Source organism: Micrococcus terreus (assembly GCF_900116905.1).
GTDB classification, from domain to species: Bacteria; Actinomycetota; Actinomycetes; order Actinomycetales; family Micrococcaceae; genus Citricoccus; species Citricoccus terreus.
In genome coordinates this window covers 1-56866 of sequence record NZ_FPCG01000009.1, presented here as the reverse complement: position 1 = coordinate 56866, position 56866 = coordinate 1, and the positions used below count along the sequence as shown (strand labels likewise).

Annotated in this window: 51 protein-coding genes and 1 pseudogene (1 of these 52 cut by a window edge); 23 read left to right on the top strand and 29 right to left on the bottom strand. The window is 69.0% G+C overall.

Annotation, left to right across the window (positions count from 1 at the left end; translation table 11 throughout):
• Both adh and adhP read left to right on the top strand, forming a co-directional pair.
• Nucleotides 1–647, top strand: partial view of an aldehyde dehydrogenase gene (adh, locus tag BM355_RS10750; RefSeq protein ID WP_091698341.1) — the final stretch only. The gene continues 877 nt to the left of window position 1, outside the view; the window shows 647 of its 1524 coding nt (coding positions 878–1524); its start codon lies off the left edge, out of view; it ends in the stop codon at nt 645–647.
• Between the two features lie 183 nt (nt 648–830).
• The gene (gene adhP, locus BM355_RS10745; protein ID WP_091698339.1) at nt 831–1868 is read left to right on the top strand and encodes an alcohol dehydrogenase AdhP; all 1038 of its coding nucleotides are present in this window, start codon (nt 831–833) and stop codon (nt 1866–1868) included.
• A gap of 230 nt (nt 1869–2098) precedes the next feature.
• On the opposite strand, the gene BM355_RS10740 is transcribed toward adhP, so the two are convergent.
• Nucleotides 2099–2662: an SRPBCC family protein gene (locus tag BM355_RS10740; protein WP_091698336.1), complete on the bottom strand. Its 564-nt coding sequence runs from the start codon at nt 2660–2662 to the stop codon at nt 2099–2101.
• Between the two features lie 329 nt (nt 2663–2991).
• On the opposite strand from BM355_RS10740, the gene BM355_RS10735 reads away from it, so the two are divergent.
• Nucleotides 2992–4578: a SulP family inorganic anion transporter gene (locus BM355_RS10735; RefSeq protein ID WP_091698333.1), complete on the top strand. Its 1587-nt coding sequence runs from the start codon at nt 2992–2994 to the stop codon at nt 4576–4578.
• Between the two features lie 219 nt (nt 4579–4797).
• Here BM355_RS10735 and BM355_RS10730 read toward each other — a convergent pair whose 3' ends face one another.
• From BM355_RS10730 to BM355_RS10705, 6 genes are all read right to left on the bottom strand, one after another.
• Nucleotides 4798–7329, bottom strand: a complete 2532-nt coding sequence (locus BM355_RS10730) for a heavy metal translocating P-type ATPase (RefSeq protein ID WP_091698331.1) — start codon at nt 7327–7329, stop codon at nt 4798–4800.
• 80 nt (nt 7330–7409) lie between these two features.
• Nucleotides 7410–7637: a heavy-metal-associated domain-containing protein gene (locus BM355_RS10725; RefSeq protein ID WP_091698329.1), complete on the bottom strand. Its 228-nt coding sequence runs from the start codon at nt 7635–7637 to the stop codon at nt 7410–7412.
• Nucleotides 7638–7728: 91 nt separating this feature from the next.
• On the bottom strand, nt 7729–8088 hold the full coding sequence (locus BM355_RS10720) for a metal-sensitive transcriptional regulator (protein WP_091698327.1): 360 nt from the start codon (nt 8086–8088) through the stop codon (nt 7729–7731).
• A 44-nt stretch (nt 8089–8132) separates the two neighbouring features.
• Nucleotides 8133–9227, bottom strand: a complete 1095-nt coding sequence (locus BM355_RS10715; RefSeq protein ID WP_342715293.1) for an ArsO family NAD(P)H-dependent flavin-containing monooxygenase — start codon at nt 9225–9227, stop codon at nt 8133–8135.
• A 47-nt stretch (nt 9228–9274) separates the two neighbouring features.
• Nucleotides 9275–9961: an arsenate-mycothiol transferase ArsC gene (locus BM355_RS10710; protein WP_091698325.1), complete on the bottom strand. Its 687-nt coding sequence runs from the start codon at nt 9959–9961 to the stop codon at nt 9275–9277.
• Nucleotides 9962–10079: 118 nt separating this feature from the next.
• Nucleotides 10080–10832 (bottom strand): arsenate-mycothiol transferase ArsC, encoded by a 753-nt coding sequence (locus tag BM355_RS10705; RefSeq protein WP_091698322.1) that lies wholly within the window; start codon nt 10830–10832, stop codon nt 10080–10082.
• Nucleotides 10833–10996: 164 nt separating this feature from the next.
• Between BM355_RS10705 and BM355_RS10700 the strand changes: the two genes are divergently transcribed.
• The 3 genes from BM355_RS10700 to BM355_RS10690 all read left to right on the top strand — a co-directional run bounded on the left by BM355_RS10700 (nt 10997) and on the right by BM355_RS10690 (nt 14446).
• Complete coding sequence (locus tag BM355_RS10700) at nt 10997–12205, top strand: hypothetical protein (protein WP_091698319.1); 1209 nt, start codon at nt 10997–10999, stop codon at nt 12203–12205.
• The gene (locus tag BM355_RS10695) at nt 12202–12999 is read left to right on the top strand and encodes an oxygenase MpaB family protein (protein WP_245760751.1); all 798 of its coding nucleotides are present in this window, start codon (nt 12202–12204) and stop codon (nt 12997–12999) included. The genes BM355_RS10700 and BM355_RS10695 overlap by 4 nt, the downstream gene beginning before the upstream one ends.
• A 130-nt stretch (nt 13000–13129) precedes the next feature.
• Nucleotides 13130–14446 carry an MFS transporter gene (locus BM355_RS10690; protein WP_091698316.1) on the top strand — a complete coding sequence of 439 codons (1317 nt, stop codon included), beginning with the start codon at nt 13130–13132 and terminating at the stop codon, nt 14444–14446.
• 122 nt (nt 14447–14568) lie between these two features.
• Here the strand turns inward: BM355_RS10690 and BM355_RS10685 are convergent, their stop codons facing one another.
• Nucleotides 14569–16011 (bottom strand): APC family permease, encoded by a 1443-nt coding sequence (locus tag BM355_RS10685; RefSeq protein WP_091698313.1) that lies wholly within the window; start codon nt 16009–16011, stop codon nt 14569–14571.
• A gap of 46 nt (nt 16012–16057) precedes the next feature.
• Nucleotides 16058–17725, bottom strand: a complete 1668-nt coding sequence (locus BM355_RS10680) for an amidohydrolase (protein ID WP_091698311.1) — start codon at nt 17723–17725, stop codon at nt 16058–16060.
• A gap of 248 nt (nt 17726–17973) precedes the next feature.
• Here BM355_RS10680 and BM355_RS10675 point away from each other — a divergent pair, with 248 nt between their 5' ends.
• From BM355_RS10675 to BM355_RS10665, 3 genes are all read left to right on the top strand, one after another.
• Nucleotides 17974–18582, top strand: a complete 609-nt coding sequence (locus tag BM355_RS10675) for a TetR/AcrR family transcriptional regulator C-terminal domain-containing protein (protein WP_091698309.1) — start codon at nt 17974–17976, stop codon at nt 18580–18582.
• Nucleotides 18583–18667: 85 nt separating this feature from the next.
• Nucleotides 18668–20236: a 23S rRNA (adenine(2503)-C(2))-methyltransferase RlmN gene (rlmN, locus tag BM355_RS10670; RefSeq protein ID WP_483869251.1), complete on the top strand. Its 1569-nt coding sequence runs from the start codon at nt 18668–18670 to the stop codon at nt 20234–20236.
• A gap of 107 nt (nt 20237–20343) precedes the next feature.
• Nucleotides 20344–20946, top strand: a complete 603-nt coding sequence (locus BM355_RS10665; protein WP_245760750.1) for a GNAT family N-acetyltransferase — start codon at nt 20344–20346, stop codon at nt 20944–20946.
• Nucleotides 20947–20983: 37 nt separating this feature from the next.
• Here the strand turns inward: BM355_RS10665 and BM355_RS10660 are convergent, their stop codons facing one another.
• Both BM355_RS10660 and BM355_RS10655 read right to left on the bottom strand, forming a co-directional pair.
• The gene (locus tag BM355_RS10660) at nt 20984–21535 is read right to left on the bottom strand and encodes a septum formation family protein (RefSeq protein WP_091698306.1); all 552 of its coding nucleotides are present in this window, start codon (nt 21533–21535) and stop codon (nt 20984–20986) included.
• Between the two features lie 236 nt (nt 21536–21771).
• Nucleotides 21772–22968, bottom strand: coding sequence for an MFS transporter (locus tag BM355_RS10655; protein ID WP_245760749.1), 1197 nt, complete (start codon nt 22966–22968; stop codon nt 21772–21774).
• Nucleotides 22969–23002: 34 nt separating this feature from the next.
• On the opposite strand from BM355_RS10655, the gene BM355_RS10650 reads away from it, so the two are divergent.
• Entirely contained in the window at nt 23003–24244 is a 1242-nt protein-coding gene (locus tag BM355_RS10650) for an aminotransferase class I/II-fold pyridoxal phosphate-dependent enzyme (RefSeq protein WP_091698302.1), read from the top strand.
• A gap of 19 nt (nt 24245–24263) precedes the next feature.
• Here the strand turns inward: BM355_RS10650 and BM355_RS10645 are convergent, their stop codons facing one another.
• The 3 genes from BM355_RS10645 to BM355_RS10635 form a co-directional block, all read right to left on the bottom strand.
• Nucleotides 24264–25013, bottom strand: a complete 750-nt coding sequence (locus BM355_RS10645) for a hypothetical protein (RefSeq protein ID WP_091698300.1) — start codon at nt 25011–25013, stop codon at nt 24264–24266.
• A gap of 224 nt (nt 25014–25237) precedes the next feature.
• Nucleotides 25238–25723, bottom strand: coding sequence for a pyridoxamine 5'-phosphate oxidase family protein (locus BM355_RS10640; protein ID WP_091698297.1), 486 nt, complete (start codon nt 25721–25723; stop codon nt 25238–25240).
• Nucleotides 25724–25845: 122 nt separating this feature from the next.
• Nucleotides 25846–26232: a hypothetical protein gene (locus tag BM355_RS10635; protein WP_091698294.1), complete on the bottom strand. Its 387-nt coding sequence runs from the start codon at nt 26230–26232 to the stop codon at nt 25846–25848.
• Nucleotides 26233–26346: 114 nt separating this feature from the next.
• Between BM355_RS10635 and BM355_RS10630 the strand changes: the two genes are divergently transcribed.
• Nucleotides 26347–27966: an SDR family oxidoreductase gene (locus BM355_RS10630; RefSeq protein ID WP_091698290.1), complete on the top strand. Its 1620-nt coding sequence runs from the start codon at nt 26347–26349 to the stop codon at nt 27964–27966.
• On the opposite strand, the gene BM355_RS10625 is transcribed toward BM355_RS10630, so the two are convergent.
• A complete protein-coding gene (locus tag BM355_RS10625) occupies nt 27925–28743 on the bottom strand; it encodes a nitrilase-related carbon-nitrogen hydrolase (protein ID WP_177227929.1) in 819 nt (272 codons plus the stop codon). The two genes, BM355_RS10630 and BM355_RS10625, sit on opposite strands and share 42 nt — an antisense overlap.
• A gap of 135 nt (nt 28744–28878) precedes the next feature.
• Between BM355_RS10625 and BM355_RS14350 the strand changes: the two genes are divergently transcribed.
• The 4 genes from BM355_RS14350 to BM355_RS10610 are packed head-to-tail and all read left to right on the top strand — an operon-like array spanning nt 28879 to nt 32407.
• Nucleotides 28879–29139 carry a hypothetical protein gene (locus BM355_RS14350; RefSeq protein ID WP_177227928.1) on the top strand — a complete coding sequence of 87 codons (261 nt, stop codon included), beginning with the start codon at nt 28879–28881 and terminating at the stop codon, nt 29137–29139.
• Entirely contained in the window at nt 29136–30629 is a 1494-nt protein-coding gene (locus BM355_RS10620; RefSeq protein ID WP_177227927.1) for a purine-cytosine permease family protein, read from the top strand. The genes BM355_RS14350 and BM355_RS10620 overlap by 4 nt, the downstream gene beginning before the upstream one ends.
• A complete protein-coding gene (locus BM355_RS14675) occupies nt 30626–31747 on the top strand; it encodes a zinc-binding dehydrogenase (RefSeq protein WP_177227926.1) in 1122 nt (373 codons plus the stop codon). Before BM355_RS10620 ends, BM355_RS14675 begins: the two co-directional genes overlap by 4 nt.
• Nucleotides 31748–31792: 45 nt before the next feature.
• A complete protein-coding gene (locus tag BM355_RS10610) occupies nt 31793–32407 on the top strand; it encodes a TetR/AcrR family transcriptional regulator (RefSeq protein ID WP_091698284.1) in 615 nt (204 codons plus the stop codon).
• Nucleotides 32408–32414: 7 nt separating this feature from the next.
• Here BM355_RS10610 and BM355_RS10605 read toward each other — a convergent pair whose 3' ends face one another.
• The 8 genes from BM355_RS10605 to BM355_RS10570 form a co-directional block, all read right to left on the bottom strand.
• The gene (locus BM355_RS10605; RefSeq protein WP_091698282.1) at nt 32415–33197 is read right to left on the bottom strand and encodes a glycosyltransferase family 2 protein; all 783 of its coding nucleotides are present in this window, start codon (nt 33195–33197) and stop codon (nt 32415–32417) included.
• The gene (locus tag BM355_RS10600) at nt 33194–33745 is read right to left on the bottom strand and encodes a DUF2238 domain-containing protein (protein WP_091698280.1); all 552 of its coding nucleotides are present in this window, start codon (nt 33743–33745) and stop codon (nt 33194–33196) included. Before BM355_RS10600 ends, BM355_RS10605 begins: the two co-directional genes overlap by 4 nt.
• A gap of 87 nt (nt 33746–33832) precedes the next feature.
• Nucleotides 33833–34153 (bottom strand): lycopene cyclase domain-containing protein, encoded by a 321-nt coding sequence (locus BM355_RS10595; RefSeq protein WP_091698278.1) that lies wholly within the window; start codon nt 34151–34153, stop codon nt 33833–33835.
• The gene (locus BM355_RS10590) at nt 34150–34503 is read right to left on the bottom strand and encodes a lycopene cyclase domain-containing protein (RefSeq protein WP_091698275.1); all 354 of its coding nucleotides are present in this window, start codon (nt 34501–34503) and stop codon (nt 34150–34152) included. The genes BM355_RS10595 and BM355_RS10590 overlap by 4 nt, the downstream gene beginning before the upstream one ends.
• A gap of 33 nt (nt 34504–34536) precedes the next feature.
• Nucleotides 34537–35418 carry a prenyltransferase gene (locus BM355_RS10585; RefSeq protein WP_091698272.1) on the bottom strand — a complete coding sequence of 294 codons (882 nt, stop codon included), beginning with the start codon at nt 35416–35418 and terminating at the stop codon, nt 34537–34539.
• Complete coding sequence (gene crtI / locus BM355_RS10580) at nt 35412–37127, bottom strand: phytoene desaturase family protein (protein ID WP_091698269.1); 1716 nt, start codon at nt 37125–37127, stop codon at nt 35412–35414. Before crtI ends, BM355_RS10585 begins: the two co-directional genes overlap by 7 nt.
• Entirely contained in the window at nt 37124–38059 is a 936-nt protein-coding gene (locus BM355_RS10575; RefSeq protein ID WP_091698267.1) for a phytoene/squalene synthase family protein, read from the bottom strand. Before BM355_RS10575 ends, crtI begins: the two co-directional genes overlap by 4 nt.
• Nucleotides 38059–39180 carry a polyprenyl synthetase family protein gene (locus BM355_RS10570; protein WP_091698264.1) on the bottom strand — a complete coding sequence of 374 codons (1122 nt, stop codon included), beginning with the start codon at nt 39178–39180 and terminating at the stop codon, nt 38059–38061. The genes BM355_RS10575 and BM355_RS10570 overlap by 1 nt, the downstream gene beginning before the upstream one ends.
• Before the next feature lie 192 nt (nt 39181–39372).
• Between BM355_RS10570 and idi the strand changes: the two genes are divergently transcribed.
• Entirely contained in the window at nt 39373–39981 is a 609-nt protein-coding gene (gene idi, locus BM355_RS10565; protein ID WP_091698511.1) for an isopentenyl-diphosphate Delta-isomerase, read from the top strand.
• 265 nt (nt 39982–40246) lie between these two features.
• Here the strand turns inward: idi and BM355_RS10560 are convergent, their stop codons facing one another.
• The 6 genes from BM355_RS10560 to purB all read right to left on the bottom strand — a co-directional run bounded on the left by BM355_RS10560 (nt 40247) and on the right by purB (nt 45752).
• Nucleotides 40247–41665: an S-layer homology domain-containing protein gene (locus BM355_RS10560; protein WP_091698262.1), complete on the bottom strand. Its 1419-nt coding sequence runs from the start codon at nt 41663–41665 to the stop codon at nt 40247–40249.
• Between the two features lie 18 nt (nt 41666–41683).
• On the bottom strand, nt 41684–42319 hold the full coding sequence (locus BM355_RS10555) for a DUF4352 domain-containing protein (RefSeq protein ID WP_143109484.1): 636 nt from the start codon (nt 42317–42319) through the stop codon (nt 41684–41686).
• A 170-nt stretch (nt 42320–42489) separates the two neighbouring features.
• On the bottom strand, nt 42490–42996 hold the full coding sequence (locus BM355_RS10550; protein WP_091698257.1) for a septum formation family protein: 507 nt from the start codon (nt 42994–42996) through the stop codon (nt 42490–42492).
• On the bottom strand, nt 42993–43478 hold the full coding sequence (locus BM355_RS10545; protein ID WP_091698254.1) for a GNAT family N-acetyltransferase: 486 nt from the start codon (nt 43476–43478) through the stop codon (nt 42993–42995). Before BM355_RS10545 ends, BM355_RS10550 begins: the two co-directional genes overlap by 4 nt.
• 121 nt (nt 43479–43599) lie before the next feature.
• Nucleotides 43600–44292, bottom strand: coding sequence for a trimeric intracellular cation channel family protein (locus BM355_RS10540; protein WP_091698251.1), 693 nt, complete (start codon nt 44290–44292; stop codon nt 43600–43602).
• Nucleotides 44289–45752: an adenylosuccinate lyase gene (purB, locus tag BM355_RS10535; protein WP_091698249.1), complete on the bottom strand. Its 1464-nt coding sequence runs from the start codon at nt 45750–45752 to the stop codon at nt 44289–44291. Before purB ends, BM355_RS10540 begins: the two co-directional genes overlap by 4 nt.
• 73 nt (nt 45753–45825) lie before the next feature.
• On the opposite strand from purB, the gene BM355_RS10530 reads away from it, so the two are divergent.
• The 7 genes and pseudogenes from BM355_RS10530 to BM355_RS10500 form a co-directional block, all read left to right on the top strand.
• Nucleotides 45826–48984, top strand: a complete 3159-nt coding sequence (locus BM355_RS10530) for a DEAD/DEAH box helicase (RefSeq protein ID WP_245760748.1) — start codon at nt 45826–45828, stop codon at nt 48982–48984.
• Between the two features lie 149 nt (nt 48985–49133).
• Nucleotides 49134–49886 (top strand): SDR family NAD(P)-dependent oxidoreductase, encoded by a 753-nt coding sequence (locus tag BM355_RS10525; RefSeq protein WP_091698246.1) that lies wholly within the window; start codon nt 49134–49136, stop codon nt 49884–49886.
• A gap of 122 nt (nt 49887–50008) precedes the next feature.
• Nucleotides 50009–50572, top strand: a complete 564-nt coding sequence (locus tag BM355_RS10520; RefSeq protein ID WP_091698244.1) for a hypothetical protein — start codon at nt 50009–50011, stop codon at nt 50570–50572.
• Between the two features lie 14 nt (nt 50573–50586).
• Entirely contained in the window at nt 50587–51621 is a 1035-nt protein-coding gene (locus tag BM355_RS10515; protein WP_143109483.1) for a hypothetical protein, read from the top strand.
• A gap of 613 nt (nt 51622–52234) precedes the next feature.
• Complete coding sequence (locus BM355_RS10510; RefSeq protein WP_091698240.1) at nt 52235–53914, top strand: hypothetical protein; 1680 nt, start codon at nt 52235–52237, stop codon at nt 53912–53914.
• The gene (locus tag BM355_RS10505) at nt 53911–56508 is read left to right on the top strand and encodes a hypothetical protein (RefSeq protein WP_091698237.1); all 2598 of its coding nucleotides are present in this window, start codon (nt 53911–53913) and stop codon (nt 56506–56508) included. The genes BM355_RS10510 and BM355_RS10505 overlap by 4 nt, the downstream gene beginning before the upstream one ends.
• A 105-nt stretch (nt 56509–56613) precedes the next feature.
• Nucleotides 56614–56866 (top strand): annotated as a pseudogene (locus BM355_RS10500) (hypothetical protein); the annotation flags it as partial.

The window sequence follows — 56866 nt, the reverse complement described above, 5'->3', positions numbered from 1 at the left end:
TGTTCGCCCTGAACCAGGGAGAGGTCTGCACCTGCCCGTCCCGTGCCCTGGTCCAGGAGTCCATCGCGGACCGGTTCCTGGACGCCGTGGTGGAACGCACGCGGGCCATCAAGCAGGGCAACCCGCTGGACACCGAGACCATGATGGGAGCCCAGGCCTCCAACGACCAGCTGGAGAAGATCAAGTCCTACCTGGACATCGGCCGCCAGGAGGGGGCCGAGGTGCTGCTCGGCGGAGAACAGGCCCACCTCGAGGGCGACCTGGCCGGGGGCTACTACGTGCAGCCGACGATCTTCCGCGGCCACAACTCCATGCGGGTCTTCCAGGAAGAGATCTTCGGTCCGGTGGTCTCCGTGGCCACGTTCTCCGACTTCGATGACGCCATGACGATCGCCAATGACACGCTCTACGGTCTGGGAGCAGGGGTCTGGTCCCGCAACGGCAATACCGCCTACCGTGCCGGCCGCACCATCCAGGCGGGCCGGGTGTGGGTCAACCAGTACCACGCCTACCCGGCGCACTCGGCGTTCGGCGGCTACAAGTCCTCCGGCATCGGCAGGGAGAACCACAAGATGATGCTGGACCACTACCAGCAGACCAAGAACCTACTGGTCTCCTACTCAGAGGACAAGCAGGGCTTCTTCTAGGCCGTCTTCCGATGCCGGCCCGGACGTGCTGCTCGCGTCCCGGGCCGGTCACAATCACCGCAACTCCGGATCCGCGCGCCCAGAAGCATGACGGGTCACCGGAGCGGGCAAACGCGCCCTCAAGCCCTTAAGCACGTCCATTCTGATCAACACACCCATGACCAACATGACCAAGGAGTACCCATGTCAACCATGAAGGCAGCAGTCGTTGAGAGCTTCAACCAGGACCTGGCGGTGAAGCAGGTTCCCATCCCCGAGCCGGGACCGGGCCAGGCCCTGGTCAAGCTGATCTCCTCGGGGGTCTGCCACACGGACCTGCACGCCGCCACCGGGGACTGGCCCGTCAAGCCGTCCCCTCCGTTCGTCCCCGGCCACGAGGGCGTGGGCATCGTCGAGAAGATCGGGGAGGGTGTCACCGAGCTCTCCGAAGGACAGATGGTGGGCAACGCCTGGCTGTGGAGCGCCTGCGGGAGCTGCGAGTACTGCCGTACCGGCTGGGAGACCCTGTGTGAATCACAGCAGAATGGCGGCTACGCGGTGGACGGCTCCTTCGGCGAGTACATGATCGTGGATGCCAAGTACGCCCCGGTACTGCCCGAAGGTTCGGACCCGTACGAGGTCGGCCCGGTGCTGTGTGCCGGCGTGACCGTCTACAAGGGCCTGAAGCAGACGGAGGTCCGGCCCGGGCAATGGGTCGTCATCTCCGGCATCGGCGGCCTGGGGCATATCGCCGTCCAGTACGCGGTGGCCATGGGCATGCGAGTGGTGGCTGTGGATGTGGCCGATGACAAGCTGGCCCTGGCCCAGAGGCACGGGGCCGAGATCGTGGTGAACGCCAATGTGGCGGAGCCGTCCGTGGAGATCCAGGAGAAGATCGGCGGTGCCCATGGCGTGCTGGTCACAGCAGTTCACCCGAAAGCCTTCGGTCAGGCGATCTCGATGACCCGCCGTGGAGGGACCATCGTGTTCAACGGCCTGCCCCCGGGAGACTTCCCCGCCCCCATCTTCGACATCGTGCTGAAGGGCCTGACGATCCGCGGTTCGATCGTCGGTACGCGGCAGGACATGGTGGAGGCCTTGGAGTTCTATGCCGCCGGCAAGATCCACCCGACCTACACCAAGCGTCCGATCGAGGACATCAATGCGATCTTCGACGAGATGCAGCACGGCAAGATCGACGGCCGCGTGGTCCTGGACTACTCGGCCAGCCCGGAAGCCTGATCTGCCCCGTGCCCACCGCTGGTGGGAACGGGAAGGGACTGCCACAGCGGGCATGACGAGACCCCGGGTGATCCGGCTGCGTGAGGGGGACGCAAACTGCCGGGCCCGGGGCCTCTTCCTGTCATCACTCGCACCTTGATGAGGTGCTTCCCACTGTAGGGAGCCGACCTGTTCATGGACTTGGCCGCCGCTGTGAAGGCGCTGGCAATCCGGCCCCAGGGGTATCGGCCCTAGAGGTACCGGCCGGCCAGCCGGGTCAGGGAGGACCGGATGCCATTGCCGTTCTCCCGGTCCAGGCGCAGCAGCTCGTAGGCCTTGCCGACCACGGGCTGGGCCCAGGAGTAGTCGAAGGTCTCGGTGACGTCCGTGGTGCCGTCGCCGTTGTCCTGGAACTCCCACCGCCAGCGGTGCCCGCCGGGGTGCGCCCACTCGATCAGCTCTCCGGGCTGGGAGGCGGTGGTGGTGAGCTTCATGGTGTACGGAATGCGGTACTTGCGCATGTGCACCGAGAACTGGTCCCCGACCGCCAGCTGGCGTGGGCCCTCCACCTGGGACTTCACGGTGCCGGAGCCGTCCACCTCGTGATGCCGGTGGGGGTCGGCCAGCAGCTCCCACAGCTGCTGGGCGGGGGCGTTGACCCGGATCCGGTAGCTGACCTGGTCCGGGCCGGTCTGAACGGGCTGCGGCCAGGAGGCCTGCGGGGCGGCTGCCTCGGCGTGGTCCGGGGTCTGGGCCTGCGCGGGCAGGGGAGTGTCGTCGGCGCTGAACGGGGGGTGGTCTGCAGCGTGCTTCATGGACTTCAGCCTACTGACGGTCGCTGAACGGTTCCTGGCCGGACAACGGCTGGTCGACATGCGCTCGGGCTGCAGGGTGGACGCCGGCGGCGCCGAGCCCTGCGTGATCCCTGTTGCACATCCTGTCCAGATCACTGGATGGGTTGCACGGTTCGTCGCTCAGCGGCCCCAGAACCATCAAGACGTGCACCTCAGAACGCGGCGGCGACGAGCACTGCAACTCAGATCACCGGATCGGCGAAGGCCGCATCAGGGATCGCCGGACACCGCCTCACCCCCGCACGGGCTAGAGTGACCGCGTCATCCGCCGCAGCTCTCAGGGGACAGCCATGCCCGCCTCACCGCACTCCGCCTCCACTCCGGCCACCGTTCCGCCGAACCACCCCGAGGTCCGGCAGAACCTGGCCGACGCCGCCGAACACGTCACACCGGAGCAGCGCCAGTCCGTGCTGCGCACCCTGAAGACCCCGCGCTGGCTCAAGACCGAGGTGCTCGCCGGGCTGGTGGTCGCGCTCGCGCTGATCCCCGAGGCCATCGCCTTCGCCCTGATCGCCGGTGTGGATCCGGCCATCGGTCTCTACGCTGCTTCTGTCATGGCCATCTCGATCGCGTTCCTGGGCGGCCGCCCGGCCATGATCTCGGCGGCCACCGCGGCCACGGCCCTGGTGATCGCACCGGTGGTGGCCTCCCACGGCGTGCAGTACCTCTTCGCCACGGTCATCCTGGCCGGGCTCCTGCAGGTGGTGCTCGGACTGGCCGGCGTGGCCAAGCTGATGCGGTTCATCCCCCGCTCGGTGATGACCGGGTTCGTGAACTCGCTGGCCATCCTGATCTTCATCGCCCAGCTGCCGGACCTGATCGGGGTCCCCTGGCTCGTCTACCCCCTGACCGCACTGGGACTGGCGGTCATCTTCCTCTTCCCGCGTCTGACCACTGCCGTCCCGGCCCCGCTGGTGGGGATCATCGTGGTGACCCTGGTGGCCGTCGTCGTGCATGCCCAGGTCCCTACCGTGGGGGACAAGGGGGAGCTGCCCAGCTCGCTGCCCGCGTTCCTCATCCCGGAGGTGCCGTACACCTGGGAGACGCTGCAGGTGATCTTCCCGTACGCCCTGGCGATGGCACTGGTGGGGCTGCTGGAGTCGCTGCTGACCGCCAAGCTGGTGGACGACGTCACGGACACGCGCTCGGACAAGACCCGGGAGTCGCTGGGGCAGGGCGGGGCGAACGTGCTGGCCGGGCTGTTCGGCGGGATGGGCGGCTGCGCGATGATCGGGCAGACCATGATCAACGTGAAGGCCTCCGGGGCGCGCACCCGGATCTCCACGTTCATGGCCGGCGCGCTGCTGATGGTGCTCGCCGTGGCGCTCAGCGACGTGGTGTCCACCATCCCGATGGCCGCGCTGGTGGCCGTCATGGTGTTCGTCTCCTGGGCCACCTTCGACTGGCACTCCATCCGCCCGTCCACCCTGCGGGCCATGCCGATCTCCGAGACCGTGGTGATGCTGGTGACCGTGGCCGGCACGGTGGTCACGCACAACCTGGCGGTGGGTGTGGGGCTGGGCGTGCTGACCGCCATGGTGCTGTTCGCCCGGCGGGTGGCGCACTTCGTGACGGTGCGGCGTGAGGTGGGCGGTGGTGCTGACGGGGGCGAGGGCACCGTCACCTACACGGTGGACGGGGAACTGTTCTTCGCCTCCTCGAACGACCTCTACACGCAGTTCGAGTACACCGAGGACCCTGCCCGGGTGGTGATCGACCTGTCCGGCTCGCACGTGTGGGACGCCTCCACCGTGGCCGCCCTGGATGCGATCACCGAGAAGTACGCCCGCTACGGCAAGACCGTGGAGGTGGTGGGCCTGAACCAGGCCAGCACCGACATGCGCGAGCGGCTGCGCGGACGGCTGGGCGAGGGGTAGGGCGGAGCCAGCGGAGATCCCTGTGACAGACCTCGTCGGTTCCGCGTGCTGAGTTGCACTGTTCGTCGAGATTCGGGGTGATTCTCGACGAACAGTGCAACTCAGTCGGTCAGACCGACGAACGGTGGAACACAGATCGCGGCTGCGGCACTCAGAGGGGCCGGGCGGGGCCGAGCACTCCGCACCGGCCACCCCGCACCACCATCACCTCACCTCACCTCACCGGGCGAAGCGGGTCAGGCGCAGCGAGTTGAGCACCACGAGCACCGAACTGGCGGCCATGGCGGCGCCGGCGATCATCGGGTTCAGGAAGCCCAGCGCGGCCACCGGGATGCCCAGCGTGTTGTACGCGAACGCCCAGAACAGGTTCGTCTTGATGATGCTCAGCGTCTTGCGGCTCAGCTCCACCGACTGCACCACCTGGCCCAGCGAGGACCCCATGACGGTGATGTCCGCGGCCTCACGAGCCACATCAGTGCCCGATCCCATGGCGATCCCCAGGTCGGCCTGCGCCAGCGCGGGGGCGTCGTTCACGCCGTCGCCCACCATGGCCACCACGCGCCCGGCGGCCTGCAGCTCCTTGACCTTGTCCACCTTCTGCTCGGGGCGCACCCCGGCGAAGACATCCTCCCGGGCTATCCCGACGACGTCCGCCACCTGGGCGGCCACGGCGGCATTGTCTCCGGTCAGCAGGATCGGGCGCAGCCCCAGCTCACGGAACCGGGCGATGGCGCGCGCGGAGGTGTCCTTCACGGTGTCCTGCAGGGAGATGATCCCGGCCAGCACACCGTCCACGGACACCCAGATGGCGGTGGCGCCGGCGGCCTCCGCCTCGGCCAGAGCCCGCTCCTGCTCGGCGTCCAGTGCCCCGGAGCTCAGCTGCTCGGCGATGAAGCTGGAACGCCCGGCGGCCACGGAGTGTCCGTCCACCTGACCGGTCACCCCGCCGCCTGCCGAGGAGGAGAACCCGGTGACCGGGGGCAGGGAGGTGGGGGAGCCGACGTCGGGAAGGCCCTGTGGGGAGGAGTCAGCGGAGGCGGACGTGGCTGAGGTGTTCACCAGGGATTCGCGTCCGGCCTCCACGATCGCCCGGGCGATGGGGTGCTCGGATCCGGCCTCCACCGCCGCGGCCAGGCGCAGCAGCTCGGACTCGGTGAGGGAGCTGTCCAGCACGGTGACGGCGCTGACGGACATGACGCCCTCGGTGACGGTGCCGGTCTTGTCCAGCACGATCGTGTCCACGGTGCGGGTGTCCTCCAGAACCTCGGGACCGCGGATCAGGATGCCCAGCTGGGAGGCGCGGCCGGTGCCGGCGAGCAGGCCGACCGGAGTGGCCAGGCCGAGGGCGCACGGGCAGGCGATGACCAGCACGGCCACGGCGGCGCGGATGGCGGAGTCGAAGTCGCCGCCGGAGAAGACCATCCACAGGGCGAACGTCAGCACGGCGATGACCAGGACGATGGGGACGAACACCGCGGAGATGCGGTCGGCCAGGCGGGCGATGGGGGCCTTGCCGGTCTGCGCGTCCGAGACCAGCCGGCCCATCTGCGCCAGGGTGGTGTCCTCGCCGGTGCGCGTGGCCCGGACCAGCAGGCGGCCGGAGGTGTTGACCGTGGCACCGGTGACGGTGTCCTCCGGGCCGACCTCCTCCGGGACGGACTCGCCCGTGATCAGGGAGGTGTCCACGGCGGAATGCCCGTCCAGGATCACCCCGTCCGTGGCGACCTTCTCCCCGGGGCGCACGATGAACTCATCGCCCGGGACCAGCTGGCTGGCGGGCACGGTGACCTCCTGGCCGTCCCGCAGGACGGTGGCAGTCTTGGCGCCCAGCTCCAGCAAGGACTTCAGGGCCTGCCCGGCCTGCTTCTTGGCGCGGGCCTCCAGCCAGCGTCCGAGCAGCAGGAAGGTGGTGATCACGCCGGCGGTCTCGAAGTAGAGCTGGTGGTCGTCCATGGAGGACATGTCCATCCCGGCGCCGGCGTGGGCGGTCATGCCCGGATCCAGGAACAGCTCGACTGCGGAGTAGAAGAACGCCGCCAGCACGCCGATCGAGACCAGGGTGTCCATGGTGGAGGCGCCGTGCCGCGCCGCCTTGAACGCCGCCCGGTGGAACGGCCACGCCGCCCAGAACACCAGCGGGATGGACAGCCCGAACGCCACCCAGCCCCAGTGCGGGAACTGCAGGGCCGGGACCATGGAGATCAGGAACAGCGGGACCACCAGGACGGCCGCGCCGATCAGCCGGGGCTTGAGCACGTCCTCGGACGGGCCGTGGTCCATGTGGTTGTCGTGGTCGGCATGATCCTCGTGACCCTCGTGGTCACCGTGGCCGCCGTCCTCGCTGCCGTGCCCTGTGTGGGGCGAGGCGTGTGCGTGCGGTACGTGGCCGTCGTCGTGGTGGTGGCTCTGTTGGGCAGAGCCGGAGCTGCGGCGCACGCGAGCGGTGTAGCCGGCCTTGTCCACGGCGGCGAGCAGGTCCTCGTCGGAGATGCCCTCCGGGACGGTGACGGCGGCGGAGTTCAGCGGCAGGTTGACGGAGGCCGTGACGCCCTCGAGCTTGCCCAGCTTGCGCTCCACCCGTCCCACGCAGGAGGCGCAGGTCATGCCCTCGATGTCGAGGTCCACGCGCCGGGTGGCGGTGTCCGGTGGTGCGGTGGGGGTGCTGTCGCGGGGGTCCACGGTGAGTCCTTCGTCAGTGGTGGGGAAGTGAGGGGGGGCTCCCGGCGCCGAGCCAGAAGCAGTGGTGGGCATCGCGGCGGATGGTCGCCACTGCTTCTGGATCGGCGGGCGGGGCTGGGTGGGATTGGGGTGGGGGCCGGCGGGCGAGCCTGTCAGGCCAGGGTGAGGCCGGCGATCGAGTAGCCGGCTTCCTTCACCGCGGCCTCCAGGTCCTCCGGTGCGGGCTGGCCCTCGGAGGTGATGGTGGCGGTGGAGGTGCCACCGGCCACGAGGTCCACTTGGACGTCGCTCACGCCGGGTAGCTCGGAGAGCTCCTCGGTCACGGAGGCGACGCAGTGGCCGCAGGTCATGCCGTCGATCTGGATCTGGGTGGTGGTCATGGTGTTCTCCTGGGGTGTTCGGTATGGATAGGTATACGGGGTAGGGGTATCTGCCGGGCCCACGTCCGCGCCGGAGCGACGGGTCAGTGGGTCAGCGTAGCAGCCGCGCGATGGCCGCGGAGGCCTCGGCGACCTTGGCCTGGATCAGCTCGGGGTCCCCGGAGTCCTGCGCCTGCTGGGCGGCGTCCGCCACACAGTGGTTCAGGTGGTCCTCCAGCAGACCCATGCTCACCGCGTGCAGGGCCTTGGTGGCGGCGGCAACCTGCGTCAGCACGTCGATGCAGTAGGTATCCTCATCCACCATCCGGGCAATCCCGCGGACCTGACCCTCCACGCGGCGCAGTCGCTTCAGGTACTCGTCCTTGCGCGGCGAGTACCCGTGGTGGGTGTGCTCAACAGGCTCATTCCCGACGGCGGCCGGGGCCTCGGGCGTGATGGCTTCAGTGGTCATGCACTCAGTTATATACCCCCTAGGGGGTAGCTGGTCAAGTACCCCTAGGGGGTATGGGTCTGCAGGTGCTGGTTCGCGGCCGCCACCGTGGATCGGGCCGGGGCACCCACGCCGATCAGGGTGGCGGAGGCGGGTCCGCACCAGTCACCGTAGCCCAGGAAGAACAGTCCGGGGTGGTCCACCGACCGGGAGGGCAGGCGCGGATCCGTGCGGGGCACTCGGCCCTCCTGCGTGAGCTGCAGGCCGCGCAGGTGCCGCAGGTCCGGGCGGAACCCGGTGCACCATAGGACGGTGTCCGCCCGGGCGGTTCCACCGTCCGGCCACTGCACGCCGTCGGCAGTGAAGCGGGAGAACATCGGCTCGGCTGTCAGCAGGCCGGCATCCCGGGCACGGCGCACGGGCGGGACGGCAACGATGTCACCCAGGGAGCCCACACCGGCATGAGTGTCCTCGTTCGAGGACAACGCCCGGACGCGGCGGGTGGCCAGTTCGAACAGGGCTCGGCCGTCCACCTCGTCCGGGAGGAACCGGGGCGGTCGTGAGGTGACCCATCGGACGGAGGCCGCCGAGGGGATCAGGTCAGCGGCGATCTGCGCCCCGGAGTTCCCGCCGCCCACCACGACCACCTCCTGACCGGTGAACTCCGATGCGGTGCGGTAGTCCACGGTGTGCAGTTGGCGCCCGGCGAAGTCTGCGGCACCGGGCAGCCAGGGCATGAACGGCCGTCCCCAGGAGCCGGTGGCGCTGATGACCACCCGGGAGGTCCAGGTGCCTCGGTCCGTGTCCGTGGCGAACCCGCTGCCGTCCGGTGTGGCCTGGACATCCCGGGCCGTGACGCTGCGGTGCACCGGGAGGTCGTACCGCTGTTCGTACTCGGTCAGGTACTCCACCACATGGGTAGCCGAGGGGTTGCCCTCCTCCCGCCAGGTGGGCATGGGGAACCCGGGCAGGGAGCTGAAGGAGGCGGGGGAGAATAGCTCCAGGGTGTCCCAGTACTCCGGCCAGGAACCACCGGGGCGGTCCGCGGCGTCGATGATCGCGAAGCTCGGAGCGTGGTCGGACCGTCCCCGGTCGCGATCCCGGGCCAGTCGGTGCAGGTGGTACCCGGCGGCGAGTCCTGCCTGGCCACCGCCGATGATGAGGACATCGACATCGTCGGCGGCGTCGGGATCCCGGTCAGTGGTAGTCAGACCGGGCTCCCCTCGAATTCGCGCAACAGGTCCTGCACGCGGGTGTCGATCTGATCCCGGATCCGCCGGACCTCCTCGAGCGGCAGGTCCACGATGGTGGGGATGTCCCAGTCGCGGTAGTCCTTGCCCTCCAGCTGTTCGACCTGGTCGGCGCAGCCGAAGGTGATGATGTGCTCGGCGGCCTGGTGGATGTCCTCGGCGATCGGCTTGGGGTAGGCGTTCTCCAGGGGCACACCCACCTCGGACATCGCCTCCACGGCGGTCGCGATCAGACCGCCGGCCGGGTGCACGCCAGCGGAGCGGGTGGCGATCCTGCCCTCCGAGCGCTTGGCCAGCAGGGACACGGCCATCTGGGACCGTCCGGCGTTGCCGTTGCAGATGAACAGCACGCGCGGGTCGGTGGACTCGATGGCCCCGGCGGTGATCGCCATGGCCCGCAGGCGGTTGTCCGCGAAGTTGCCGGCGGAGGCCACCACGTGGGCCTGGATCCTGGAGGTGCGCTTGAGCTCGTCGTAGCACTCCTGGACCACCCGGTCCACGGTCGCCCGGTCCACCACGTGGCCGTAGCGCTCGTGCAGGTGTTCGGCGGTGCGGTCCAGGACGTTGCGGTCGAGCGCGTCGCTGGCGGAGGTCTGGTGGGGATCGGTCGGCTGGCCGGCTGCGGGGTTCTGATCGGTGCCCATGGGACCATGCTGATCAGCGGCGACCGGCCGGTCAAGAGGTCAGGAGCAGGACGACCCCTGGAGCAGGGGGCTCCAGGGGTCGTCAGGTCCGGTGCGAATGGACGCGGTGTGGTTCGGGTCAGGCAACCAGGGCCTGGCCGTCCCGGGACTGGGCTGCCGCCGCCTGGGAGTGGGACTTCAGTCCGACCAGGTCCTCGGAGAGCGCGCGGACCTTATCCTCGATCAGGTCCACGATCTGGCGGACCTCCTCGATCGGCTTGTCCGTCAGCTTGGGCACATCGGTCCAGGAGATGACGGTGGCACCGTGCACGTCCGGCAGGTCACCGGCGGTGTCGATGGCCACCACATACTCGGCGGCGCGCAGCACGTCCTCGGTGAGGGACTTCGGGTACATCTCCGAGAGGTCGATGCCACGCTCATTCAGGGCCTCCACGGCACGGTGGTGCAGGTGCCCGCCGGGGGTGATGCCGCCGGAGCGGACGGCCACGGAGTTCTGCCGACCCATCAGGGCTGCCGCGATCTGGGAGCGTCCGGTGTTGGACGGGCAGACGAAGAGGACCTTGGGCAGCGGGGCCTCGATCAGTCCCTCGGCCACGGCGTAGGCGTGCAGGCGGTCATCGCCCAGCCGTGCGGCGTGGGTGGGCAGGAAGGTCTTGATCCGCGCGGTGCGGTCCATCTCCTGGTAGGCCTCGAGTGCGGTGGCGCGGATCCGTCCGTGGTCCAGCAGCTCGCCCCACTTCTCGGTGAGCTCGGCGACCACGCGCTCCATGACGTGGTTCTGCACGATCGGGTTGCCGCCGGTGTTCAGGCCACGGGGCTCCTCGGCGCCGACCTGCGGCTGGCCGGTGTTCTGGTCAGTGGTCTCGGTCATGCGAGACACCTCCTGAGGGGTGTGAGGGTCGGCGTCACGCCGAGCGATGGGTGCTGTCCAGCGCTTCGCCCCGCCTCCAAGGTGAACGGAAGGTGAACAGCCTCTTAACTACTATAGTCCGGCCATGGGTGGACTCCAAGGAGGACATCCTGTAGGCGTGGAGGGTGCACACCGCTCAGCGTCAGGACCCCGCCTCCGACCCGGTCCGCAGCACCCCGGCAGACACCCCCACCTCAGCCACCCGCATTCCTCCCGCACACCCCGCGCCCCAGCCGCCCACCGGGCCTGTGGCCCTGGAGTCTCGCGCCATCTGGTCCGCCATCGTGTGCGGCCTGGTGGGCGCCGTCGTCGGGTATCTGGTCTTCTCCGGCTACCGGCCGCCGCTGTCCGGGCCGCACTCCGTGGGGAACGTGGCCGCCGTGAGCACCGCGGTGGCGGCGGGGCTGTCCTGCCTGGTGGGGTTCCTGCTGACCGCACGGACCACGCACCGGTGGCTGATCCAACGGCACTGGGCGTGGATGGTGGTGGACGCGACCGGTCTGGTGGTGGTGCACGCGGCGATCGCGATCATGGCCGGGCTGACCCTGTTCCGGCTGTTCCAGGAGTCGTTCGTGGGGCTGACGGTGGACCGGATCGCCGGGACGGTGATGGTCACGCTGATCACCGCCGTGGCCGGGTACCTGGGCTTCACCTCGGCCTCGCGCATCACCACCCGATCGCTCTCCAGCCTGCTCGCCGTGTTCATGGCCGCCGGAATGCTGGTGTCCATGCTGCTGGCCGAGAACCCGTTCTGGTGGCACGCGTTCTTCTCCGAACTGGGCACCGGGCAGGCCGGATCCTGGTCTTTCTGGACGTTCAACACCACCCTGGCCGTGTCCGGTCTGGTGCTCACCACCCTGGCCCGATTCATCACCCAGGACCTGTACCCCTGGGCACGTGCGCGCGAGGCGGCGGGTGGCCGGACGGTGCGGATGGGGGTGCTGCGCTGGGGCCTGTTCGTGATCGGGCTGTGCATGGCGGTGGTGGGCCTGGTCCCGGTGAACGTCTCCGATCCGATCCACTCCAACGCGGTGCGGCTGCTCGGCGCCGTGTTCATCCTGATGCTGCTGACCCTGCCGATCTGGCTGCCCGGCTTCCCCGGCGCGTTCTACGCTGCCACGGGCCTGATGGTCCTGGTCGGTGTGGGCGCGGCGCTGCTCTGGTTCCCGCTGGGCTACTACAACCTCACGGGGTTCGAGCTGGCCATGGCCGGGATCGTGTACGCGTGGCTGGTGGTCTTCATCCGCTCGCTGGATGCCGTGGTCAGTCAGGCCGCGGCGGACGCGGGGGAGCCTGAGGGCTCCGCCCAGTTCCCGACGACGGCCGGCCCGTGAGTGCCCCCGTCACCTTGAGTGCCCTGGCGCGCGAGGGGGCCGTGCTGGCCGGTGCCGGGGCGGCGATCCTGCTGCAGGTGGCGCACCGGCCGGTGGCGGCGGGAGTGGATCGGCACTCGGACTTCACCCGGGACCCGATGGCGAGGCTCGTGCACACCCTGCAGTATGTGTACGCCGTGAGCCTGCCGGAGGCTGAGTCGGTGCGGGAACGGGTGGCCGGTTGGGTGGAGCGTGCGCATGCGCCGGTGCGCGGGGTTGACGCTGGTGGGGCGCGGTACTCTGCAGCGGACCCGGAGGCACAGCTGTGGGTGGCGGCCACGCTCTACTGGGCTGCCGAACGCGTGCGCGGCCGGATGTGGGGCGTGCTGGATCCGGGTGCTGCGGAGGAGATGTACCAGGATTCTGCGGTGCTGGGGACGGCGCTGGGCATGCCGCGGGAGCTCTGGCCGGTGGACCGGGCAGCGTTCGAGCGGTGGTGGCAGCAGCGGCTCGGGGAGCTGGAGGTGACGGACGCGGCGCGTGCGATCGCCCGGGAGCTGTTCGCCGCTGAGCACGCTCCGGTGTGGATGCGGACCCTGATGCCCCTGGCCCGGATGCTGACCGCGGGGATGCTGCCGACGGGCGTGCGCTCGGAGCTGGGGCTGGAGCTGGATGTGGCCGGGTCCGTGTGGGATGAACGGCTGTGGTCGGTGCTGCGTGCGGTGTACCCCCGGCTGCCGCACGTGATGCGCCAGGCCCCGTCCCGGTGGATCCTGCGCAGCCTCGGCGTCCGTGGGCGCTCCACCTGCCGTTGATCCCCTCACCCCGTCGATCCCCATCACCCCCCCTCGACCCAGAACCAGTGGTGACCATCAGCTCCCATGCCCGCCACTACTTCTGGCTCAACGTGGGCCTGGGGTGCGCCGAGCCTGGGAGGATGGCCCCATGAGCACCGCCGACGCCTCCACCCCGCACCCCGGGTCGTCGTCGGCACCGTCTGGCCCAGAGCATGACGCAACCGCCACGGCCCACACCGCCCACACTCCCCACGCCTCCGGCCCCACGCCCTCGCCGGCGCAGGTCTCCCCGGTCTCGTGGATCTACCTCGCAGTCTGCGCCATCCTCGTCTCGCTGAACCTGCGCACCCTCTACTCCTCGCTCTCGGCGATCCTGCCCGAAGTCATGGCGGCCACGGGCCTGTCCGGCGCCGGCGTGACGGTCCTGACCACCGTTCCCGTGACCCTGCTCGGTGTCTTCGCCCCTCTCGCGCCCGTGCTGGCCCGGAGGATCGGCGCGTGGCAGGTGCTGTTCGTCGCCATGCTCCTGCTCACGGTCGGCATGCTGATCCGCGCGCTTCCACCCTTCGGCTCCGCCCCGCTGGCCACCCTGCTGACGGGCACGGTCATCTCCGGGCTAGCGATCGCCCTGTCCAACGTGGTCCTGCCGAGCATCGTCAAGCAGGACTTCCGCAACCACATCGGTCTGATGAGCGGGCTGTACACCACGTGCGTGGCCGGTTCGGCGGCGTTCGGGGCGGCCCTGACCTTCCCGGCGCTGGAGTTGTCCGGCTCCTGGAACATCGCGCTCGGGCTCTGGGCCCTGCCGGCGCTCGCGGTCGCGGGGCTGCTGATCCCGGTGATCCTGCGCCATCGCTCCCGGGCGCACCTGGCCACCTCCACGTCCGGGCGCAGCCCCATGACCTCGGCCATCGCCTGGCAGATCACCGTGATGATGGTGTTCCAGTCGATGATGTCCTTCCCGATCTTCGCCTGGCTGGCCCCCATCCTGCGCGAACGCGGCATGGACGGCACCGCCGCCGGACTGGTGATCGCCCTGAACGTGCTGCTGCAGATGTCCGGGTCTCTGGTGGCCCCCATCCTCGCGGTCCGCATCCGCAGCCAGTCCCTGCTCAACGCGTCCATGGCGCTGCTCACCGGGATCGGCTGGGTGCTGTGCATCATCGGCCCACTCGAGGGCGTGTGGGTCTGGGCGGCACTGCTCGGCCTGGGCCAGGGCAGCCTGACGGCACTGGCGCTGACCATGATCTCCCTGCGCAGCCACTCCACCCACATGGCCCTGCGCGTCTCCGGGATGATGCAGGGTCTGGGCTACGGCCTCGGCTCGGCGGGCACGCTGCTGGTCGGGCAGATCCTCACCGCCACCGGCGACGTCACCCCGGTCGCCACCCTGTTCGCTGCCACCTCCCTGACCTGCGCGGTCTTCGGCTGGCTCGCCGGCCGCCCCCGCCTCATCCAGGAGTGACACCCCCCGTCCTGCGCAAAGTGACCACACCCCCACCAGAGTGACCGGGGAATGTCACTCTGTGCCTGGAAGGGCGTTCACCTGCCCGACGACGGCCACGCCGCTTCTCCGGCCGGCTCGCCTCAGGCGCGGTGAGCGTCCTCCTCGGGGCGCTGGACCAGGTCACCGGACTCGTAGACGTCGATGGTGGGGGTAGGGCGGCGGAAGCCGCGGGTGATGATGGCCAGGTAGGCGACGCCCACGGCCATCCAGATGAGGCCCACGATCAGCGTCCGGCCGTTGAGCGAGGTCCACAGCCACACGGTCAGGCCGAAGCCGATCAGCGGAAGGATCAGATTGGTGAGCACGGCGGCTCCGCTGCGCTCCTTCTGGTCGATGAAGTAGTGCTTGACCACGGAGAGGTTGACGGCGGAGAACGCCACAAGCGCGCCGAAGCTGATGATCTCAGCGAGCAGGCCCAGATCGATCAGCATTGCCATCAGTGACCATGCCGAGACCACCAGGATGGCGATCACCGGGGTGGCGAACCGGGCGGAGAGGCGGCCGAATACTGAGCGAGGGAAGACTCCGTCACGGCCCATCGAGAAGATGATGCGCGAGACCGAGGCCTGGGAGGTCAGTGCTGAGCCGATGCAGCCGGCCACGTAGGCGGAGATGAAGAACGCGCTGAGGAAGGTCCCTCCGGCCGAGGCCATCACGTCCAGGGCACCGGAGTCCGGGTCGGCGAACTGATGCGAGGGGTGCACCACATGGCTGACGTAGGAGAGCAGGATGAACAGCAGCCCGGCCGAGACGGTGGCGATGATGATGGCCCGGGGGACATCACGGGCCGGCTCCTTGGCCTCCTCGGCCATGGTGGAGACCGCGTCGAAGCCCAGGAAGGACAGGCACAGGATGGCGGCACCGGCCATGACCGGTCCCAGCCCGGTCTCGGTGCCGTCTCCGGTGAGCGGACGCAGCAGGTCCACGTCGCCCGTGCCGGACAGGGAGACCACGCTCAGGGCGATGAACACCCCGATGAACACCACTTGGGCGGCGATGATCACCGTGCTGGCCCGGGAGACCGAGGTGATGCCCACGATGTTCAGCACCGTCACCAGCGCGATCGCGGCGAGGATGAACACCCAGGAGGGCACCGCCGGGAAGGCCTCACCCAGGTAGATGCCGATCACCAGGTAGTTGATGGTGGGCAGGAACAGGTAGTCCAGCAGCAGGGACCACCCGGAGACGAACCCGATGCCCGGCCCGAAGGAGCGTTGGGTGTACGTGTACGCGGATCCGGCGAACGGGTAGGCACGGGCCATCCGGGCGTAGGACATGGCCGTGAACACCATGGTGGCCAGCGTGATCATGTACGCCACCGGGACGCGGCCGCCGGTGACCTGGGTGACGATCCCGTAGGTGGTGAACACGGTCAGCGGGACCATGTAGACCAGACCGAACAGCACCAGGGAGGGCACACCGAGCACGCGCTTGAGCCGGGTGCCGTCCGCGGAGGCCGGGGCAGCGCGTCCGGTGGCGGCGGGCGATGACGGTGCGGCGGGGCCGGTGGATGAGTGGGACATGGCTACCTCGGCTCGGGGTGCGGGATGCGGGGCGGGTGGATGTGCGTCAGTCGGTGGGGTGCAGGTGGGCCCGGCCTCCGACGAACGTCGCGCGGACGGGCAGCGAACGCAGCCCTGGGGCCGTCAGCCCCCGGGGGTCCTGTGCCAGCCACACCAGGTCGGCGGCGGCACCCGGGCGGATCCGACCCCACGGGTGCTCGTGGAGGTCGGTGAAGCCCTGATGGGCCACCGCGGTGGAGTAGGCGTCCAGGGAGACCCCCAGGTCCAGGCGTTCCTGGGGTGTCCAGCCCTGGTCCGGCTCCCCGTCCTCGGTCTGACGTGACACGGCCACGGCGACCCCCTCCAGGGGTGCCCCAGACGAACACGGCCAGTCGGACCCGAAGGCCAGTGCGGCGCCGTCGTCCCTCAGGGTGCGCATGCGGTACTGCTGATCGGAGCGTTCGGTGCCCAACCGCGGGACCTGCAGCACGGTCATCAGGGCGTCGGGCTGGGCCCACAGCGGCTGCATGCAGGGGATGACCCCCAGGCTGCTGAACCGGGGCAGGTCCTGCTCGTCCACCAGCTGGGCGTGCGCGATCACCGGACGCCGATCCCGCGGACCGTTCACGGACACGGCATGCTCGATCGCGTCCAGGGCCTGCCGGACGGCGGCGTCCCCGATCGCGTGGATGTGGATCTGGAAGCCCAGGGCATCCACCGCGGCGGCGGCGTGGGCCAGGGAGTCGCCCTCCCAGACGGTCATGCCGTGGTCGTGCAGGCCGGAGCAGTAGGGCTGGAGCAGTGCGCCGGTCTCGTTCTCGATCACCCCGTCGGCGAAGAACTTCACGGTGTTCGCGGTCAGGTGCGGGTGGCCGGCGGCCTGCACTCGGACCCGCTGGGCGGCGAAGTCCTCCAGCTGGTGGTCGATATGCCGCGGGTCGGCGTAGAAGGCCAGGTTGTAGCGGATCTCCAGGGCGTCCTGCTCGGCGGCCGCGAGGTAGGCCTCCAGGTTCTCCGGCTCCACCCAGGCGTCCTGGACCCAGCTCACCCCGTGCTCCAGGAAGTAGCGGGAGGCCCGGCGCAGGGCGTCCACCAGGGTGTCGGTGTCCCGGGGCGGGCAGTGCTGCATGACCAGGTCGATCGCGCCCCATTCGCGCAGGGTGCCCCAGGGTCGCCCGTCGGGGTGGCGTGGGATCTCCCCGAGCTCGGGGTCTGGGGTCTGCGCGGTGATCCCGGCGACCTCCAGGGCCGAGGAGTTGCACCACACGGTGTGATAGTCCCAGGCCCGCAGCGCCACGGGTCGGTCGGACACGGCCTCGTCCAGCCACCGGGCGTCGAACAGGCCCTCCGGGGCGAGCGAGCCGTCGTAGGAGGCACCCAGGATCCACGGCAGCTCGGGGTGCTCCTCGGCGTAGTGGCGCACCTCCTCCACGATCTGCTCCACGCTGGTGCACGCGCGCACCGCCGGCCCGGCCCCCTCGAGTCCACCGAAGAGAGGATGGGCGTGGCCGTCGCCGAAGGCGGGCATCAGGAAGCCGCCCTCCAGGTCCACGCTCTGCACCCGCTCGCGCTCCTGCTCGCTGAGCCCCGTGAGCCGGGCGGTGACCTCGGCGCCCACGGCGGTGATCACCCCGTCACTCACCAGCACCTGCTCGGCCGTCTCGTGGCCCTCGCCCTGCCATACGGTTCCGGAGTGCAGGTGGAGGTGGCCGTGGCCGTGGAGGCTCTGCGTCATGGGGTCCTCTCCGCCGGTGGTCCGGCCGCGGGCCTGCTCTGAGTCGAACAGTGTTCGGTTCGCGTGTTGGAACAGCACCCTAGGCGAGCATGACGCCGCTGAACAGGCCCTGGACCGAACTCGCGGGCACCGGACTCTCAGACACCGGACTCGCGCCTCTCGCCTCGGGACCCTGGACTAGGGTGGGCGGCGTCGGCCGTCTCCGGCCCGATCGACCGTGCCAGCGGACAAGCAGTGGGTGGACCTGGATGAGACTGACGCGCGAGCGGCTCGTGGATGAGGCGCTGGCCCTGCTGGACGCGCAGGGTGAGAACGGGCTGACCATGCGCGCTCTCGCGGACCGGGTGGACCGCCAGGTCTCCTCCCTCTATCACCACGTCTCCGGTCGTGCCGAGCTCGTCGAGCTGATCCGGGCCCGACTCGTCGAGGAGATGGACACCAGCCGCTTCGAGGCCGCTCCGTGGGATGAGGCCCTGCGGCACTGGGCGCGTTCCTACCTGCAGGCCTTCGCCGCTCATCGCAGTGCCATCACCCTGCTGGCCACTGCCCCGTTGCGCGACCACAGCACCTACCGGATGTACGAGGTGGTCGTGGACGCCCTGGTGCGCGGCGGCTGGAGCGGCCCCCAGGCGGTGGGGGCCATGCGCGCGGTGGAGTCCTTCGTGATGGGCAGCGCGCTGGATCTGGGCGCCCCGGAGGACTTCCTGACCTCGGAGGCCCTGCCGGAGGACGTTCCGAGCATGGCCGAGGTGCTCGGCCGCGGCACGCCAGAGCCCTACTCGGCACGGGTGACCTTCGAGTCGGGTCTGGACGCGCTGATCCTCGGTCTGCAGGCCCAGGTCGCCGGTCGAGGGTGAGCCTTCGGCGGCTTTTCCGACGACGGCCCCTCACCGAGACGAGCATGCCTCACCCAGGCTTGTGCCCGCGTGGGAGAATGAGGCGATGGCCTCCTCAGACTCTCGCCCCGGTTCCGATGCCCCCCGTGACTCCCGCGTCTCCTTGGTGGAGCGCGGTCAGCAGTCTGCCCGCCGTGATGGGCGTGATGGGGCGCAGCTGGATCCCCGGGATGCGCACCTGGAGCATGATCGGGGTGGGCGGCTGAGGCTGAACCCGCCGCGGCGCGGGATGATCGACGAGTCCGAGGCCCAGCAGCTCTCGGAGGACCGGGCCCGGCTGCAGCGCAACGGCGTGGGCAGCTCGCTGTCCGCACCGTCCCGCACCGAGCGTCCGGCCAAGAACGCCGAGCGCCCACAGGTCCGTCCCAAGGCCGAGGGCTGGACTCAGCAGACCACCTCCGAAGGCCGGCCGCTGCTGCAGTTCAAGCAGCCGCGCGTGGCCCAGCCCAAGACCCACTTGGCGGACCTGACCCTTCAGGAGCGCCAGGCCAAGGTGGCCGAACTGGGCTTCCCGGCGTTCCGCGCCAAGCAGCTCTCCACGCACTACTTCGTGCACCACACCTCGGACCCGGAGCGGATGACCGACCTGCCCGCGGACACCCGCCAGCAGCTGGTCGAGGAGATGATGCCGCCGCTGCTGACCGAGGTGCGCCGGCTGACCACGGACAACGGGGACACCATCAAGTTCCTGTGGCGCCTGTTCGACGGTGCGCTCGTGGAGTCCGTGCTGATGCGCTACCCCGGTCGCGTGACGCTGTGCGTGTCCAGCCAGGCCGGCTGCGGCATGAACTGCCCGTTCTGCGCCACCGGTCAGAACGGTCTGACGCGCAACATGTCCACCGCGGAGATCGTGGAGCAGGTGGTGCGGGCCAACCAGGTGATCGCCGAGGGCGGTCTGGGCGGGCTGCGCAAGGACGGCGGGCACAACGCCGAGCGCGTGACGAACATCGTGTTCATGGGCATGGGCGAGCCGCTGGCCAACTACAAGCGGGTGATCGCCTCGGTCCGGCGGATGGTCGATCCCGCTCCGGAGGGCCTGGGCATGTCCGCGCGGCACATCACGGTCTCCACCGTGGGGCTGGTGCCGGCCATCAACAAACTGGCGGACGAGGGCATCCCGGTGACGTTCGCGCTGTCCCTGCACGCCCCGGATGACGAGCTGCGCGACGAGCTGATCCCGGTGAACTCCCGCTGGAAGGCGGACGAGGCGATCGACGCCGCCTACAACTACTACCGTTCCACCGGGCGGCGCGTGTCCATCGAGTACGCGCTGATCAAGGACATGAACGACCACCCGTGGCGCGCGGACCTGCTGGCCAAGAAGCTCAACGCGCGCGGCCGCGGCTGGGTCCACGTCAACCCCATCCCGCTCAACCCCACGCCCGGTTCCATCTGGACGGCCTCCGAACCGGACGTCACCGATGAGTTCATCGACCGGCTCGAGGCCGCCGGCATCCCCACCACCCTGCGGGACACCCGCGGCAAGGAGATCGACGGCGCCTGCGGCCAGCTCGCGGCCGAGGGTGATGACGAGTCCTCACCCCAGACCCCGGCGGAGCGGGGAGAGCCCGACGACGCCACGCACCACAGCACCGAGGGCGCCCCCCTGGTCTGAGGTCGGCTTCCCCGCCCCCCTGATCATGATCACGCCAACTGCCCTTCCGCTCGGTGAGTCTCACCGCGTACTGCGCACGTGATCTGGTGGGTGGGTAGCGTGGAGCGGTGACCTCTGAGAACCGCACCCAGACCATGCTGGAGCTGGCCGCCGAGCGCGGTGTGCAGTGGCCGCTGACCACCGAGCGTCTGACCCTGACTCCGTTCACCGCCCAGGAGGCCCCGGCCGTATGGGAGTTCCTGCAGCTGGAGCAGGTCAACACCTGGACGGCCAGCAGCTTCACCGGTCCGGACGACGTGGCCGAACGGTGGCTCCCGCAGGGTTCCCAGCTGGTGGTGCGCGTGGGAGAGACCGTGATCGGCAACTGCATGATCCAGGTGCAGGACGCCTGGTCGCACGCCGAGGTGACCGAGCAGGCCAGGCACACGCAGGCCGAACTGGGCTGGACGTTCCACCCGGAGCACCACGGCCGCGGGTACGCCACGGAAGCGGTCCGTGTGCTGATGGAGCTGAGCTTCACCCAGCTGGGGCTGCGCCGGGTCGAGGCCCAGTGCTTCGCGGACAACATCCCCAGCTGGCGGCTGATGGAGCGGGTCGGGCTGCGCCGCGAGGGCGTGTTCGTCAAGGAGTCCCTGCACCGCACCCACGGCTGGATCGACGGCATGAGCTACGCCCTGCTGGCTGAGGAGTACGCCGCCCGCGGGTGCTGAGACCGATGACGTCGACGTCGTCGTGCCCTGTCAGACCTCAGGCGCTGGCGGAGTCCTCGTCCGGTTCGCCTTCACCGGTGTCGCCGCTGGTCCCGGACCCGAACATCTCCAGCAGCTCCACGTCACCGGTGCGGGGACTGCCGGACCAGGTCCGTGCCTCGACGTGCAGCAGCAGACACTGAGCCGTCTGGTCCCCGGACTCCCAGGTGAGCTCGTCCGGCGCGATCACACCGAAGTCCCATGCGGAGCTCATGAAGTCCTCGCCCAGGTAGTCGTCGTAGGCCTGGATGCACTCGTCGTCGACGCCCATCCACACCGGGCTGTCATCCTCCGGGTACCCGCCGTCCTGCGCGGGGACGGTGGCGTGGTGCACCATCTCGGAACCGTGCTCCTCGGAGCAGTCGATCACGCGCAGTGCCATGATCTCGCCCTCCGGGGGCTCCTCCATGCAGTCTCCGGGATTCAGATCCGTCGGGTACTTCCGGTCGGCGTCCAGCTGCAGGCCGTATCCCCGGGCGGCGTCGTCCACGGCCTCCGGGACCGGGATGCCGGAGCAGCCCGCCAGTCCCAGCGCCATCAGGACAGCCATCCCGACGGCGGCCCCTCGCCTCGAGCGCCTGGGCTCGCGGAGGCGCGGGGAGGGGCGGGACAGGCCAACAGCAGAGGGAGATGAGAACGTGCTCACGGCGCTCCAACGGATGCGAGGTCGCACATCCGCGGCGGGTCGCCGGCCCCGGTCGAACACTGTCCGGGGCGGTCCTGCACTGCGGTGGTCCACAGCGGTCCAGGGCGACAGTGGCAAGATCATAGCCCCCGCAGGACGGCTCAGCGCTCCTGACGGTCGTAGACGCGCCGCACGATCACCGCGCCGAGCGTGACCAGCAGGGCCAGCAGTGCGGCGCCCGCGAACAGGGTGGTCCAGGCATCGGCCGCCACGAGGGGGCCGGCGGCCAGGGTGCTGACCGAACTGCCGGCGAACAGTCCCGCGGCGAACAGTGCCACCACGGTGCCGCGTGCGGCCGGTGCCACGGAGGTCGCCCAGGCCTGCAGGGAGGTGTGCAGCAGGGCCCACGCGGCGCCGAGCAGCAGGGCCGAGGCGATCACCGTCCCCACGGAGATGTGCACGGCCACCAGGGCGAAGCCCAGGGTCATCGCCCCGCCGCCGATCAGCATCAGCGCGGTGATCGGCAGCCGTTGGCCCAGGGGCCGGACCAGCCGCGAGCAGAGCATGGTGGACACCCCGTACCCGGCCACGGTCAGTCCAGCGGCGGTGGCGTCCAGCCCCTGGGCCTGCAGGGCGGGGGCCAGGAAGGTCAGCATGCCCAGCACGGCGGCGCCCTCGAAGAACGCCAGGGTCACCACGGTCCACACCCACCGGTTCCGCAGCGCAGTGTTCAGGGTGGCCACGAAGCCGCCGCCGGATTCACGCGCCGGTTCGGGCAGTCGGCGCAGCGCCAGCAGGCACAGCACCGCGATCACCGGGGGCAGGGCGAACATCACCCGCCAGCTGAGCAGGTCTCCCACCAGTCCCGCGGTGGCGGTGGCCAAGGCGGTCCCGACGGCGATCCCCGCCATCAGATCCGAGAGTGCGGACTGACGGTGGCTGGCTGCCACGGTGTCCCCGATGTAGGTCAGTGCGGTGGGGATGATCCCACCGAAGAAGACACCGGTGACCGCACGGGCCGCGACCAGCAGGATGAGGGTGGGGGCGAACGCGGAGAGCAGTCCGGCCACGGCTGAGCCGAGCAGGGCCCACCGCAGTAGACGCACTCGCCCGAACCGGTCTGCCAGGGTGCCCCAGATCGGCTGGCTGAAGCCGTACGCCAGGTAGTAGACACCGGCCACGGCCACCGCCTGGGCCAGGGAGACACCCAGGTCCAGGGCCACGAACACCAGCAGCGGGCTCACCGCGAACCGGTCGAAGCTGGACGCGAACGAAGCCACCGCCACGCCCAGGGGAGGGCGGGTGCGGACCGGTGTGACGTCGTCGGGACGTCCCTGGTTCTGGGGTGGGGTGCTCACGCTGACCCAAGATACGCCCGGATAGCCTCGGAGCATGACTGGTGACATGAACCGCTCGCGGCAGCCCCTCGGTCCGTCCTCGCGCTCGCAGGTGCCGGACTTCGAGGTGATGAACATCCTGGGCCGGGTGAGCCAGCTGCGGCAGGCCGGGCACGAGGTGATCAGTCTGTGCGCGGGCGAACCTGGTGGCGGGGCGCCGAGCGGAGTGAACCAGGCTGCGGCAGAGGTGCACGGGTCCGGGCGGGCGTTGAACTACACGCCGATCCTGGGGATCCCGGAGCTGCGTGAGGCGATCGCCGGGCATTACCGGCGGTGGTACGGACTGGACGTGCAGGCGGGGCAGGTGGCGGTGACCACGGGGTCCTCGGGGGCATTCGTCACGGGGTTCCTGGCGGCGTTCAATCCGGGCGACCGGGTGGCGATGGCCCGTCCGGGGTACCCGGCGTACCGGAACATCCTGCAGGCGCTGGGGTGCCAGGTGGTGGAGATCGACGCCGGCCCGCAGGTGCGCTTCCAGCCCACGCCGGAGCTGCTGGAGGAGGCTGAACGGGTGCACGGTCCGCTGGCGGGACTGGTGATCGCTTCGCCGAACAACCCCACCGGGACGATGGTCACCCGGGAGGAGCTGGGGGCGCTGGCGGCGTGGTGTGCTGAGCGTGGGGTGCGACTGGTCTCGGATGAGATCTACCACGGCATCACCTACGCGGACACGGCGCAGGTGGGGGATGAGCCGGGCGACGAGCGCGGTGTGTGCGCGTGGGAGTTCTCCCGGGAGGCAGTGGTGATCAGCTCGTTCTCCAAGTACTGGGGGATGCCGGGCTGGCGGATCGGCTGGATGCTGATGCCGGATGACCTGGCCGCGGCGGTGTCCGGTCTGACGGGGTCGGTGTCCCTGTGTCCGCCGGCGGCAGCTCAGTACGCGGCGGTGGAGGCGTTCTCAGAGCAGTCCTATGCCGAGTGCGATGCGCAGGTGGCCGAGTTCGCCCGGACCCGTGAGCTGGTGCTGGCGCGGGCGCAGGAGCTGGGGTGGATGGATGCGGCTCCGGCGGACGGGGCGTTCTACTTCTACGCGCGGCCGGGGGAACGGATGCTGGAGCGGTACGGATCTTCGGCGGTGTACTGCGCGGCGCTGCTGGAGCAGGCCCATGTGGCGCTCACCCCGGGAGGCGACTTCGACTCCCGGGGCGGCGACCGGTACGTGCGGCTGTCCTTCGCCGCCGGCTACGACGCCGTGGCTCAGGCCCTCGACCGGATCATGGAGTTCCAGCGCGGGTGAGTGCTCTGGTCTGCCGTGATCACTGCACGAGTTCGATGCCGTCGATCTGGTAGACGGGGACCGTGGTTGACCCTCCGATCTGGGTGTCATACGACATCGACATCAGCACGGTGGCCAGGACGTGCACCTGGTCGTCGCCGACGAAGTCACTCAGGGCCTCGCAGCCGATCCCGGTCTCAGCCATGAACATCGAGTTGTGCTCGTAGTCCCAGGTGTCGGCCATGTTGGCCTGCGAAGCATTGCCGCGGAAGATGCAGTCTCCGGTGGCAGCATCGAACTGAGTGATGTGGGCATAGACCTGGACCTGACGTCCCATATGCGCATCAGGGTCCTTGGTGATCAAGGCCAAATCGCGAGCGGTCAACTTCTCGTAGTCACTCGGATCTGCCTCGACGGGCTCCGGCTCCTCGGTGGGAGTGGGCTCCGGCTCCTCCGACGGTGTGGGCGTGGGAGTGGATGTCGGCGACTCAGACTCCTCGACCTCGGCCGCCTGCACCGCCGTGGCGCTGGCGCTGGTGGACGGCGAGGCCGGTGCAGAGGTGCTCGGGGAGGCCGACGAACTCGACGGCGAGCTGGCCGGAGTGGTCTCGGCGGTGGCCGTGGGGCTGTCCTGCCCGTTGCCTCCGAGGTTGGCGATCACACCGATCGCCAGGACCACGCCCAGAGCGATGGCCCACCACCGCTTGTACCAGGGCTTGCGGGGCTTCTGCCCTGCGGGGGATGCCGGGGCGGCGGGGTGCTGCTGGTGCTGCGTGGGAAACGCGTCCATGGGGGGATCTCCTCCATCAGGTGCCTGCAGGAGTGGCCAACCGGGATGGCTGGTTCCTGTTCAGCGGTGATGGTGGTGAACCTACGGACCGGGGCGGACACGATAAGGATTTCTCGGCGCCCACCAATCCAGACAGCACAGCGGTGCCATTCCGCTTTCGGAATGACACCGCTGTGATTCGATCAGGAAAACTCGTTCAGCCCTGGTCGGGGCTCAAGCCCGACTCAGAACTGGACGGTCTCGTTCTCGCCGGGGTTGGCCGGCTTGCCGGTGACCTTGCCCTTGACGACCTCCACGACGGTGGCGACAGCTCCGGGGGAGTCCCAGTATTCGGCCGACTGCGGCTGGACGCGGATCAGCACGATCTCGGGGTCCTCCGGGGAGGCGTCCTCACCGAAGAAGGCCTCCGTGCCGGCGTTCCAGAACTCGCGCTTGCGCTGATCGTCCCGGACCACCTCGCCGGTGCCGGAGATCGAGGCCCAGAAGCCCTTGTTCGCCAACGTGACGTTGACCTGCTGCCCGCCCTTGGAGTCCTGCGAGGCATCACCGGTGGAACGGGTGATGAACCAGATGGCGTGGTCGGCGGCCACCTCCTGCACGGCCATGGGACGGCTGACGATGCGGCCGTCATCCTCGGTGGTGACCAGCATGGCGATGCCGGCCTTGTCGACCTGCTCCAGCACGGTGGTGATCTGATCCTTCTCGGTCATGATTCCTCCTGGGGTGCCCGGATCGCTGACTCCGAGCGGTCGGGGTGTGACGCACGAAGGACCCCCATGAGGAGGTCCTTCGTGCAGTGCGCCGGTCAGCGCCGGCAGGATGATGGGCCCGATCAGCGCTTCGGGGTGGTGCCTGCGGAGGGCAGCTCGCCCGGGGCCTTCGGGCCGGGGGCGACGTCCTTCTCCAGGCTCTTGAGGTAGTCCGCGGCCTTCAGTGCACCGGAGGAGAGGGTGCGCAGACCCTTCTCGCCCCACACGCGAGTGCGGTTCCAGGCGGTGCGGGCGGTGGCCTCGGCCGTGTCACGACCGGCGCGCGGGTTGGTGCGGAAGTCGTTGATCTTCTGCCCGGTGGCCTGGGCGGTGGACTTCAGGCTGTCCAGCCGCTCGGCGGTCTGGGGGCGCGCGGACACACCTGAGGAGCGGCCCATGAAGGACGGCGCCGGGGTGAAGCGAGGCGCGGACGGCTGGTCGGGCTGGTGGGGTGTGTTCTCCGAGGTCATACCCTGAGTCTAGAGATCTCCGGTCCCGATGGGGAGGGGCCTGCGCTCACCGCATCGGCGCGTCGCCACCTCGCCGGCCCCTTCCATGTCCGGGTCACCCCGTAGCGTGAGCACATGACATCCCGACACCCCGCATCACCCCTGAAGATCGATCTGCCGGACGGGCAGGGTCGGCGCGTGCTCGTCACCGGAGCCACCGGGTACATCGGCGGACGCCTGGTCCCCGAGCTGCTCGCCGCCGGGTTCACCGTCCGCGTCAGCGCCCGGAACCTGGACGACCTGCGCACCCGCCCGTGGTTCGACCAGGTGGAGCACGCCACGGCCGACCTGCAGGAGCCGGACGAGGTCCGAGCGGCCATGCAGGACGTCCACACGGTCTACTACCTGGTCCACTCCATGGGCGGGCAGGGCAACGACTTCATCGACCGGGAACGGCAGATCGCCCAGACCGTGGCGAGTGCTGCCGCCCAAGCCGGCGTCCAGCAGATCGTCTACCTCGGCGGACTGCACCCGGACCGCCCGCTGGAGGAGCTCTCCGACCACATGCGCTCACGCGAACAGGTCGCCCAGGTGCTGCTGGAAGGTGAGGTGCCTGCGGTGGCCTACCGGGCCGGCGTCGTGATCGGTTCTGGATCGGTCTCCTTCGAGATGATCCGTCACCTGGCCGAACGGCTGCCGTTCATGGTGGGGCCGGACTGGCTGAAGAACCGGATCGAGCCGATCGCCGTGCGGGACGTGCTCTACTACCTGGCACATGCCGGGGCCCTGGCTGAGCCGGTCAACCGCACCCTGGAGATCGGCTGCGGGCAGGACCAGACCTTCGCGTCCATGCTCACCGACTACGCCGAGGTGGCCGGGCTCTCGCGCCGCACCGTGATCCCCCTGCCCCTTCCGGCCCAACGGCTCTCCGGGTTCTGGATCGGCATGGTCACGCCCATCCCGTCCGGGATCGCCCTGCCGTTGGCGGCCTCGCTCGCGGAGGATGCGGTCACGCACGGTCATGAGGTGGCCGAGGTGATCCCGGATCCGCCGGGCGGGCTGACCCCCTACCGGGAGGCGTGCCGGCGCGCGATCGAGAAGCAGACCTCCGGTGAGGTCTCCACCACCTGGGATCATGACGTGTTGGCCAGCGCTGATCCGGCCGACCCGCTGCCCTCGGACCCGGATTGGGCCGGCCACACGGTGTTCACGGACATCAGAGAGCACGACGGCGGCGCCTCACCTGAGGCGGTATGGCGTGTGATCGAGGGGATCGGCGGGCAGAACGGCTGGTACTCGCCGGGCTGGATGTGGCGGATGCGCGGCCTGATGGATCAGGCGGTGGGCGGCTACGGCCTGGCGCGCGGGCGCCGAGATCCGGAGCATCTGCAGGTCAACGACCACGTGGACTGGTGGCGCGTGGAGGACATCCAGCCCGGGCGGCTGCTGACCCTGCGCGCGGAGATGAAGGCCGGCGGGCGGGCCTGGCTGCAGCTCGGCGTGGAGGGGCTGCCCGGTGGCGGTTCCCGGTACCACCAACGGGCAGTGTTCTTCCCCAGTGGGCTGCTCGGACGGGCCTACTGGCGCGCGATCCAGCCCTTCCACGCGCTGATCTTCCCCACCATGGCGCGGAACATCATGCGTGCGGCAGAGGGAGGGGGCCGGAACAAGACGCCGCAGGGTACAGATTTCCGTCCTCGTGAGGAGTTTGGGTCAGCGGGCGAGGTCCCGCATGTAGGTGTTGAGCCTGCGTGAGTGCGAGAGGAGCGCCTTGTCGATCGGAACCACTGCCACGTCTTCCTCTGAGGGGCCGAGAAGGGCTGCGTGCTGTCCAGATGGCGAGGCGATGCACGACTGTCCGGTGAACCCTGCACCGGTGTGGTTGGCATAGGCGATGTAGACGCCGTTTTCCAGGGCTCGGACAGGCACCTGCAGGGTCGACGTGACAGAGGCGTCGTAAACGTGGGATTCCATCCGGCGAGCTGCCTGTGGGCGCGGGCCAGGATCCACTAGGACCGGGACGGCTGTGGGCACGAGGAGGGCATCGGCTCCACGAAAAGCTTGACTGCGGCCGAACTCCGGGAACTCCACGTCGTAGCAGATGCCTATGCCCCAAGTGAGTCCACGCCACTTGACGGGGGTGGCGTAGTCATCGCCTGGAGTGAAGTGTCGGCGTTCATCCTCGCCATACAGGTGGCGTTTATGCACTCGGTTCAGTTCGTCGCCTTCGGGTGTGAAGAATGAGGCTGAGATGAAGTGTTGCTCAGAAATAGTGTCCACGGTTGACGCCACCAATGCGACGGACAGCTGGGTGGCGATTCCACGCAGCGCCAGGCGCACCTCTTCGCCGTCATGGGTCCACGCTCCCGCGGGGTCGTATCCAGTGGAGAACAGCTCGGGGGTGACCACGATGTCGGCTCCTCGATCGGCGGCTAGACCAACCATTCGCCGCAGGGTGTCCAGATTCCGGCCCACATCTCCACGATGGGCCTGGGCCTGGACGATGCCGACGTGAATGTCGCGGTCGGACATGATGACCTCCATGGGCTGAGGGGCGGAGGCTTCGACACATTAGACGAGCTCCTTGACACCGTTCAGTGTGAACCAGAACACTGTCTCTAACCAAATGCCATTGGATAACTCGCACCTGATCCCCCAGGAGTCCGCATGACACCCCGCCCCTACGTACCACCGAGCCCTGAAGAGGGCTACGCGTGGGCGCCGCGTTTCACCGCCACAGCCGAGCTGACCGATGTCGGCATGTCCGGCACTGTCGCCGAAGAGCTCGAACGCCGCATGGAGATCGTCGCCCAGGAGGAATTGGCTGGAGACGCTTCACGTCAGCCACTGTCCACCGGAGAGCTCCTGGGATACGTCGGCACCGTGTTGGCCATCTGTCTGGTCGGCATCCTGGTGGTGATCCTGTGAGGTCAACGACTCCCTCACGTTCGGAATCGGCCCAGCACGAGTTGGACCGCGAGTCCGCCTACGGAACGTTCCCTCTGCTTAAAGAGGAGCGCACATGGTCCGGGTGGGACTTCACCTGGGTCAACACAGCCCTGGCCATCGCCACCTGGGCCTTCCTGGTCGGTGGCTCCACCGCACTAATGGTTGGATTCCAACAGGGCGTGGCGGCGATGATCATCGGTAACGCCATCGGCCTCGGATTCATGGTCCTGGCCTCGGTCGTAGCCTCGCAGAGGTATGGCAGCGAGCAGTACACGCTGCTGCGCGGAGCGTTCGGCGTGGTCGGGGTGGGCATCCTGGTCTTCACTGTAATCCTGGTCACCGAGATGGGATGGTCCTCCCTGCTGGCGATCATGGCTGGCCGCGCAGCATCTCAGGTCGCCTCGACGGTGACCGGTGTAGAACTGGATCAGTACGGTCCAACCGTGGTGATCGGCGCGCTGCTTGCCATCGGGCTGTCCTGGTTCATCCTCTCTCGTGGGCCCGTCACCATCGGCAAGTTCAACAAGTGGATCGCTCCCGGGCTGGCTGTCATCACCCTGATCATGTTCGTGTTCCTCGTCATGAACACGTCATGGGGGACCCTTATGGACGCTCCGCCCTTGGCTCCCTTTGACGATGAGACGCTGAACTTCATGGTCGCGGTGGAGTTCAACGTCGGGGTCGGTGTCTCGTGGTACCCGGTGATGGGATCGCTGGCCCGGATGACAGTCTCCCGGAAAGCAGCGGTCTGGCCGGCCTACGGTGGTCTGCTCCTGGCCACTTTGATCGCCCAGGTGGTCGGCATGGGCGCTGCGCTGACCCTGGGAGACTCAGATCCGACGCTATGGATGGTGCCCTTCGGCGGCCCCATCCTGGGCGTGGCCGTTCTGGTCTTCATCGCCTTCGCCAACATCACCTCGATGTCGTCGATCATCTACTCCACGATCCTGGCGATCCGTCAGTCCTCGGGGCGACTGCTGGCACGGATCCCCTGGAAGGTGCTGACAGCCTCATTCTTCGTGCTTCCCGCGATCCTGTCGTTCTTCCCACAGTTCATGTACGAACAGTTCATGGTCTTCGTCTCCGTCTCCGGGGCATTCCTGACGGCTGTCTGTGGCGTGGCTGTGGCAGACTACTTCCTCCTGCGCAGGCAGCGCATGGACCTGCGGGAACTTCACTTGGCTCAGCACGGGCAGCTCTACGCCTATCCAGGCGGTATTAACTGGGCGGGAATCCTGGGCCTGCTGGCAGGTGCGACCTTCTATCTATGGTTGTACAACCCGATCAGCTTGGAGACCCAGCCGCTGTTTTCAGTCATCACGGCATCGTTCCCGGCAGCCGTCGTAGCCGGTGTCGTCTACCTGCTGGCGACGGCCCTCATCCATAGGGGCCGAGTCCACCGCCCTGAACCGAGGACCCGCACGTCGGCTGCTGCCGATCCGTCCATCTCGAAGGAGAACCAAGCATGAGCACCACCGAGACACTGACTGCACGGGCGGCCATCCACGCGGGTTCTGACCAGAGGATGGAAGTGGAGAGCATCGAGGTCGCGGCCCCGGGACCTGGACAGGTTCGGGTCAGGATGAAGGCCGCCGGCGTGTGCGGCTCAGACCGGCACGTGCTGGACGGGGACTGGACGATTCCCTCACCGACCGTGATGGGTCATGAGGGCGCTGGTGTCGTGGAGTCGGTGGGCCCCGGGGTGACTGAGCTCTCGGTGGGAGATCACGTAGTCCTCACCTGGTTCTATCCGTGTCTGAACTGCCCAGCATGCCGAGAGGGCCGGTCATGGGTGTGCACAGGGTCCCGATCGGAGGAGTGCCTCCTGCCAGATGGGACGACTCCCCTGTCCCAGAATGGGGAGCCGGTCTATCCGTATCTGGCGGTCGGATCGATGGGCGAGGCATCCGTGGTTCCTGCTCAGGCCGCGGTGCGCATACCTGATGATGTCCCTTTCGACGTGGCCGCTTTGATCGGCTGCTCGGTGGCCACCGGCGTCGGTGCCGTCGTCAACGACGCCGAGGTCAAGCCTGGCCGATCCGCGGTGGTGATCGGCTCTGGTGGCGTTGGCCTCTGCATCATCATGGGTCTGGAATTGTCCGGTGCCCAGCCGATCGTCGCAGTGGATGTCAGTGATGCCTCCTTGGCGCTCGCGCAGAAGTTCGGCGCCACCCATGTGATCAACTCCCGGGGACGTTCCACCGAGGACATTGCCGAGGAGATTCGCAGCCTCACCGGCGGCGGGGCAGACTTCGCCTTCGAGGCCATTGGACGCGTGGAGACCATCCAGCAGATGCCTCAGTTCCTCACACGCGGCGGGACGGCTGTGGTGGTGGGACTCCCGCCGCAGGACAGCCCCGTGGCTCTGGACCTGCTGGCCTTTGCTGAGAACGGCCAGAGACTGCTGGGGTCCAACTACGGAAGCACGGTTCCGGCACGCGACTTCCCTCTGCTGGCGGGCCTCTATCGGTCTGGACGGCTACCGATCGATCGGCTCATCACCCGACGACGCGGCATCGAGGAGGTCAACGAGGCTTTCGACGACATGCGTGCCGGAGCCCGTGGACGAACGGTCATCGTCCATTGAGGCGGGGCAGGCAGCCGGTCTCCGGCTGCGTGCCATACTCCTGACATGGCCCGCCCCACTCAGAGCCTCCTCTCACGTGAGCTCATCGTCCGCACAGCGTTGGACATGGTCCGACGTGAACATCAGTTCACGGTCCCGGGCCTTGCCACGCGACTGAAGGTCCATCCCTCCTCGCTGTACCATCATGTCCCCGGTGGCCGCGGAGAGATCGTTGACCTTATGAGGAAAGAGCTGTACGCAGGGATTGACCTGGATCGCCTGACCGACTCCGAGATCCCCTGGGAAGTGCGGCTGCAGGATTGGACGCATTCCTACCGACTGGCGACTGCCGGTGCTCCATGGTTAGTGCCAGTGGTGGTCGGCCAGCCGGTGGAGGATGCGCCCACTCAGGCGATCTATGAGGCATTGTTCGCACTGCTGGACGAATCTGGTCTGCCAGAGTCGAAGTGGATGGCCGCGGCCACCATGTTCGATGTGATCGTGCTGGGATCGGCGTTGGACGCATCGTCACCGGTTCCGTTGTGGCAGAACGTGGACAGCGAGTTCTCTCGACTGAGTGGGCCTATGGCCGCCCATGACACTGAGGAACGGAAGATTGACGGATTCGCTGTGGCAGTGGACGCGGCCATCGCCTGGGTCCAGGGCCAGGTGGAGGGCTGAAACCGCCTCAGTATTCCCGGCGCACTGCCCTTCGCTGTTCGTCCCAATTCCGCTGCACGCGCTGCACCCACCGCTGACCGGGGGAGAGCTCGGCCCAGTTAAGACGAAGGGTCTGGGCGGCCAGGCTGAACTGGCGCCGGACCTGGGCTCGGGAGCGGAACATGCGTCCTGCCGCACCCACCCGCAGCTGCGGGAGGAACCGCACGCGCCGTCCGTCCAGGTGCAGGTGGAAGGACAGGTCGAGGTCGTCGTGCACGTCCGCGCGGTCCCGGTGCACCCGCTCCCGCACGCACTCCCAGGCCTCCGCGCGCAGGGCGAAGTTCGTGCCCCACAGCGGTGTCCCCGCCAGCGTCGAGCCCGCCGCCCACCGGTACCCGGACATGTACAGGGCCGAGAGCACGCGCCCGCGCAGCCCCGGCGGATCGTAGAACAGCCCCGGACCGGTCACCGCGTCCAGCCCCGGGTCCGCCTCGAACGCCGCCACCACGCGCTCCAGCCAGTCCGCCGGAGCACGCGTGTCCGCATCGCACCGCACGATCACCGAGCCCCCCGCCGCGTCATACCCGGTGGCCGCCGCCGCAGGGATCCCCCGGACCGGCTCCTCGACCACGCGCGCACCCCACGCCCGCGCCAGCTCCGCCGAACCGTCCGTGCTCCCGTTGTCCACCACGAGCACCTCCTCTGCGCGCCTGGACTGACGTGCCAGGTGAGCCAGGCACTCGGCGAGAGGGCCGGCGTCGTTCAGGACCGGGATGACCACGGACACGGTCACCGTGCGCGCGTCACTCATCCGCGCTCACCGGCGCGCACGGCCAGCCACGCGCCCACCAGTGCGCCGAGGGTGTTGGCGGTGAGATCGCCGATGGTGTCCTCATACCCCACGCCGATCTCCTCCGTGACGAACGTGTGCCCCCACCACTCGGCCAGCTCCCACACCACGCCCAGGCTGACCGTGGCCCCGGCCAGTCCCAGCCAGGCCAGAGTGTGCCCGGTGGTGCGCAGCACGGTGACCGCCGGGATGTCCCGACGACGCAGCGCGGCTTCCACGGCGATCCCCACCAGTCCTGCCACCAGGGCAGAGGTCAGAGCGTGCATGAGCACGTCCAGTGCGCCGACACGGTGGTAGAGCCCGGTGACGCTGAACCAGCCGGCGGCGAGCAGGGTGAGCTGTCCGGTCCAGTCCAGCAGGGAGCCGCCGCGCAGCCACCGCAGCAGCCACTGGGTGCCGAACACCAGGAACATCACCGCGGCGGACGGCCATCCGGCGGTGACCCAGGCAGCGGGGATCAGCACGAGGCCGAGCGCCCGGAGCAGGTCGGCGGGGATCAGCGGGAACACAGCGTCACTCCACCGGACCCGTGGACCCCACCGAACACGTGTACGCCGGAGACAGGGACACGCCGTGCAGAACGACATCCATCGTGATCATGATCTGGGAGAGGGGTCGGTGCGCGGGGTCAGGAGCAGCCAGAGGGCGGGCAGCAGCAGGACGGCGCCGAGCGGGTAGGCGAAGTCCTCCAGCGGGGCCAGTCCGATGAACACTCCGGACAGGGCGTGGCCGCCGTAGTCAAAGAGGCCGGAGGCGATCATGATGTTGTCGAACACGGCGGTCAGCGCCCACAGGATGAGGGTGGAGAGCACGATCGCCAGCACGTGGCGTCCACGCACCCGCCGGGCCAGCACGGCCACCAGCAGTGCGGCGGCGGAGATGCCCAGGAAGACCAGGTTCAGCTCCCAGAAGTTCATGCGGACACCCCGTTCGCAGCTTCGGTTCGCTCATGCCGCCCGGCCCGCCAGGTCAGCAGCTGCACCAGCCCGGTGAACAGCACCATGGTCAGGTAGCTGAGGAAGAACAGGAAGAACGCCTCCTCCAGGGGCAGCTCCGGGGCGAGCATGATCCCGGTCATCAGGGGGGAGTCGCGGTGCAGGAAGATCCCCAGATCGATCGCCCAGAGGTCCCAGCCCAGGAAGTAGATCATGCCAGCCACCATGACCGCGGTGGCCGCCACCGGACGGCGGAAGAAGAACAGGCGGTGCCGCCAGTCCAGCAGTGCCATGCAGCCGATCACGAACAGCAGCGTTCCCAGGTAGATCACGGGCAGATCATCTCCGTCAGGTCCACGTGCGGATCACATCCCTTCCGGGCGGATCAGCGCCCACCAGACCAACAGCATGGTCACGAAGAACCCTGTCACATAGTTCAGCCAGAGGAACGTGGACCACCCGGCGTGGGCGCGTCCGGAGCTCTCATCCGTGACACTGCGGAAGCGCAGCACGTTCACCAGGTACGGCACGGCCAGCAGGGCGGCGAGCGGGCCGGGCCAGTCAGTGGGCAGCATCAGCAGTCCGGCGCCGGCGTAGAGACCGGCGGCCAGCCACACGGTGGGACGGGCACCGAGCACGGTGGCCACCGAGGCCAGTCCGCCCTCACGGTCCGGGACCACGTCCTGCACCGCGCCGAACATCTGGGAGGCCATGCCCCACAAGAAGAACCCGGCCAGCAGCGCCACCAGCCCCACGGTGGGCTCAGCCCCGGCCAGCACCGCGGCGTACACGGCGGGGGAGACGAAGTGGGTGGAGGAGGTGGCCGCATCCACGAACGGCCGCTCCTTGAACCGCAGCCCGGCCCAGGAGTACGCCACCACGGCGAACAGCGAGATCGCCAGCACCGCCAGGGACCACCAGTTCAGGGTGACTGCACCCCAGGCGGCCAGCACCACCACGAACGGCACGGGCAGCAGGCAGGACCACAGCAGCACGGACCGGCGCACGGAGGCGTCCACCACAGAGCCCTCCACGCCGCCCTTGCGGGGGTTGCGCAGGTCGGACTCGTAGTCGAAGACGTCGTTCACGCCGTACATCAGCAGGTTGTACGGGATCATGAAGAACACGGTGCCCAGCACCACGAGCCACGCGGGCAGCCCGCCGGTCAGCAGGGCGACGGCGGCGAAGGGGTAGGCCGTGTTGACCCAGCTGATCGGCCGGGACGCCCAGAACAGGCGCTTCAGCATGCGGCTCCCTCGGTTCGGGCCGCAGACCCTCCGGAACGCACTCCGTCACGGCGCACGGCATCCCGCACCACCTCGGCGGAGATCAGGCACATCGGCACCCCGATCCCGGGCTGCACCGAGGACCCCGCATAGAACAGTCCGTCTACGCCGGGCTCACGCACGCCCGGGCGGAACATGGCCGACTGCTTCAGCGTGTGCCCGGGGCCCAGCAGCGATCCGCTCCACGCATTGAACTGCGCCACGAAGTCACCCGGTCCGTAGGTCCGCCGCACCTGAACGCGCTGGGCCAGATCCGGGATCCCCGCCCACCGGGCCAGCTGGTCCACGGCGGCATCGGCCACCCGCTCGACCATCTCATCGCCCGGCTCGTCCACCTCCGCGGTCCGCACCCCGCCACGACCCCACGCGGGGACGGCCGGCATGGGCACCAGGATGAACAGGTTCTCGCACCCCTCCGGAGCGGTCCCGGGATCCGTGTCCGAGGTCTTGCACACGTAGATGGAAGTCTCCGCGGCCAGCGCCTCACCGCGCTGGATCCGCCCGAAGTTGTCCTCCCAGTCCGCGGTGAACAGTAGATTGTGGTGCACCAGTTCGGGCAGCTCCCCGCGCACGCCCAGGCAGACCAGCACCCCGGACGGACCCGGATCGCGCTTCTCCCAACGGGACTCCGGCGCCCGCTGCCCGTCCGGGAGCAGGGCCGTCTGGAGGTGCTTGAGGTCAGCGGCCCCCACCACGACGTCGGCTCCCAGACTCACGGGGGCGGCGTCGCCTTCCCCGCGGGGAAGGTAGGTGACGCCCTGCACCTGGGGGTGTGGCCGCCGTCGGGAAGAAAGGGCCGGAAAGCGCTCTGCTGCGCGGACGGCGAGGCGGGCGGCGCGCGAGGAGGTGGGGGAGCCGTCCTGCAGGTTGATCGAGGTGACCTGGGCGCCGGTGATGATCTCCACCCCGGAGTCCCGGACCAGCTCGGCCATGGCGTCCACCAGCGCGGCGAACCCGCCCACGGGGTACTGCACGCCGTCGGTCAGGTCCAGGTGGCTCATCAGGTGGTACATGGCCGGGGCGCGGTCCGGGGAGGTGCCCAGGAACACGGCCGGGTAGCCCAGCAGCTGACGTTGGCGGGGGTCGGTGAACCGGGAGGCCACGAACCGCTGGAGCGAGGTGCCCAGCAGCTGGGCGAGCCGGGGGGCGCGGCGCAGCACGGCGGGCACGGCCAACCGGGCCAGGTTCTCACGGTGGAAGTCGGTGTAGAGGAAGTGCTCCTTGGCCAGCTCATAGGCCTCGGCGGCGGAGTCCAGGTACTCCTGCAGGACCGCGCCGGAGCCGGGGTCCAGGGACTCGAACAGCGCCACGGCCTGCTCCCGGCCGGACTCCACGTCCACGGGCGGTGCGTCCAGGTGGTCCTGGAAGAACGTGCGGTAGGCGGGGCTGAGGCGGCGCAGGTCCAGGTGTTCGTGCACGGAGGAGCCCATCAGGGTGAACCACCGCTCGATCACCTCCGGCATCAGGTACCAGGAGGGGCCGGTGTCGAAGGTGTAGCCCTGCGCGGACCAGCGTCCGGAGCGACCGCCCAGGGTGTCCAGCTGCTCCAGCAGGGTGACCTGGTGCCCCTCGCGTGCCAGCAGCCCGGCGGTGGCCAGCCCGGCGAACCCGCCGCCGATCACCACGGTGCGGGGGCCGGCCTGCCCGGCGGGGTGCGGTGCGGGGCTCATGCGCTCCTCCACTGTCCGGCGAGGACCTGGACGGCCAGCCGTGCCTTGACCGCCGTGGGCACACTGATGCGCTCGCGGACCAGACGCTGGGCGGGGACGGCGTCGATCCGGGCGGCGAGCTCGGCGAAGAGCCGGTGGGCCAGCATCACCGCGCGGCGGGCCCTCCGGTCCAGGGCGTGGATGCCGGGCAGGGCGGCGTCCAGATCGGCGCGCAGATCGGCCACCAGGCGGTCTTTGGTGGGCCCGTCCAACTGGGTCTGGTCCGAGCCGGGCAGGTAGGTGCGCCCCAGCTGGTCCTGGTCGGCCGCGAGGTCCCGCAGGAAGTTGACCTTCTGGAAGGCCGCGCCGAGCCGCCGGGCGCTCTCCCGCAGGAACTCCCGTTCGGACTCGGTGCTCGCGCGGGTGCCGGGCAGGGAGAAGAACACCTGCAGGCACATCAGTCCCACCACTTCGGCTGAGCCGTAGATGTAGTCCCCCAGGGAGTCGCGGTCATGCTCGGCCACGTCCAGGTCCGCGCGCATGGAGGCGAAGAACGGGGCGGTCAGCTCGGTGCCGATCCCGTGGCGCCGGGCCACGTCTGCGAAGGCATGCACCACCAGGTTCGTGGAGAAGCCCGTGGCCACGGCTCGGTCCACCTCGGCCTCCAGATCATCCAGGGCGGCGCGCACGGGGGTGGGGTCCAGGCCGGCCGCCCGGGCGGTGCCGTCCACCACTTCGTCGGCCACGCGCACCAGGGCGTAGATGCTGGCGATGTCCGCCCGGGTCCGGCGCGGCAGGGTCCGGCAGGCCAGGGCGAAGGAGGTGGAGTACTGCCCGATCACCTGTCCGGCGGCCGCGGCGGCGGTGCGGGTGTAGAGGTCCAGCCCGGTGGTGAGGGCCGGCGGTTCGGTGGGCTGGCCGGGGGAACCGGAGGCGGGGGGACGGTCGGGCATCAGGCGCTCCGGTGCAGGACGTCGTGGCAGAGGGAGTCCAGTTCGGCGCGGATGTCGGCCGGCAGCTGCAGCCGGTCCAGCCCGGCGCGGGCCTGTTCCACCAGCTCGGTGGCGATCCGGGTGGCCTGTTCCGGGGCGCCGGAGTGCTCCAGGGCTGTCCGCACCTGTTCCACGGTGCCGGTGCCGTCCGCCCACGCGAGCATCTGCCGCTGCACCTCGGGCTGGCCCACACCGTGGGCGGTGAGCACGGTGGCCTTGCCCTCGCGCAGGTCCGCGGTGGTGGACTTGCCGGTCAGGCTCGGGTCTCCGAAGGTCCCCAGCAGATCGTCGATCACCTGGTAGGCCACACCCAGGTGGGAGCCGACCTGGGCCAGCTGCTCGGCGGTCTGCTCATCTGCACCGGCCAGCAGGGCCCCGGCGCGCAGCGGCGCCTCGAAGGAGTAGGAGGCGGTCTTGAGCCGCTCCATGGTCAGGATCTGCTCCACGTCAGGGTGGGGAGGGGTGAAGCGGTGCAGGGAGAGCAGCACGTCCTCGAGCTCCCCGGCCGCGGCCTGGGTGGCGGCATCGAACACGACGGCGGCCACGGACTGACCGCGTTCGGTGCCGGGCGCGCAGGTGGAGACCAGGCGGTAGGCGGTGGTGAGCAGGACGTCGCCGGCGATGATCGCGGCCGAGCGTCCCAGGTGCAGGGCCTCCTCCTCGGGGGCGCCCACGGCCTCGATGTCCTGGCGGTAGCGCTCGGCCACCGTGGGGCGGCCGCGGCGGATGCGGTCGCGGTCCACCACGTCGTCATGGACCAGCAGGGCTGCGTGGAGCAGCTCGAAGGCGGCGGCCAGGCGGATGGCGTCCTGGCGATCGGCCTGCGCGGTTGTCCGGCGATCAGCAGGGGCGAAGGCCGTCCAGGCGAGCAGGGTCAGTCGAGGTCGGATGAGCTTGCCGCCCTCCACCTGGGCCTGCAGGCGGGTCCACAGCTCGCGGAATCCCGCGGTGGCGCGCTCGCCGAGGGGCTGGTGGGCGAAGACGTCCTGGAGGGCGGCCGCCACGGCTGGCCGCTGGGCATCCCAGTCGTCCGAGGGGTGCTGGGGCGCGGTGCTCGGGGGTGCGTCGAGCGATGAGGTCATCCGTGTGCGTCCTGGTCGTCGGTGTCTCGGCGGGTCTGGGGCCGTGTCTGTGACACGTTGGGAGGACGCTGCGCAGAGCGATTCCCGATCCGCCGTCGTTGGTCGCCTGGCGATCAACGGTTAGGGAATCGAATAGCGTGATGGTGGAGATAATCCTAACGGACAGCGCAGACAGACGGAGTGGTGCAGGACATGCAGGAGCAGACGAGCGCATCGCAGGGCCAACAGCCCCAGGGCGCCGAGGAGCAGTTGGTGGAGCTGGTGGTCCTGCTGGACGAGGCTGGCTCACCGATCGGCACCACGCCCAAGGCCAGCGTGCATCGCCGCGTCTCGGAGGGCGGGACGCCGCTGCACCAGGCCTTCTCTTGCCACATCCTGGGCATCGACGGCAGGCTGCTGCTCACCCGCCGAGCCCTGGGGAAGGTAGCCTTCCCCGGAGTCTGGACGAACGCAGTGTGCGGCCATCCCGGACCGGGAGAAGATGTGGAGGCCGCCGTCCGTCGTCGGGCCCTGAAGGAACTGGGGATGGAGCTGGGGGAGATTCACCCCGCACTGCCGAACTTCCGGTACCGCGCGGCAGATGCGGCGGGAATGGAGGAGAACGAGGTGTGTCCGGTGTTCGTGGCCCGCTCCGCGCAGCAGCCCGCGTTGGATCCGGAGGAGGCCGATGACTTCTCCTGGGTGCGGCCGAGCGATCTGCGGGCCGCTGTGATGTCCACTCCATTCGCCTTCAGCCCGTGGCTGGTCTCCCAGGTCAGAGCTGGGGTGCTCGACAAGCTCCCAGGTCAACTAGGGGTCTGACGCGCCCATCACTGGGCGGGATCGTGTCCGGATCGTTGCCGGAAGCGACGGCCGGCGGTAGAAGCGGACGAGGGCTGGACGCTACAATCGACAGTGCACCGTATCTCAGATCGGTGCAATGAAAACGTCCCTACCCCCGTATGCCGTGGCAGGGATTCGGCGTATCCACCGCACTGGTGGGGGGCCGCAACAGACCGGCCGTTCGCGGCCGGCGCGTGGTGCCTGGGCCCAGGGGTGTGGTCCCAGGCACCGCGCGTTGTTCGGGTCAGAACCTCTTCAGGAAGTCCCCGCCGATGATCTTGGTCCCGTTGGACTTCACGTAGGACGCCATCTGCGATCCGGCGATGTACGACCAGGACCGCACACCCTGCCGATCGGTGACCAGCTTGCGGTTGTAGTTCTGCGAGGCCAGCGGCTGGCTGGGGTCATACCGCTCCCACTCATCCACGTCCCGCAGCGTGCTGGCGTACTGGCTGGAGCGGATCTTCATCCGTTCCACCACCACGGAGTCGGTGGAGGTCGAGGGGATCATGAACGACCACCAGCTGTAGCCGGGACGCAGCCACAGTCCGTACCCGTTCACGCGCACGGTCACCTCGGAGATGGTCTTGTCCTTGAGCAGGAAGTACGCGGACTGTCCGTTGCGCAGGGTCCCGTACACCGCCAGCGGGTACTGGCTGGGCTGCGGCGGCTTGGGTGGCTCCGGGGGGCGCGGGGGAGTCGAGGTCAGGTAGCGGCTGCTGACCCAGCCGGCTCTCGTCCCGTCCCACACGTACGCCCAGCCGGTTCCGATCAGGCGCACATTGAGCTTCTTCCCGGCCGCCAGCTGGGTGATGACGGGGAAGTCCGTGCTGGGGCCCCGGCGCATGTTCAGGGTGCCGGTGGTGTACCGCACGCAGTTCGAGGTGCACTGGGTGGTGCCGTAGGCGTTGGGCGCAGAGGTGACGAACTGGCCGTTGGTGACGTGCAGCCGGTAGAGCAGGGTGACCAGTTCGGCGCGGGTGATGTTCCGCTGAGGCCCGAACTCCCGGGCGCTGTAGCCCTTGGTGATCCCGTTGACGTGGGCCCAGGTGATGCTGTCGTACTGCGGCCCGCCGTAGGCGATGTCCCGGAACGGGTCCAGGTGGGGTGCACGCCAGGCCGCTCCGGTCATCCGGTGCAGCATGGCTGCGGTGTGGGCACGGGTGATGGGCTGGTGTCCGCGCCAGGTCCGGTCTGCGTAGCCGGTGATGACCTTGGCGTTGTTGCCCCAGGTGACGGCCTGGTAGAAGACGCTGCTCCGGGACAGGTCGCGGAACGGTGAGGTGGTGGGGGCCGTCCAGCGGGGATCCCGGTAGCGGAACAGGATCTGCGCGGTCTCATTGCGCGAGATCTGGCGCTTCATCCCGAAGGTGCCGTCCCCGTACCCGGAGACCAGCCCGGAGCACTGGGCCCAGCGCACCGCGGTGTAGTACGCGGTCCCCGGGGTGTTGTCCGGGAACGGCTTCGCGGCACAGTCCGTGGCGGCGGGCAGGGCTGCCTGGGGGGCCACCGCCGACGGTCCGGCTGCCGGTGTGGTGACGGAGGCGCTGACTGCGGGGGCGGCGACCGGTGCGGCGGCGGCCGGGGCCATCCCGCCGGTCAGCAGCCCCGCGGTGACGGCAAGGGTGATCAGCCGGCGTGTGCCGGTGTGGTGAGTCTTCATCTGTGGATTCCCCTCGAATCAGGACCCGAAGGCCCAGGACCAGCCGCCCGTGCGGTCTGGGTCGTAGTTGACGGTGCCCTCGGTGACGGGGACGTCCAGCACGAGGATCCCCTCCAGCGCCTCACCGGGATTGATCACCGGCGGCAGCAGTTCGTCATTGCTCAGGCAGCCCCAGGACATCTCGCTGGCGGGCATCTCGTAGACGGTGCCGTCCGGGCCGGTGACGGTGAAGGCCTCGGTGGCCAGCGGCAGGAACAGCTCGTCCTGCGAGGCGTCCACGGACTGGTCCACGGACTGCTTCAGCTCGGCGTTCACGTCCACGTACAGGAAAGTGCCGTTGACGTTCTCCAGCTGCTGGTCGCCCACGCGGGCCGGGCAGCTCTGGTGCGCGGTGACGGACTCGACCTGGACGGTGAAGACCTCCTGGCCGGAGCTGTCCACCAGCCCCCCGGTCTCCCCGGCGGTCTTGACCACGTTGTCGTTCTCGTCCACCTGGACCGGTGATCCGTCCTGTGGGTTGGCCTGGGCCACGCCGGCCCCGCCCTGCCTGTCCTCCAGGTTCCCGGGATTCGCGACGACGGCCCAGGCACCTCCGGCGGTCAGCGCACCGGCCAGCAGGACGGCTGGCACGAGTCTGGTCTTGGTGATTCTCATGTGGTTTCCCTCTGAACCGTGGATGGGTGTCGGGGCCGAACGAGTCGAGCGCCCCCGGCCACCTTTGAACGATTCAGAGCCTGTGGTCAAGGTCTCCGCGGAGTCGAGCATCAATCGTTATGCCCGCCTGGGAGTCTGGGTCGATCGTGATGTGGAGGCGTCCGGGACGTTCAGCCCTTGCCGGCCTGGGGCCCCAGGAGCCGTCCGCCGGAATCCAGTTCCAGGGCGCACTGCACCTGACGGTCCCCCTCGGACCAGGAGCCCTCCGAGGGGACGAAGCTGCTGAAGCCCAAACGTGACTCGTCCGCGGTGGCACCGGTGTAGGCCAGGAACTCTCCGGCGCACCGCTCGGTGGCCTCACGCTGGGCGGCATCTTCGCCGGGCCACTCCGAGTGGTCCAGCTGGAATAGGGCGTACAGCTCCTGATCGTGCGCCACCTCGCAGGGGACCACACTGACCCGGTAGAGCCCGTCGCCGGCCTCCGGGCGGTCGAAGCACTGCCCGGGGGAGAGCTGGAAGATGCTCATCTGCTGGGCGCTGACACTCGGGCTGGGCGTGGAGGCGCCCACCTCCTCGTGTCCCGCGCTGGGACCGCAGCCGGTCAGCGCCAGGGCGAGGGCCGTCGTCGGGAAGGTCCAGCCCAAGGTGCTGGAGCGGGAGGTGCGGTGCGAGCTCACCTGTCCACTGTAGGCAGGTCCTTGGCGTAGCAGACCGACTCCACCGCGCCCACATAGGGTTCGAAGGCCGGGGCCTCAGTGAATCCGGCGCGGAGGTAGAGCCTCCGACCGGCGTCCTGGAACACTGCCGCTTCGGTGACCAGCCGGGTGAATCCGGCCTCCCGCGCGGCGTCCTCCACCGCGGTGAGCAGTTCGGCGGACACCCCGGACCCACGGGACATGGGCATCAGGTAGAGCCGTTTGAGCTCGGCGGTGGCGGGGTCGATCCGCCGGAAACCGCCGCCTCCGATCGCATCCAGGGTGGTGCGCTGCTGGGCGATCACGTAGCGCGGATCGTCGGTGGGAGAGGGGTCGGTGCCGGCGTCGTACCGGCTGTCCGGGGGAGTGATGCGTTCGAGTTCACGGTGCTGGGCCAGGCGCAGCGCGTGGGCCACGGGGTGGTCCCAGGGGACGGTGTGGAAGATCAGATGGGATGAGCGCATGGGTCCCCTTCGGTGCGGCGCGCGTCAGGGATCTCCCGACGTCGGCACCTCACCATCCTGCCGAGCGGTGGTTTCACCGGTGTTACCGGTGGGTGACGGTGTGGGACGAGCCTGCTGCGGGTCAGTGCAGGGGTGCGCCGTGGACAGCGCCGGGGGCGGTCCAGCCGAAGCGCAGGGAGAGCACGCGCAGGGTGAAGACCGCGATGACGATCAGTGCTCCGGTGAGCCAGTTGAGCCAGCCGAAGAACTCGAGCCAGGAGGCCAGTCCCGCGCCGATCATGGCGGGGATGGCGTACACGCCGCGGCGGTTGAACAGCTGCGGGGTCTCGTTGGCCACCACATCGCGCATCACGCCGCCGCCCACCGCTGTGGCCACCCCGAGCAGGGCGCCCTGGACCGGGCCCATGCCGGCGCTCATGGCGGTCTGGGTGCCGAGCACGCAGAACAGGGCGAGGCCGGCGGCGTCGAACACCAGCAGCGGGCGGCGGTACCGGTCCTGGTGCACCAGGTGGATGTAGACCAGCGCGACGGCCAACAGCGGCGGGAGCAGGTAGATGGGTTGACGGAAGGCGTTGGGGATGTCATCGCCGATGATCAGGTCGCGGATCACGCCGCCGCCCAGACCCACCAGGTAGGCCAGGAACATGGAGCCGATGATGTCGAAGTGCCGTTTGGCCGCCAGTAGTGACCCGGAGACGGCGAAGAAGAACACCCCCGTCAGGTCCAACACGAGCAGGACCGTGGGGAGGTAGTCCACCACCGGCTCCGGGGCGGGCACCGGAAGGGTGGCGTGGACCCAGGCTGCAGAGGTCACTGCTGGGGCGTGACCAGCTGGTGCGCCAACCCCGTGTACGTGGCTGGGGTGAGTTCGAGCAGGCGGGCCTCGGCCTCGGGCTGGAGCCCCAGACCCTGGACGAACTCGCGCATGCGCTCGCCGTCCACGCGCTGGCCACGGGTGAGGTCCTTGAGGCGCTCGTAGGGGTCTTCCATGCCCTCGACTCCGGCGATCGCCTGGGCGCGCATGACGGTCTGGACGGCCTCGCCGAGGACCTCCCAGTTGGTGTCGAGATCGTGCGCGAGAACATCTTCGGCCACGTCCAGCTGGGTCAGGCCCTTGGAGACGTTGGACAGGGCCAGCAGGGAGTGGCCGATGCCCACGCCGATGTTGCGCTGTGAGGTGGAGTCGGTGAGGTCGCGCTGCCAACGGGACTCGACCAGGGTGGCGGCCAAGGAGTCCAACAGGGCGTTGGAGAGTTCGAGGTTGGCCTCGGCGTTCTCGAACCGGATGGGGTTGACCTTGTGCGGCATGGTGGAGGACCCAGTCGCACCGGCCACGGGGATCTGCTTGAAGTAGCCGATGGAGATGTAGGACCACACGTCCACGCAGAACCCGTGCAGGATGCGGTTGAAGCGGGCCATGTCTGCGTAGAGCTCGGCCTGCCAGTCGTGGGACTCGATCTGGGTGGTCAGACGGTTCCAGGTCAGACCCAGATGCTCCACGAAGGTGCGGGCGATCTGCTGCCAGTCGGCGTCCGGGGCGGCGGAGAGATGCGCGGCGTAGGTGCCGGTGGCGCCGTTGATCTTGCCCAGGTACTCCTGCTGACGGATGCGGTCCATCTGGCGGTTCAGGCGGTGCGCGAAGACGGCGAGCTCCTTGCCCAGGGTGGTGGGCGTGGCGGGCTGGCCGTGGGTGCGGGAGAGCATGGGGACGGCGGCGGACTGCTCGGCCATGGCGGTGATCTTGGCGACGGCCTGGTCAGCGGCGGGCAGCCAGACCTGCTCGACGGCGTCACGCACCCCTACCGCGTAGGCCAGGTTGTTGATGTCCTCCGAGGTGCAGGCGAAGTGCACGAGGGGCTTGAGGTGGGCCAGGCCCAGGTCCTCCAGGCGCGCGGAGATGTAGTACTCCACGGCCTTGACGTCATGCACGGTGATGGCCTCGATGCCGGCCAGCTCCTCGATGCCTTCGGTGCCGAAATCGGTCACGATGGCGCGCAGACCCTGCTCCTGCTCAGCGGTGAGCGGAGAGAGACCCGGCAGCACGCTCTGGGCACAGAGGTGGATGAACCACTCGACCTCCACGTGGATGCGGTTGCGGTTCAGCGCGGCCTCGGAGAGGTGATCGGCCAGCGGCGCCACGGCAGAGCGGTAGCGGCCGTCCAGCGGGCCGACCGGGATGCCGGCCTCGGCCAGGGACTGACGCCCCGCGGTGGACCCGGCGGGGGAGGTGGAGGCGGACGCGGCGGCAGGCACAGAGGCGGACTGATCAGGCATGCCTCCATTCTCGCACTGGGTTCGAGGAGGGGGTGCTTCGTATCGTGTCTGCGGCGCAGAACATAATGGCGACATGGAAGAACCTCGCGTCCTGAGTTCCGGACGGCTCGCGCAGCTGGCCCCTGGTGTGTACGAACAGCTCGTGACTCAGGCGGTGAAGGAACGGCTGCAGGACAACGCGGCCATGCGTGCTGATGTCTCGGATGTGCCGGGCGATGCGGTCGTCCGACCGCTGGCGCAGCATGTCTCTCAACTGGTCGAGCATGCGTTGTCAGCTGCAAAGACATCGGAACAACAGCGGGAGATCGCCGCAAGAGTGATTGCAGCTTTGGGGGACGGCTACGCGCCGGACCAGATCGCGCCCGGTGAGGCTATCCGTCAGCTCCGTGAAGTGCGGCCAGCCATCGACTTGAATCAGCAGTCGAAAGAACGGCCAGAGACGCCGTTCTCTGATGTCGCTCTCATTACCAACGCATCGAGTGAGCCGAGCATCGGATCGGAAATTCGCGCCGAGCTCGATTCGGCGGATCGCGTCGATCTACTGTGTGCCTTCGTGAAATGGCAGGGGCTGCGGACCATGGAGCGAGAGCTGGCAGCTTTGAAGGAACGGGGTGTTCCTTTCCGTGTCATCACCACCACCTATATCGGAGCAACCGAGCGACTGGCGCTCGATCGGATCGTGCGTGAGTTCGGTGGCGAGGTACGCATCAGCTACGCCACCAAGTCCACGCGGCTCCACGCGAAGGCATGGCTATTCCACCGGGATAGTGGCTACAGCACCGCCTACGTCGGGTCGTCGAACCTCTCGCGGGCGGCCATGTTGGACGGATTGGAGTGGAATGTTCGCCTCTCCAACGTCATGACCCCAGCCCTGATTCGAAAGTTCGAGGCGACCTTCGAAAGTTACTGGGACGACGACTCCTTTGAGCCGTATAACCCGGATGTGGATGGAGACCGGCTCGAGCGGGAGATCAAGAAGGGTTCCTTTGCCGGCACCACCACACCCCAGCTCGAACTGAGGGGACTGGATGTGCGGCCGTACCCGCACCAGGTGCTGATGATGCAAGATCTCGCCGCCGAGCGCGCAGAGCACGATCGGCATCGCAACCTGCTGGTTGCTGCGACTGGAACGGGAAAGACGGTCATTGCCGCGCTGGATTACCGTGACTTGATCACTCATGCTGGGCGACGACTGAAGTTGCTGTTCGTTGCTCACCGCCAGGAGATATTGGAGCAGGCTCGTCACACGTACCGCAGTGTGCTCAGCGATCCCACCTTTGGTGAGCTGTACGTCGGCGGTGACCGGCCCACTCGGTGGGAGCACGTATTCGCCAGTGTGCAGTCATTGGGAAGTTATGGCATCGAGAATCTGCCAGCCGAGCATTTCGATGTTGTGGTGATCGACGAGTTTCATCATGCTCCCGCTCAGTCCTACGAACTCTTGCTGTCCCACCTGCGTCCGCAGGAAATGCTGGGCTTGACCGCGACTCCGGAGCGTTCAGATGGTTTTAACGTCAAGGGCATCTTCGGTGGGCGCATTGCCTCGGAGATGCGGCTGTGGGACGCGCTGGATGCGGACATTCTGGTGCCGTTTCACTACTTTGGCATCGCAGATGATGTGGACCTCAGCCGAGTGGAGTGGAAGAACGGACAGTACGACCGGACCGCGTTGGGCAAGGTCTATACGGGGAACGATGCCCGCACCCGCGCCATCTTGAAAGCACTACGCGACAAGGTAGGGGATCTGACCGCGATGAAGGCGCTTGGATTCTGCGCCACCGTGGACCATGCGCACTACATGGCGGAGGCATTCACTGCGGCCGGAATCCCTGTAGCCGTCATCGTGGGAGATACCGACAATGCGGTTCGTCGTGAAGCCCTGGCACAACTGCGCGCCGGGGACATCAAGGTGGTCTTCGGTGTGGACGTCTTCAATGAAGGTCTCGATATTCCGGACGTCAACACAGTGCTCTTTCTCCGACCGACGCAGAGCGCCACGATCTTCCTTCAGCAGCTGGGACGCGGTCTGCGTCGTGCCCATGGAAAGAGCGTCCTCACCGCGCTGGACTTCGTCGGTCATCAGCGCAAGGAGTTCAGATTCGATCTCAAGCTACGTGCACTGACGGGTGTGGGTCGAAAGCAACTGGTGGACGATCTCCACCATGACTTCCCGTACCTCCCGTCTGGAAGTCAGATTGTCCTGGACGAGGTGGCTCGGGAGAACATCCTGGAGAACATTCGTACCCAGGTCGGGCTCAATGTGAACCAGCTGGCTCAGGATGTTCGGGACCATGCAGGTGGTCGGGATGTGTGGAAGTACCGTCTTGCCGACTACCTGGCAGAGTCCGACCGAACAGTCGCAGATGTCTACCGGCAGGGATCAAATGGGCGCAGTTGGACGACGCTGCGTCTACGAGCTGATCGATCTGAGCCGTCGATTCACATCACGACCGAGGCTGCGAGGGAAACGTTGAAGGTTGGTCGACTTGTCCACGTAGATGACCGAGAGCGCGCCGATGCATACCTGCGCATCCTCACTAACGGCCGACTTATGCATGAAATGTCCACGTTGGAGCAGCAGTACGCCCGGATGCTGTACTTCACTGTCATCCATGAAAAGGATCGGTTCACATCGTTCGACGATGGACTGGCCTGGGCCCGAGGACAACGTGCCTTCGTGGAGGAAGCTGGCCAGTTGCTGGAGCACGTTGTAGACGTGGCTCGCAATACTCCCCAGCCGATGAATCTGGACAAGGAAACTGTACTCAAGAGCCATGCCCACTATCGTCGCGAGGAGGCCTTGGCAGGGTTGGACATTCTGGGGTGGAGAAACCAGAACATGCAGCATGTGGAAGGTGTTGCCTGGTCGGAGGTGTACCAACTCGATGCGCTGTTTGTGACGTCTAAGAAGGACTCAAGCGGATTCTCGCCGACCACGATGTATCGAGACTTCGCCGTCAGCCCGGACCGCTTCCACTGGGAAAGCCCGAACGACACCAAAGCAAGTTCGACACCAGGGCGGCGCTACTTGGCGAAAGCGAACGGTGAAACTCACACAGCTCTGTTCGTGCGTGAACGGAAGAAAGATGAGATCGGCACGGTCCCCTTTCTGAATCTCGGTACAGTCCAGTTCGCTTCCTGGAACAACACGGAACGCCCGATGCAGATCACCTGGGACCTCGACCGTGAGATGCCCCTCCAAGTGTTCCGTGGAGCAAGTGCTGCTTCATAACGCAATCGGGACTGTGCCGTGATGACAGCCTGACCAGTGCGGTTCCGGTTGGCAGCGGGCCGCAGGCCCCCTAGCGTTGGAGGTGGGCCCGGAGGCAGGGCCCACCATCCCCACCCGGGTGCACCCCGGAGAACAGAGGAGAGAACGGCATGACGGATTTCGCTGGCAAGGTCGCACTGGTCACCGGCGCAGGGTCAGGCATCGGAGAGGCCTGCGCCAAGGACCTGGCGAAGAATGGGGCAGCCGTACTCGTCACGGACCTCAACGAGGACGCCGCGAAGCGCGTGGCCCAGGAGATCTCCGACGCCGGCGGCAAGGCCACCGCCACGAAGCAGGACGCCGCCTCCCCTGAGGACAACGAGGCCGCCGTGAAGCTCGCTGTGGACACCTACGGCGCCCTGCACCTGGCCGTGAACAACGCCGGCATCGGCGCGGGCCCGGATCCGGCCGGTGAGCTCGCCCTCGATGACTGGAACAAGGTCATCGACATCAACCTCAACGGCGTGCTCTACGGCATGCGCTACCAGCTGCCCGCCATCGAGGCTGCCGGCGGTGGGGCGATCGTCAACATGGCCTCCATTCACGGCACCGTGGGCACAGGCCTGGGCGCCTCCGCCTACACAGCCGCCAAGCACGGCGTGGTGGGCCTGACCAAGCAGGCCGGCATCGACTACGGCCAGCGCGGCGTGCGCATCAACGCCGTGGGCCCGGCCTACATCGAGACCCCGCTGCTGGCCGACCTGCCCGAGGAGGTCCACGCGGACCTCGTCTCCAAGCACCCCATCGGCCGTCTCGGCCGCGCCGAAGAGGTCGCCCACCTCGTCAGCTTCCTGCTCAGCGAGAAGGCCTCCTTCATGACCGGCGCCTACTACCTGGTGGACGGCGGCTACACCGCGCCGTGACACCCACGCCCACGGGCCCGGCCCCGGGACCGGCTGACACCAGCCGACCCGGGCCGGGCCCTCAGCATCTCCAGGCTCAGTAGGCTGACCCCACAGGTGAGAACGGCACTGGAGGGGGACACATGAAGCGCCGCATGACCACGGCCCTGGGGATCGCCGTCGCCGTGCTGGGCGCCGGGACCCTGGGTGCAGCCGCACTGGGTGCCGCGCCGCTGCTCACCCAGCCTGGACACGAGGTGCAGTACGTCGTGGAGGACGGACTGCCCCACGGCATCACCCCACAGAGCGTGGCGGCCGCGAATGATCCCGACCCCGCCCGTGCCTGGACCCCGCTGACGTTCCGTGTCACCGACGAGGGCCTGACCAGCGAGCACGCCGAGGACGGATCCGACCTCGGAGCAGACGCCGTGCTGGCCCTACGGGATACGGATTCGCCCGTGTTCGATGAGGCCGGCACCCGGCTCGACTACGGACTGCACTCGCGCGACGGGCTGCTGGCGGCGGAAACGCCCGACGGCGTCCCCTGGGCAGAGATCGCGGCCCGTGAGGCCGTGGAGCGCACCCTGGACACGAGCGACGGCCCCGCCGCGGTGGTGGCCGCCGCGCACGCACTCGGCGGACCGACCCCGGGCCTGCGCGCTCACCGGCACTGTGGCTGGGCCTGGCCCTGTGCGGTGCGGCCCTGACCGTCCTCACGCTGGTGGGATGGGCACGACGACGGCGCCGCGAGTCCGCGGTGGAGCGCACCTTCCGCGAGGGCCGGTTCCAGTTGGCTCAGGTCATCCTGGACCACGAGATCCTGGAGGTCTCCTTCCTCACGGTGCCCGAGGGACACCGCCCCCACGGGTTCACCCAGGCCTGGGAGCGGATCCGAGAGCAGGCGCTGCGGTCCGCCCGTGCCGAGGAACAGCTCGCCCCGCAGGTCGCCGATCCCGGCCAGCGGGGGTTCGACCTGGTGGAGGAGGATGTGGAGGACTTCACCGCAGACGTCCGCGACCTGGCCGCCGACGCACAGGCTCTGATGCAGTCCAGCCGGGTGCACGGTCAGCAGGTCGGCGGCGGCACCGTCCTGGACCGGGTGGCCCAACCACTCGTCAGCAGGGTCCGCAGCCTGCAGTCCCGGCTCCACCTGGCGCCTGAGCGCACCGTGGACCGTCCCGCCCAGGACGAGCTGCAGTCAGCTCTCGATCACCTCCTGGCCCTCGTCCAGGAGTGGACCCCGGACACCGGATCTGAACAGAATCCCCACCACGCGGCGAGGGTGCTGCGCGACTGGGAGCGGGCGGAGGACCGGCTGGGCCGGGCCGTGCTGGCCGTGGCCGAGCAGATCGAACGGCTCCCCGGGGCCGAACCCGCCGGGGCGAACACCGCTGACCGTCTGCCCTACGAGCTGGGCGTCCTGCGCGAACAGCTCGGATTGGACCCGGAGCCCGGCGGCAATCTGATGGTGAACCTGGGCCGGGCCGCGGCTGCCGCGCAGAGTCATCTGGGGCCCGCCCGGACCTGGACGGCCCGGGTGGGGACGATCCTGCCCAGACCTCGGACGGTGAGGTGGACTCACTGCGCACGCTCCTCGCCCGGGAGATGGCCACCTTCGCCGAGATGCACCCGCCGGTGCAGGGCCGGGAGCTGCTCCGGCGCGACCCGGAGACCGGACGGGCGCAGGGCCTGTCCCGGTGGGGGTGGATCTCGGCCGTCGCGATCTGGGGGACCCTGGCGGGGCTCCCCGCTCTGATGGTGGCCGACCGACTCTTCGACTATCCGGCCTGGGACCCGCAGTTCAACCCGATCGAGCACAGGGCCAGCATCACCGGGCCACCGATCGACCAGGGGATCTACACCGTCATCCTGTGGTTCGGGATCACCGCGCTGCCCCTGGCCCTGGTGGCGTTGGCGGAGGAGACCGCCGACCTGTCCGCCGGCGCCGGACGGTTCACGCAGGGCGGGGCCGACCTGCGCACCGCCATGGCCGAGCTGGTGAAGCTCATGCGCGGGCTGGACGAGTCCCGTCTCTCCGCCGTGGCCGTGCTCGGTGCCGGACCGGTCGGCTCCCCGCGCGAGGCCGAACAGCGCGTGTACGAACGGGCCCTGGTCGCCGCCTGGCGTGAGGCCGAGGCCATCGAATCCCTCACCGTCTGCGAACGGATGCGCCCGGCCACCACCGCACGCATCGAGGAGCCCCAGGCAGCCGTCCGGCAGATCAGCGTCCGCGAGTCCCTGGTGCAGGACCGGGCCGAGGCGCTGCTGCGCTCCGCACGCGAGTCCTGACATGGGGCTGAGCCCTGAACGTGTCCGTCCCGCCCAGTACGCTGACACCAGAGACGAACACTGCAGCCGAGGGGGCGAGCATGCACCGCACCAGAACCAGCCGGGCCACCGCGGGACTGATGGGCGCCGTAGCCGTCCTCACCCTCTCCCTGCTCAGCGCGCACCCGGCCAACGCTGAACCCACCAGCTCTCCCCAGCCCACCCAGCCCTCCGGCCCGGCCTACCCCACCATCAGCCCCACGGAACCCGGACCGCCGAATCTGGAGGAGGGGGAGCGGGAAGTCCCCAGCGTCACCACGCGCACCGAGCACCTGGACCTGGCGATCATGGACGAACTCCAGGGCGAGATCGACGCCGAAGCCCTGGTGGCCGCCGTCGGGAAGCTGGAGATGGGGCAGCGCCGCATCCTGGTGGCCATGGACCGCGAACCAGCCGGAAGCCCGCACGCCCGGTCGCTGGCCGGGAGCATGATCCTGATGGTCCACCCGGAAATCCTGCGCGATGACTGGCTGGACGTGGAGCATGGTGGTCACCTGGTCGGCGAGGACTGGTCCATCATCACCGTGATCCTGCCCCAGACCCCCGGATCCGGACCCGCGGACGTGTTCTTCCAAGAGGGCACCAAGGTGGACCTGGACGGGACCGCCGAAGAGGTCACCGCCGCCATCGCCTCCGCGGGGGAGGACCCGTTCGCGCAGGGCGACTACACCGGCGGGATCGAACGGATGATCACCACCGCCGTGGACCGCACGAGCATCCAGCCCAGTCCGTGGCCCTGGCTCCTGGGGGCGCTGGGCGCCGTGGTCCTGCTCATCCTGGGGTGGCTGGGTGTGCGCGGGCTGATGCGCAGCGGCGCGGGGCAGCGCCGCTACCGCCAGGCGGTGGCCAGCGGACAGGACCTCACCGAGCTGCTCGGGGAGGAGTCCCGGCCCCGGATGCGGCGGCTGGAGCGGATGGCTCAGGCGCCGACCAGCATTCTGGCGCCTCTGGAGATTCCCGACGACGGCACGCTGGGGGCGCTCGACGGCTCGGCTTTGCCAGGGGTCGGGGCGGTGCGCGGGGTGGTCCGCGGCCGGCTGGAACGCCAGCTGCACCGACTGCCGACCACCCTGGAGCAGGTGGAGCAGCGCGCGGTGCAGCGCACCATCGCCCCGGAGGACGACCATGAACTCGCCGCGCGGCTGGACTACGCGGCCGAGGCCTACGAACGGCTCGGCACTGTCCTCACCCACGGGGTGGCGGCGGACCCGGTGGTGGTGAAGATGATCATCTCCGCCCATCGGGCCCGGCTGCGCGATCTGAACCGGCTGGCCCAGCAACACCGGGTCAGCGGGTTCCGCAGCGGCCCCGAAGCCCTGCAGATGGTGGTGGATCACACCCACGAGTTGGACGAGGTCAGCGCCATCCTGGACCGCGAGGTCGGCCAGGGGCAGGATCCCGCGGGGTCCGGGCTCAGCGGGCTGCTGCGCCGACTCCGCGGCCGCCAGGACGAACCCTCTGAGGCCGCCGCGCACCCCGGAGTGGTGGCCGGACAGCTGCTGGACCGGCTGGAGGCCATGCGCGTGGACGCCGAACGGGTGTCCGTGGCCCTGGTGGTGCAGGGCGGGGAGGACGTCCACCTGCGCCGGGACGAGGACGTCTGGGAGGCCTCCGACCCCCTGGTGGACCTGCACCGGGCCGAGACGTTGGAGACGGCTGGCGGTCCGGCGTCCCGGGGGCGGTCCCGGGGCCGGCGTGCACGGCGGGGGGACCGCACATGAAGTCCAGTCAGAACACCCGGGTGCTGGGCTGGACGGCAGCCACGCTCACCGCCCTGACCCTGGGAGCCGGAGCGGCCGGGGCGTTCACCCTGACCGCACAACCTCAGCACGCGGTCCAGATCCAGGTGGAGGAGGGACTGCCGTACAACATCTCCGAGCAGACCGTGCAGGCGGCGCTCGGGGAGGATTCCGTGCCTTCCTGGCGGCCGTTGACGCTGCGGGTGACGGACAAGTTCATCACCTACGGCCAGATCTACCGGGGTGCCGAGACCGAGGCTGACCTGGTGCTGTCCATCCCCACGCGCGAAGCGGACCCCGAGGCTGAGGCCCGGTTCGACGGGGTCGGCCTGAACCAGGTGACCCTGGGCGCCCTGTCCGACCCCACCCGGTCCCGGTATGACATCCACGAGGCGTTCACCGGGAACCGGGACCTCGGCCACGGACCCTCCGCGGTGGTGGAGGCCGCCCGCACGGCCGGCGAAGAGACCTACCGGGGGCTGCCGCGCTCGATGTGGCTGTGGATCGGGCTGCTGACCGGCGGCGGTGCACTGTCCCTGGTGGCGCTGACCCTCTGGGCCCGGCTGCGGCGCCAGGACACCGCTGTGGAGCGGACCTTCCGGGCCGGCCGGCTGGACGTGGCCCGGGTCATCCTGGACCACGAGGCCCTGGAGGTCTCCTACCTGGCCGTTCCCGAGGGGCAGCGACCACCCGGATTCGAGCAGGCCTGGCGGCGGCTCCAGGAGGAGGCCCTGCCCCTGGCCCGGCGCGAAGAGGGACTGCTGCTGCGCCTGAACTCCACCGACCCGGCCCTGCGCGAGGGTCTGGCCGCGGACATCCAGGACTACCGGGACTCCGCCCGGGAGCTGGCCGAGCAGGCCCACGCGCTGGAGCAGTCCGGGCGGGTGCACGCCCGGCTGGAGGGCGGCGACACCGTGCTCGATCAGATCGCCCAGCCGCTCGTCTACGCCTCGCGGACCCTGCTGGCCCGGCTCGCCGAGGCCCCCCGCCGGACCCTGGACGCGCACACCTCCGCCGAACTGGAGGCCGCGCACGCCGACCTGCTGGGCCAGATCGAGGCCTGGGGGCCAGCCGCAGAGGAGGCCACCGGCGACGGGGCGAAGGGCTCCGCGGACCGGATCGGCGGGAGCTTCCAGCAGGACTGGCAACGGGCCGAGGAACGCCTGGGCCGCGCCGCCGAGGCCGTGCGCCAGCAGCTCGTCCGGTACCCAGGGGCCCGAGACTCCTCCGAGCTCGCACCCCTCCCCGGACTGGAGGGCACCCAGGCTCTGCGGGACAGTCTGGGACTGAACTCGGCACCGGCGCGGGACGCACTGGCCAGCCTGGCGCGCGCCCACGGTGCCGCCCGAGCACTGATCGGCCCGCACCAGGACCTGGACACCGCCACTGCAGTGTCCGACGACGGCCCCCTGCCCGCGGTGACCTCCTGGATCGATCGCCTCGGCGAGGGGGCAGCCCCCGGTGGGCGCCGTCGTCGGGAAGGGAATGCGTGGTTCCACACCACCCGCGGTGACGACCGTCCGCGGCTGTCCCGCCTGACCTGGCTGGTGGCCGCCGGGGGAGCGGCTGTGCTCACCCTGCTGCCGGCACTGATCATCGCCGAATCCGTCACCCGTGCCCCCGGATGGGAGCTGACCGGGGACCAGCCCGTGGACGCCGTGCAGATCGACGGGCCCGAGCTGGGGGACCTGAGCGAGGAGGGCATCCTGCGGTTCGTGGACGGGGCGTTCGTGGAGCCCGTGGACGTGACCGTGGCCGTCCGGGACGCCGAGTCCTACCTGGACCGGACCGGTGAGAGCACCGAGCTCAGCTACGAGCTGGATCCGGCCGCCACCGTGGAGGCCCTGTGGCGGTTGAAGTCCGAGTTCCCGGAGAAGGTGGATGAGCGCACCGGTGAGCTGCTGCCCGGGACGGTGATCGTGCCCGTGATGGTGTGGGAGGAGGACGTCTTCAGCGTGCTGTATCCCATTACCGGGGCCGTGTCCGAGGGGGAGCGGAGCCGGTTGGCGCCCCACGCCAGCGAGAGGGACAGCACCCTGATCTCCGACGGCGGCCTGGTGGACGTGCGGGTGGGCAGCGAACTGGAGAGCGTGGGCCGAGGGCTCCAGTCCAATGGGGCGGACCGGCCCGAGGCGAGCGAGGGCGTGGTCGCCGTCGTGCTCTGGGTGGCTTTCACCGCGGGGCTGCTGCTCCTGCTGGCGCTGGTGGAGACGCTGGCCGGACTCTCCGTGGGCGCCGGACGGTTCGGGCGCGGCAGCGCCGCCCTGCGGCGGGTCAAGGAGTCGCTGGAGAAGCTCATGCCCGGCCTGGACGAGTCCCGTCTCTCCGCTGTGGCGGTGCTGGGTGCGGGGCCGGCGGGTTCGCCCCAGGAGGCCGAGCAGCGGCTCTACGAACGGTCCCTGGTGGCCGCGTGGCGCGAGGTGGAGCAGATCGAGTCCCTCTCCGTGGCCGAGCGGGCCCGGCGGGACACCCAGGAGCGGATCGAGGCACTGCAGCGTGCCGTGGCACAGATCCTGGCCCGCGAGTCCGATGTGCAGGCACGTGCGGACGAGGTGCTGCGCCAGCGGCGGGACTGACGTCTGCACCACAACTGGAGGTCAGTTATCACTCGCATGAGCCCGAAACCCTTCCTGGCAGGCTGGTTGTGAACCGGTTGGTTCCCTGATTGATGGAGCAGGTTCATGACTGTAATCATTCCGACCAAGGAGTTCTCCCCGGAGCAGCGGCGCCGGTTGGTGCTGGAGTATCTGGAGCGTCCTCATGGGACGAAGAGAGCGTTTTTGAAGGAGCAGGACATCTGCTTCGAGCAGTTGCGAAGATGGCAGGCGGCGTTGGCCGATGGTGACCTGGACAGGGGTCTGGTGCCTCGAAAGACTGGGGTGATGACCAGACGAGATGCCACGGAGATCCGCCGGCTTCAGGCCGAGGTTGATC

What these genes read in the sequence shown, in the direction of transcription:
- adhP (WP_091698339.1), top strand. Translation starts at nt 831, where the DNA reads ATGTCAACCATGAAGGCAGCAGTCGTTGAGAGCTTCAACCAGGACCTG.
- BM355_RS10740 (WP_091698336.1), bottom strand. Translation starts at nt 2,662, where the DNA reads ATGAAGCACGCTGCAGACCACCCCCCGTTCAGCGCCGACGACACTCCC.
- BM355_RS10735 (WP_091698333.1), top strand. Translation starts at nt 2,992, where the DNA reads ATGCCCGCCTCACCGCACTCCGCCTCCACTCCGGCCACCGTTCCGCCG.
- BM355_RS10730 (WP_091698331.1), bottom strand. Translation starts at nt 7,329, where the DNA reads ATGCCCACCACTGCTTCTGGCTCGGCGCCGGGAGCCCCCCCTCACTTC.
- BM355_RS10725 (WP_091698329.1), bottom strand. Translation starts at nt 7,637, where the DNA reads ATGACCACCACCCAGATCCAGATCGACGGCATGACCTGCGGCCACTGC.
- BM355_RS10720 (WP_091698327.1), bottom strand. Translation starts at nt 8,088, where the DNA reads ATGACCACTGAAGCCATCACGCCCGAGGCCCCGGCCGCCGTCGGGAAT.
- BM355_RS10710 (WP_091698325.1), bottom strand. Translation starts at nt 9,961, where the DNA reads ATGGGCACCGATCAGAACCCCGCAGCCGGCCAGCCGACCGATCCCCAC.
- BM355_RS10705 (WP_091698322.1), bottom strand. Translation starts at nt 10,832, where the DNA reads ATGACCGAGACCACTGACCAGAACACCGGCCAGCCGCAGGTCGGCGCC.
- BM355_RS10690 (WP_091698316.1), top strand. Translation starts at nt 13,130, where the DNA reads ATGAGCACCGCCGACGCCTCCACCCCGCACCCCGGGTCGTCGTCGGCA.
- BM355_RS10685 (WP_091698313.1), bottom strand. Translation starts at nt 16,011, where the DNA reads ATGTCCCACTCATCCACCGGCCCCGCCGCACCGTCATCGCCCGCCGCC.
- BM355_RS10680 (WP_091698311.1), bottom strand. Translation starts at nt 17,725, where the DNA reads ATGACGCAGAGCCTCCACGGCCACGGCCACCTCCACCTGCACTCCGGA.
- BM355_RS10675 (WP_091698309.1), top strand. Translation starts at nt 17,974, where the DNA reads ATGAGACTGACGCGCGAGCGGCTCGTGGATGAGGCGCTGGCCCTGCTG.
- rlmN (WP_483869251.1), top strand. Translation starts at nt 18,668, where the DNA reads ATGGCCTCCTCAGACTCTCGCCCCGGTTCCGATGCCCCCCGTGACTCC.
- BM355_RS10660 (WP_091698306.1), bottom strand. Translation starts at nt 21,535, where the DNA reads ATGGCTGTCCTGATGGCGCTGGGACTGGCGGGCTGCTCCGGCATCCCG.
- BM355_RS10650 (WP_091698302.1), top strand. Translation starts at nt 23,003, where the DNA reads ATGACTGGTGACATGAACCGCTCGCGGCAGCCCCTCGGTCCGTCCTCG.
- BM355_RS10645 (WP_091698300.1), bottom strand. Translation starts at nt 25,013, where the DNA reads ATGGACGCGTTTCCCACGCAGCACCAGCAGCACCCCGCCGCCCCGGCA.
- BM355_RS10640 (WP_091698297.1), bottom strand. Translation starts at nt 25,723, where the DNA reads ATGACCGAGAAGGATCAGATCACCACCGTGCTGGAGCAGGTCGACAAG.
- BM355_RS10635 (WP_091698294.1), bottom strand. Translation starts at nt 26,232, where the DNA reads ATGACCTCGGAGAACACACCCCACCAGCCCGACCAGCCGTCCGCGCCT.
- BM355_RS10630 (WP_091698290.1), top strand. Translation starts at nt 26,347, where the DNA reads ATGACATCCCGACACCCCGCATCACCCCTGAAGATCGATCTGCCGGAC.
- BM355_RS10625 (WP_177227929.1), bottom strand. Translation starts at nt 28,743, where the DNA reads ATGTCCGACCGCGACATTCACGTCGGCATCGTCCAGGCCCAGGCCCAT.
- BM355_RS14350 (WP_177227928.1), top strand. Translation starts at nt 28,879, where the DNA reads ATGACACCCCGCCCCTACGTACCACCGAGCCCTGAAGAGGGCTACGCG.
- BM355_RS14675 (WP_177227926.1), top strand. Translation starts at nt 30,626, where the DNA reads ATGAGCACCACCGAGACACTGACTGCACGGGCGGCCATCCACGCGGGT.
- BM355_RS10610 (WP_091698284.1), top strand. Translation starts at nt 31,793, where the DNA reads ATGGCCCGCCCCACTCAGAGCCTCCTCTCACGTGAGCTCATCGTCCGC.
- BM355_RS10605 (WP_091698282.1), bottom strand. Translation starts at nt 33,197, where the DNA reads ATGAGTGACGCGCGCACGGTGACCGTGTCCGTGGTCATCCCGGTCCTG.
- BM355_RS10595 (WP_091698278.1), bottom strand. Translation starts at nt 34,153, where the DNA reads ATGAACTTCTGGGAGCTGAACCTGGTCTTCCTGGGCATCTCCGCCGCC.
- BM355_RS10585 (WP_091698272.1), bottom strand. Translation starts at nt 35,418, where the DNA reads ATGCTGAAGCGCCTGTTCTGGGCGTCCCGGCCGATCAGCTGGGTCAAC.
- crtI (WP_091698269.1), bottom strand. Translation starts at nt 37,127, where the DNA reads ATGAGCCCCGCACCGCACCCCGCCGGGCAGGCCGGCCCCCGCACCGTG.
- BM355_RS10575 (WP_091698267.1), bottom strand. Translation starts at nt 38,059, where the DNA reads ATGCCCGACCGTCCCCCCGCCTCCGGTTCCCCCGGCCAGCCCACCGAA.
- BM355_RS10570 (WP_091698264.1), bottom strand. Translation starts at nt 39,180, where the DNA reads ATGACCTCATCGCTCGACGCACCCCCGAGCACCGCGCCCCAGCACCCC.
- idi (WP_091698511.1), top strand. Translation starts at nt 39,373, where the DNA reads ATGCAGGAGCAGACGAGCGCATCGCAGGGCCAACAGCCCCAGGGCGCC.
- BM355_RS10560 (WP_091698262.1), bottom strand. Translation starts at nt 41,665, where the DNA reads ATGAAGACTCACCACACCGGCACACGCCGGCTGATCACCCTTGCCGTC.
- BM355_RS10555 (WP_143109484.1), bottom strand. Translation starts at nt 42,319, where the DNA reads ATGAGAATCACCAAGACCAGACTCGTGCCAGCCGTCCTGCTGGCCGGT.
- BM355_RS10545 (WP_091698254.1), bottom strand. Translation starts at nt 43,478, where the DNA reads ATGCGCTCATCCCATCTGATCTTCCACACCGTCCCCTGGGACCACCCC.
- purB (WP_091698249.1), bottom strand. Translation starts at nt 45,752, where the DNA reads ATGCCTGATCAGTCCGCCTCTGTGCCTGCCGCCGCGTCCGCCTCCACC.
- BM355_RS10530 (WP_245760748.1), top strand. Translation starts at nt 45,826, where the DNA reads ATGGAAGAACCTCGCGTCCTGAGTTCCGGACGGCTCGCGCAGCTGGCC.
- BM355_RS10525 (WP_091698246.1), top strand. Translation starts at nt 49,134, where the DNA reads ATGACGGATTTCGCTGGCAAGGTCGCACTGGTCACCGGCGCAGGGTCA.
- BM355_RS10520 (WP_091698244.1), top strand. Translation starts at nt 50,009, where the DNA reads ATGAAGCGCCGCATGACCACGGCCCTGGGGATCGCCGTCGCCGTGCTG.
- BM355_RS10510 (WP_091698240.1), top strand. Translation starts at nt 52,235, where the DNA reads ATGCACCGCACCAGAACCAGCCGGGCCACCGCGGGACTGATGGGCGCC.
- BM355_RS10505 (WP_091698237.1), top strand. Translation starts at nt 53,911, where the DNA reads ATGAAGTCCAGTCAGAACACCCGGGTGCTGGGCTGGACGGCAGCCACG.